The organism is Rhodanobacter sp. L36, from assembly GCF_009765755.1.
Classification (GTDB): Bacteria; Pseudomonadota; Gammaproteobacteria; order Xanthomonadales; family Rhodanobacteraceae; genus Rhodanobacter.
Map to the genome: position 1 here is coordinate 50,231 of NZ_LMUV01000006.1, position 50,768 is coordinate 100,998.

The 50,768-nt window shown below is 63.1% G+C and carries 44 protein-coding genes, 1 pseudogene and 1 riboswitch; of the genes and pseudogenes, 28 read left to right on the plus strand and 17 right to left on the minus strand.

The genetic code is table 11. The features are described from left to right. Nucleotides 1-37 precede the first annotated feature (37 nt). The 3 genes from GSQ73_RS08555 to GSQ73_RS08565 all read left to right on the plus strand — a co-directional run bounded on the left by GSQ73_RS08555 (nt 38) and on the right by GSQ73_RS08565 (nt 3,214). A complete protein-coding gene (locus tag GSQ73_RS08555) occupies nt 38-2,323 on the plus strand; it encodes a hypothetical protein (protein WP_158883033.1) in 2,286 nt (761 codons plus the stop codon). 70 nt (nt 2,324-2,393) lie between these two features. Beyond that, on the plus strand, nt 2,394-2,924 hold the full coding sequence (locus tag GSQ73_RS08560; protein ID WP_158883035.1) for a hypothetical protein: 531 nt from the start codon (nt 2,394-2,396) through the stop codon (nt 2,922-2,924). A gap of 38 nt (nt 2,925-2,962) precedes the next feature. Further along, nucleotides 2,963-3,214 (plus strand): hypothetical protein, encoded by a 252-nt coding sequence (locus GSQ73_RS08565; RefSeq protein WP_158883037.1) that lies wholly within the window; start codon nt 2,963-2,965, stop codon nt 3,212-3,214. A 108-nt stretch (nt 3,215-3,322) separates the two neighbouring features. Here GSQ73_RS08565 and GSQ73_RS08570 read toward each other — a convergent pair whose 3' ends face one another. From GSQ73_RS08570 to GSQ73_RS08590, 5 genes are all read right to left on the minus strand, one after another. Continuing rightward, complete coding sequence (locus GSQ73_RS08570) at nt 3,323-4,231, minus strand: DMT family transporter (protein WP_158883039.1); 909 nt, start codon at nt 4,229-4,231, stop codon at nt 3,323-3,325. Next, nucleotides 4,228-5,103, minus strand: a complete 876-nt coding sequence (locus tag GSQ73_RS08575) for a glycosyltransferase family 2 protein (protein ID WP_254063345.1) — start codon at nt 5,101-5,103, stop codon at nt 4,228-4,230. Before GSQ73_RS08575 ends, GSQ73_RS08570 begins: the two co-directional genes overlap by 4 nt. Nucleotides 5,104-5,194: 91 nt before the next feature. Then, nucleotides 5,195-5,932 (minus strand): hypothetical protein, encoded by a 738-nt coding sequence (locus GSQ73_RS08580; RefSeq protein ID WP_158883043.1) that lies wholly within the window; start codon nt 5,930-5,932, stop codon nt 5,195-5,197. 26 nt (nt 5,933-5,958) lie between these two features. After that, nucleotides 5,959-9,822 carry a phosphoribosylformylglycinamidine synthase gene (purL, locus tag GSQ73_RS08585; protein ID WP_158883045.1) on the minus strand — a complete coding sequence of 1,288 codons (3,864 nt, stop codon included), beginning with the start codon at nt 9,820-9,822 and terminating at the stop codon, nt 5,959-5,961. Between the two features lie 105 nt (nt 9,823-9,927). Further along, nucleotides 9,928-10,692 (minus strand): thioredoxin fold domain-containing protein, encoded by a 765-nt coding sequence (locus GSQ73_RS08590; RefSeq protein WP_158883047.1) that lies wholly within the window; start codon nt 10,690-10,692, stop codon nt 9,928-9,930. Between the two features lie 154 nt (nt 10,693-10,846). On the opposite strand from GSQ73_RS08590, the gene GSQ73_RS08595 reads away from it, so the two are divergent. Further along, complete coding sequence (locus GSQ73_RS08595; protein WP_254063347.1) at nt 10,847-11,584, plus strand: Fe2+-dependent dioxygenase; 738 nt, start codon at nt 10,847-10,849, stop codon at nt 11,582-11,584. Nucleotides 11,585-11,638: 54 nt separating this feature from the next. Here the strand turns inward: GSQ73_RS08595 and xerD are convergent, their stop codons facing one another. Beyond that, a complete protein-coding gene (gene xerD, locus GSQ73_RS08600; RefSeq protein WP_158883049.1) occupies nt 11,639-12,556 on the minus strand; it encodes a site-specific tyrosine recombinase XerD in 918 nt (305 codons plus the stop codon). 47 nt (nt 12,557-12,603) lie between these two features. Between xerD and GSQ73_RS08605 the strand changes: the two genes are divergently transcribed. From GSQ73_RS08605 to phaZ, 3 genes are read left to right on the plus strand one after another with little or no spacing between them, the layout of a single operon-like run. After that, a complete protein-coding gene (locus tag GSQ73_RS08605) occupies nt 12,604-13,107 on the plus strand; it encodes an RDD family protein (protein WP_158883051.1) in 504 nt (167 codons plus the stop codon). A gap of 41 nt (nt 13,108-13,148) precedes the next feature. Continuing rightward, nucleotides 13,149-13,946 carry a methyltransferase domain-containing protein gene (locus GSQ73_RS08610; protein ID WP_158883053.1) on the plus strand — a complete coding sequence of 266 codons (798 nt, stop codon included), beginning with the start codon at nt 13,149-13,151 and terminating at the stop codon, nt 13,944-13,946. Nucleotides 13,947-13,990: 44 nt separating this feature from the next. After that, on the plus strand, nt 13,991-15,241 hold the full coding sequence (gene phaZ, locus GSQ73_RS08615) for a polyhydroxyalkanoate depolymerase (protein ID WP_158883397.1): 1,251 nt from the start codon (nt 13,991-13,993) through the stop codon (nt 15,239-15,241). A 141-nt stretch (nt 15,242-15,382) separates the two neighbouring features. On the opposite strand, the gene ltaE is transcribed toward phaZ, so the two are convergent. Genes ltaE through lptF form a run of 3 tightly spaced genes read right to left on the minus strand, consistent with a single transcriptional unit; the run spans nt 15,383 to nt 18,654 of the window. Further along, nucleotides 15,383-16,402: a low-specificity L-threonine aldolase gene (ltaE, locus tag GSQ73_RS08620; protein ID WP_158883055.1), complete on the minus strand. Its 1,020-nt coding sequence runs from the start codon at nt 16,400-16,402 to the stop codon at nt 15,383-15,385. Between the two features lie 36 nt (nt 16,403-16,438). Next, nucleotides 16,439-17,536 carry an LPS export ABC transporter permease LptG gene (gene lptG / locus GSQ73_RS08625; RefSeq protein ID WP_158883057.1) on the minus strand — a complete coding sequence of 366 codons (1,098 nt, stop codon included), beginning with the start codon at nt 17,534-17,536 and terminating at the stop codon, nt 16,439-16,441. After that, entirely contained in the window at nt 17,533-18,654 is a 1,122-nt protein-coding gene (lptF, locus tag GSQ73_RS08630) for an LPS export ABC transporter permease LptF (RefSeq protein ID WP_158883059.1), read from the minus strand. Before lptF ends, lptG begins: the two co-directional genes overlap by 4 nt. 98 nt (nt 18,655-18,752) lie before the next feature. On the opposite strand from lptF, the gene GSQ73_RS08635 reads away from it, so the two are divergent. Continuing rightward, nucleotides 18,753-20,240 (plus strand): leucyl aminopeptidase, encoded by a 1,488-nt coding sequence (locus GSQ73_RS08635; RefSeq protein WP_158883061.1) that lies wholly within the window; start codon nt 18,753-18,755, stop codon nt 20,238-20,240. A 19-nt stretch (nt 20,241-20,259) separates the two neighbouring features. Next, entirely contained in the window at nt 20,260-20,682 is a 423-nt protein-coding gene (locus GSQ73_RS08640; protein WP_158883063.1) for a DNA polymerase III subunit chi, read from the plus strand. Nucleotides 20,683-20,691: 9 nt separating this feature from the next. Here the strand turns inward: GSQ73_RS08640 and GSQ73_RS08645 are convergent, their stop codons facing one another. After that, nucleotides 20,692-24,276 carry an ATP-binding protein gene (locus tag GSQ73_RS08645; protein ID WP_158883065.1) on the minus strand — a complete coding sequence of 1,195 codons (3,585 nt, stop codon included), beginning with the start codon at nt 24,274-24,276 and terminating at the stop codon, nt 20,692-20,694. A gap of 117 nt (nt 24,277-24,393) precedes the next feature. On the opposite strand from GSQ73_RS08645, the gene GSQ73_RS08650 reads away from it, so the two are divergent. The 5 genes from GSQ73_RS08650 (at nt 24,394) to GSQ73_RS08670 (ending at nt 29,080) form a co-directional block, all read left to right on the plus strand. Then, the gene (locus tag GSQ73_RS08650) at nt 24,394-25,866 is read left to right on the plus strand and encodes a GTPase domain-containing protein (RefSeq protein WP_158883067.1); all 1,473 of its coding nucleotides are present in this window, start codon (nt 24,394-24,396) and stop codon (nt 25,864-25,866) included. Nucleotides 25,867-25,972: 106 nt separating this feature from the next. Then, nucleotides 25,973-26,587 carry a YceI family protein gene (locus GSQ73_RS08655; RefSeq protein WP_158883069.1) on the plus strand — a complete coding sequence of 205 codons (615 nt, stop codon included), beginning with the start codon at nt 25,973-25,975 and terminating at the stop codon, nt 26,585-26,587. After that, on the plus strand, nt 26,584-27,162 hold the full coding sequence (locus GSQ73_RS08660; RefSeq protein ID WP_158883071.1) for a cytochrome b: 579 nt from the start codon (nt 26,584-26,586) through the stop codon (nt 27,160-27,162). The genes GSQ73_RS08655 and GSQ73_RS08660 overlap by 4 nt, the downstream gene beginning before the upstream one ends. After that, on the plus strand, nt 27,159-27,704 hold the full coding sequence (locus tag GSQ73_RS08665; protein WP_158883073.1) for a YceI family protein: 546 nt from the start codon (nt 27,159-27,161) through the stop codon (nt 27,702-27,704). Before GSQ73_RS08660 ends, GSQ73_RS08665 begins: the two co-directional genes overlap by 4 nt. Nucleotides 27,705-27,715: 11 nt before the next feature. Further along, entirely contained in the window at nt 27,716-29,080 is a 1,365-nt protein-coding gene (locus GSQ73_RS08670; protein WP_158883075.1) for a GTP-binding protein, read from the plus strand. A 59-nt stretch (nt 29,081-29,139) separates the two neighbouring features. Here the strand turns inward: GSQ73_RS08670 and GSQ73_RS08675 are convergent, their stop codons facing one another. Next, nucleotides 29,140-29,376: a glutaredoxin family protein gene (locus tag GSQ73_RS08675; RefSeq protein WP_158883077.1), complete on the minus strand. Its 237-nt coding sequence runs from the start codon at nt 29,374-29,376 to the stop codon at nt 29,140-29,142. Nucleotides 29,377-29,439: 63 nt separating this feature from the next. Between GSQ73_RS08675 and GSQ73_RS08680 the strand changes: the two genes are divergently transcribed. From GSQ73_RS08680 to GSQ73_RS08695, 4 genes are all read left to right on the plus strand, one after another. Beyond that, a complete protein-coding gene (locus tag GSQ73_RS08680; protein WP_158883079.1) occupies nt 29,440-30,822 on the plus strand; it encodes an L-serine ammonia-lyase in 1,383 nt (460 codons plus the stop codon). A gap of 283 nt (nt 30,823-31,105) precedes the next feature. Next, nucleotides 31,106-32,770, plus strand: a complete 1,665-nt coding sequence (locus tag GSQ73_RS08685; RefSeq protein ID WP_158883081.1) for an APC family permease — start codon at nt 31,106-31,108, stop codon at nt 32,768-32,770. A 111-nt stretch (nt 32,771-32,881) separates the two neighbouring features. Then, nucleotides 32,882-33,568: a hypothetical protein gene (locus tag GSQ73_RS08690; protein WP_158883083.1), complete on the plus strand. Its 687-nt coding sequence runs from the start codon at nt 32,882-32,884 to the stop codon at nt 33,566-33,568. 318 nt (nt 33,569-33,886) lie between these two features. Then, entirely contained in the window at nt 33,887-34,576 is a 690-nt protein-coding gene (locus GSQ73_RS08695; RefSeq protein ID WP_158883085.1) for a hypothetical protein, read from the plus strand. A 96-nt stretch (nt 34,577-34,672) separates the two neighbouring features. Here the strand turns inward: GSQ73_RS08695 and GSQ73_RS08700 are convergent, their stop codons facing one another. Together GSQ73_RS08700 and GSQ73_RS17865 are read right to left on the minus strand one after the other, a co-directional pair. Continuing rightward, entirely contained in the window at nt 34,673-35,527 is an 855-nt protein-coding gene (locus GSQ73_RS08700) for a hypothetical protein (protein WP_158883087.1), read from the minus strand. Nucleotides 35,528-35,567: 40 nt separating this feature from the next. Then, entirely contained in the window at nt 35,568-35,705 is a 138-nt protein-coding gene (locus GSQ73_RS17865; protein WP_174236081.1) for a hypothetical protein, read from the minus strand. Between the two features lie 165 nt (nt 35,706-35,870). Between GSQ73_RS17865 and GSQ73_RS08705 the strand changes: the two genes are divergently transcribed. Further along, nucleotides 35,871-38,072 carry an alpha-N-acetylglucosaminidase gene (locus GSQ73_RS08705; RefSeq protein ID WP_254063349.1) on the plus strand — a complete coding sequence of 734 codons (2,202 nt, stop codon included), beginning with the start codon at nt 35,871-35,873 and terminating at the stop codon, nt 38,070-38,072. On the opposite strand, the gene GSQ73_RS08710 is transcribed toward GSQ73_RS08705, so the two are convergent. Genes GSQ73_RS08710 through GSQ73_RS08720 form a run of 3 tightly spaced genes read right to left on the minus strand, consistent with a single transcriptional unit; the run spans nt 38,046 to nt 41,419 of the window. After that, nucleotides 38,046-39,146 (minus strand): homoserine dehydrogenase, encoded by a 1,101-nt coding sequence (locus tag GSQ73_RS08710; RefSeq protein WP_158883089.1) that lies wholly within the window; start codon nt 39,144-39,146, stop codon nt 38,046-38,048. The genes GSQ73_RS08705 and GSQ73_RS08710 overlap by 27 nt on opposite strands. After that, nucleotides 39,143-40,342: a cystathionine gamma-synthase gene (gene metB, locus GSQ73_RS08715; protein ID WP_158883091.1), complete on the minus strand. Its 1,200-nt coding sequence runs from the start codon at nt 40,340-40,342 to the stop codon at nt 39,143-39,145. Before metB ends, GSQ73_RS08710 begins: the two co-directional genes overlap by 4 nt. 57 nt (nt 40,343-40,399) lie before the next feature. Continuing rightward, a complete protein-coding gene (locus GSQ73_RS08720; RefSeq protein ID WP_158883093.1) occupies nt 40,400-41,419 on the minus strand; it encodes a homoserine O-succinyltransferase in 1,020 nt (339 codons plus the stop codon). 79 nt (nt 41,420-41,498) lie between these two features. Continuing rightward, nucleotides 41,499-41,614, minus strand: a riboswitch (SAM riboswitch). 203 nt (nt 41,615-41,817) lie between these two features. On the opposite strand from GSQ73_RS08720, the gene GSQ73_RS08725 reads away from it, so the two are divergent. From GSQ73_RS08725 to GSQ73_RS08750, 6 genes are all read left to right on the plus strand, one after another. Then, the gene (locus GSQ73_RS08725; RefSeq protein WP_158883095.1) at nt 41,818-42,453 is read left to right on the plus strand and encodes a peroxiredoxin; all 636 of its coding nucleotides are present in this window, start codon (nt 41,818-41,820) and stop codon (nt 42,451-42,453) included. A 9-nt stretch (nt 42,454-42,462) separates the two neighbouring features. Then, nucleotides 42,463-43,479, plus strand: a complete 1,017-nt coding sequence (locus tag GSQ73_RS08730) for a cysteine synthase A (protein WP_158883097.1) — start codon at nt 42,463-42,465, stop codon at nt 43,477-43,479. A 73-nt stretch (nt 43,480-43,552) separates the two neighbouring features. Beyond that, nucleotides 43,553-44,278 carry a 2OG-Fe dioxygenase family protein gene (locus GSQ73_RS08735; protein WP_158883099.1) on the plus strand — a complete coding sequence of 242 codons (726 nt, stop codon included), beginning with the start codon at nt 43,553-43,555 and terminating at the stop codon, nt 44,276-44,278. A 68-nt stretch (nt 44,279-44,346) separates the two neighbouring features. Continuing rightward, the gene (locus tag GSQ73_RS08740; protein ID WP_158883101.1) at nt 44,347-45,123 is read left to right on the plus strand and encodes a hypothetical protein; all 777 of its coding nucleotides are present in this window, start codon (nt 44,347-44,349) and stop codon (nt 45,121-45,123) included. A gap of 89 nt (nt 45,124-45,212) precedes the next feature. After that, nucleotides 45,213-46,388, plus strand: coding sequence for an acyl-CoA desaturase (locus GSQ73_RS08745; protein WP_158883103.1), 1,176 nt, complete (start codon nt 45,213-45,215; stop codon nt 46,386-46,388). Between the two features lie 84 nt (nt 46,389-46,472). Then, a complete protein-coding gene (locus GSQ73_RS08750; RefSeq protein WP_158883105.1) occupies nt 46,473-46,850 on the plus strand; it encodes a DUF1304 domain-containing protein in 378 nt (125 codons plus the stop codon). A gap of 127 nt (nt 46,851-46,977) precedes the next feature. On the opposite strand, the gene GSQ73_RS08755 is transcribed toward GSQ73_RS08750, so the two are convergent. Continuing rightward, the gene (locus tag GSQ73_RS08755; protein WP_158883107.1) at nt 46,978-47,280 is read right to left on the minus strand and encodes a hypothetical protein; all 303 of its coding nucleotides are present in this window, start codon (nt 47,278-47,280) and stop codon (nt 46,978-46,980) included. 31 nt (nt 47,281-47,311) lie between these two features. Here GSQ73_RS08755 and GSQ73_RS08760 point away from each other — a divergent pair, with 31 nt between their 5' ends. From GSQ73_RS08760 to GSQ73_RS08770, 3 genes and pseudogenes are all read left to right on the plus strand, one after another. Beyond that, nucleotides 47,312-47,761 (plus strand): hypothetical protein, encoded by a 450-nt coding sequence (locus tag GSQ73_RS08760; RefSeq protein WP_158883109.1) that lies wholly within the window; start codon nt 47,312-47,314, stop codon nt 47,759-47,761. Between the two features lie 273 nt (nt 47,762-48,034). Continuing rightward, nucleotides 48,035-50,164 carry an elongation factor G gene (gene fusA / locus GSQ73_RS08765; RefSeq protein WP_158883111.1) on the plus strand — a complete coding sequence of 710 codons (2,130 nt, stop codon included), beginning with the start codon at nt 48,035-48,037 and terminating at the stop codon, nt 50,162-50,164. 148 nt (nt 50,165-50,312) lie between these two features. Continuing rightward, nucleotides 50,313-50,768: pseudogene (locus tag GSQ73_RS08770) on the plus strand (hypothetical protein); the annotation flags it as partial.

Here is a 50,768-nt window from a genome sequence, read left to right on the forward strand (position 1 = left end):
CCCGCTGCTGTAAACCCATCGGTCAAGGAGTGACGTCATGTCGAACGATCCGCAACAAGAGCAGACACTGTTGCAGCAACTGCGTGCCAGTGGCGATCCCGACAAGCAGCAAGAGGCGGCGCAGCTACAGAAGCTCTACCACGACCGTCAGATGGGCGACCTGGCTACCGATGCCTATGCCGCGGCCAAGGGTGCCGATAAACCGCCGCCGGGCTGGATACGCGTCAGCGATGATCCTGGCAAGTACGCACCGCAATTACACATGACCGCCTTTGAGCTCAGAAGAGCCTTGCATCCGGATCATTCGGGGTTCCGCGCCGAAATCTACCTGCCTGATCCCAAGGTACTCGGCCCCGGCTACAAGCCTGTCGTCGCGTTCAAGGGCTCCTCGGGCGAGGTGATGACGTCTGACGGCAAGTTGCACGACACCACCAAGGAAGACTTCCTCGCCAATAATTTCCCGCAATCGGTAGGCATGGAGACCGACTACTACGATCGCGCGATGAAGTTGGCAATAGAGTTGAAGCGGGGTGGCCTCCAGTTTGAACTCACCGGCCACAGCCTGTCCGGCGGCATGGCCTCGGCCGCTTCGGCAGTCACTGGATATCCGGCGACGACCTGGAATGCGGCGGGGTTGAACCCCGAAACCGCTCGGCGTTTTGGCGAACAGAACGATCTGCCCGTGTACAACAACGAACAACTGAAGCCGCTGATCACTGCGTACCAAGTGCAGGGCGAACTGCTCAGCGACGGCGTGCAAGGCAATATCCACCGCATGGACGTGATCCAGCGCGCGGAAGTGGGCGGCCTGCTGAAGGAGACCAGCCAGCTCTTGAACGCGTTGCCGCAAGGCCGCGACATGCTCAAAGAGCAACTGACTCGGGGTACGCCGCCCATGCCGCCCGAGGCACAAGCCAAAGTGCATGCCTTTGTCGACAACATCGCTACCGGCAATACCGACCAGATGCTGCGCGATCTGCCGTTGGCGGCCGGTACGGTGCAGCCGCCGCTGGTCGCCATGGCCCGCCGTGATCCAGACGATCCCAGCAGCCCGCTGGTGCCGCGTGCGCAGACGCTTTCGTTGACGGAGGTGACCACGCTGGCTGGGCCGGTACTGGAAACCCTTTCGATCGCCGCGGCGGGAGCCCATGTGGGTGAGCGCACGGGCGAAGTCGTGGCCTATGGCGGACAAGCAACCGGGCAGGTGTTGCAGAACTCCGGCGCTGGCATCCGCAGCGCAGCCGAGTTCGGCGGACAAGTACAAAACATGATGACTCGCATCGAAGGCGCGGTGGCACAAAAAGCCGAGCACTACGTGGGTGCAGCTGCCGCACGCACCATCGATACCGGCAGCAAGGTACTGGCTGGGACGGACGAAGGACTCGGGTGGGCGCGGCAATTGGGAGCATCGGTGGATGCGAGCCTGCTGCGCAGTGTAGGCAGCGTGTTGCCCGAGGGTGCGCAGAAATGGATGAACCAGCAGGCAACGCAAATTGACCGTACAGGCGAGGAAATCCGTCGCGAGACTCAGGCGCAAGCTGCCGGGATTCGCCATGAAGGCCAGGCCGGTGCTACCGCCATTCGTGGTGCGACCCAATTCCTGGAAAAAGGAACAGGCCAGGCAGCGGGGCAAGTGGGTAACTTTCAGCACGATGCCATCGCTGGCACCGGCCGGGTAGTCGGCGGCACATTGGATGCCACCGGTCAGATCGTCGAGAACACAAGCCGGCAAGCCCCGGCGGTGGGAGCCGGAATAGGAGCGTGGATGGGCCTCAACGCTGCCGCTGGTTTGGAGCTGAATCCCGCCAGTTTCCCGCGCCTGGCAGGGGCCGCCGAGGCGATTGCCCAAGGCAAGCCGGCGGCCGATGCAGCCCTCGGTCTCCACCTGATGAAGACATCGGTGCTGCCAAGTCTGGATGCCCGGATCGAAGAAGTCGAAAAAACAGCGCGTCAATCGTTGGAGCGAACTGCTGCACCACCTGCTATTTCGGAGATCAACCGCCAGCCTGCACAGTCCGCGTCAAGCGAACCAGACAAAACCACGCCAGAACAGCAGAAGAAGAACGCGCCCAAGAGCGATATCGACAAGATGTTCGAGCGGCTCTACCAGGGTGCGGTCAATCGCGACGCCAAGGAAATGAATGCGGCGGCACAGGATTATCTACGCACGCCACACGGGCAGGGGTGGCAGCAGCATGGCATACAGAACGACCAGGCCAACCTTGCGGCGCAACACCAGGCAGGCCTGGATGCACAACAACGTCAAGCGAACGAACTAGCGCAGCAGCAAGCGGCGCAGAAATCGCAGGGCATGGGCCGATAGACACGAGGATGCACGCATGAACACGGATGGTTTCGACGATTTCGATGCGCTCAAGAAATTGCTGGGACAAATGGCGACGGTCGCACAGGAGCTGGATCGCCGCAGCGCGCAGGCGCTACAACACATCGAAAACGCGGCAGCGAACTTGCACCAAAGTGTGACCCGGCTGGATAGCTGTGGCGAACGGTTTGCGAAAACGGCGTTGGGGGTCATCGGCAGCGAGGCGAAGCAGACGATCACGCATGGCACGGGGCAAGCCGTGGGTGAGATACAGCAGCAGTTGCTGCAGGCCGCACAGACCATACATTCGTCGGCGCAGGAGATGGAGGCGCAGCGCAAGGGTCTGAACGCGGCGCGACGCAGCATGCTCTGGAACGGGCTGGGCGCGTTGCTGATAGGCTCGATGCTGGCGGCGGGCGGCACCGGCTATTTCGCGTGGAAGAGCACGCAGGACATCGCGCAGGCCAAGTTTGGCAGTGACATCCTGCAGGCAACGCAAAGCGGCACCCTCACCCGCTGCGGCGACATGCTATGTGTGAAGACCGGCAAAAAGCCGCAGCGTTACGGCCAGAACGGTGAGTACCTTTTGCTGCGGGACTGAGCGATTCGACGGAAAGCGCAGACGATCCCGAAGATGAAATGCGCAAGCTGAGAACCCTGCTCAAGCAAGTCACTAACAGTATGGAGAAGAACAACCGGATATCCGTCGATGCGGCCAAACGCGTGCGCGATACGGTCCATGCCGTGCCGGAGAAGATGTTGCATTCGATTGCCCACGAGCTTGGAACAAGGGTCGATGTATCTCGATCTGAGCTCGCAGGCGAGGACACGGGCGACATCGGAGGCGGCATCCTCCTGCCTCCGATGTCGCATCTTGTGATTCGAGGCTGAGAGATGGAGCCAATCAGGTTCGTCCGATGATTTTCGAGTAGGCATCGGCCACTCGATACGTCATCGATCAAGTCAGGCGCGAAAAGCCGCGAGAAGCAGTCATCGGGCTCAAACCTCGTGATGCATCGATTCGGCTGACGGACTATCGGCCGAGGTGTTCTTCGGCGGCCACAGCTCCACCATGTACATCGCCGCCAGCACCAGCGCACCGCCGGCCAGCATGCGCCAGGTCAGCACATCGCTGCCCAGCGTCACCGCGAACGCGGCGGCAAAGACCGGTTCGGTCGTCATCACGATCGCGGCACGCGCAGCCGGCAAATGGGATTGCGCCCAAGTCTGCATCAACATCGCGCCGGCACCGGCGATCAACGCCATGTACAGCACGCCGAGCCACGCCGCGCGATCCGGCGGCAGCGTCGGCCCATGCGGAAGCGTGGCCATCAAGCAGACAACGGCGATGGCCACCATCTGCACCGCCGACATGCCGAACGCTTCGCCCTGCCGCGACCATTGCCCCAACCCGACGATGTGTAATCCGTATAGCGCCGCCGACGCCAGCGTGAGCCAGACACCGGCGTTGATCGACACGCCATTGAGCGAAAGCAGCGCGAGGCCCGCGGTCGAAAGCAGCACCGCCAGCCAGACCACACCGGTTATGCGCTGGCGCAACAACAGCATCGCTAGAATGGGTGTGAACACCACATACATGCCCGTGACGAAACCGCTGACACTGGGTGCGATCAGCGACAAGCCCCACGTCTGCAGCAGCTGGCCGACGCCATAAATGGCACCGAGCAACAGCCCGCGAGCGATCTGTTTTCGACCGATCTGCAGTACCGGCTTTGCGAACATCAACAGCATCACGGCCGCTGCGATCGCGAAACGCACGGCGAGGAAATCCGCGACCGGCATCCGCGCCACCACATCCTTGATCAGCACGAAGGTGGAACCCCACACCGCCGTCATCACCAGCAGACCGAACGTCGCCAGCAGCTCGGTGCGTCGCGTCGCGCTCATCGGCGACGCAGCAACTGGCCGGGAATCTTCAGCAGGAAATGCGACCAGATGCCGACCCACACCACGACGGACAACAACGGATTACGCGCGGCCGGATCATGTCGCCGGAACCATCGCCACATGCCCTTGTGCTTGTAGCGACTGACGAACACCGGACGGTGCCGACTGGACGTGCCCTTGGCGTGCACCACACGCACGTCGCCCGCGAGCAGCACCTTGTAACCCATGTCGCGTACGCGGCGACAAAGGTCGAGGTCCTCGCAGTGCAGGAAATATTCTTCATCGAAGCCGCCCACGCGCTGGTAGACCGTGCGCGGCAACATCATCAGTGCGCCGGATACCGCTTCAGCCTCGATGACCTCGGCGGGAATCTCGCCCTGGATGTTGATGCCTTCGCCGCCGCGCTTGAACATCGTGTTGACGGCGCGTCGAAACAGCGGATCACGACGCAACGACGCGGGATCGGCGTGTCCTTCCTCGTCGCAGACCACGGCGCCGACGAGTCCGGCGCGCGGATTTTCCGCCAGCACATCAAGCAGTCGTTGCAGATCAGCCGCGTCGACCAGGCAATCCGGATTCAATACCAGCAATGCATGTCCACGCGCAGCAGCTGCGCCCTGATTCACCGCCGGGCCGAAGCCGAGGTTGCTGCGGTTGTACATCAGCTTCAGTCGCGTATCGGTCGCATACGCGCGATCGATGGCTTGCGGAACGCCATCGGTGGAGGCGTTGTCGACCAGCAACACTTCCAGCGAGATATCGCACGCCAGCAGGCGACGTATGCATTCGCGTAGCGATGGACCGCTATCGGCGGATACAACGATGACGCTGAGCAGCAGCGCGAACGGCGAACGTGGGAAGGCAGTATTCACGTCGGAAGTATGCGTGACTCGACGCGGCGATAAAACATCGACGTGCTGAACCATAAGATTTCACGCGCCGTTCGCATCCATGATGCAGCGATCATGCGTGCGCATGGTCACGGTTCAACACGACATCAAGTGTCACGGGCATCTGACGTTCGTTGCGGAAAAACCATGGCTCATCACAATGCCAGCCTGCGAGTTGCCAGCTGCGCAGCCGATGTGGCTGCGCAGCTCCGCGCCGCCACAACACGACACCGCGAGTCGGCGTTTCACGCATGACGATCCAGCGCTCGCTCACACTGAATTGAATATCTCGCGCGCTGATGCGCGTGCCGTCGCTGAAATGCAGAAAGCCATTGCGGTGTGTTGGAAACGCATGTGCGGGATCGATCTGGCCGTCCATCGGTGATTGCCAAAACGGCAGCTGCAGCTCGACGATTTCCGCAGCCGGGCCGATCGGCGCCAGCGCCAGTTCGGGCCATTCGGGTGCATCGGACATTGCAGACGCACGACGCAGATCGCGATCGAGCCACGCCTCGAGTCCGGCGAGCAGCGTGTACCCCGCCAGCGCGCCTAGCAGCGCCGCGCCCCACGCGAATGCATCGCTGCCAAGCGCACGCGCCGCTGCAAGCAGAAGACCAGCCAATCCCCAACGCAGCGCGCGTCGCATCAGCAGCGCATGCCCCACAGCAAGCCGGTGCTGCCAGAACAGCGATGCGAACGCCAGCATCAGCAGTAGTGGAAGACCTAGCCACCAGGGCAGCAGCGCCAACAACACGAGCCATGCCAACGACAGCCCCACGACTTGCCAAGTGGATGCGCGCCGCCCGTTCACGGCTCAGTCCCGCAGCACGCTTGTGATCAATCGCACCACACGCGCGCGTTGCGGAACATGCGCATCCACGGCGAATCCTCGCCCCACTGTTCCGGATGCCAGCTCAACTGCACGCTGCGAAACACGCGCTCCGGATGCGGCATAAGAATCGTCACGCGACCATCGGCCGCAGTGAAACCTGCAAGACCGCCGGGTGAGCCGTTCGGGTTGAGCGGAAAGCTTTCGGTCGGCTTGCCACGGTTGTCGACGAAGCGCACCGCCGCGTGCGATTTCGCCGGGCTGCAGACCTGCGGAAAGCTGACGCGTCCTTCGCCGTGCGCCACCGCGACCGGAATGCGCGAACCGACCATGCCCTTGAAGAAGATGCTCGGCGAGTCGAGAATTTCCAGCGTCGCCACGCGTGACTCGTATTGCTCCGACGCGTTGCGCAAAAACTTCGGCCAGTGCTGCGCGCCGGGAATGATCTCTTTCAACTGCGCCATCATCTGGCAGCCGTTGCACACACCCAGCGCGAACTTGGTCGTGTCGGCGAAGAACTCGGCGAACTGCGCACGCAGCATCTCGTTGTAGAGAATCGACGTGGCCCAGCCGCGGCCCGCACCGAGCACATCGCCGTACGAGAAACCGCCACAAGCGGCCAGCCCGCGAAAATCGGCAAGCCTGACGCGGCCGCTGGCGAAGTCGGACATGTGCACGTCGACCGCATCGAAACCTGCGCGGGTGAACGCCGCCGACATTTCCACCTGACCGTTGACGCCCTGCTCGCGCAGCACCGCGATGCGTGGACGCGCACCGCTTCCGATGAGAGACGCCGCGATGTTGTCAGCGGGATTGAAAGTGAGTTTGGGCGCGATGCCCGGATCGGCATCGTCGTTGCGCCACGCCAGCTCGGCGTCGGCATTGAGCGGGTTGTCGCGCAGACGCTGCATGGCGTGGCTGGTTTCGTTCCATGCCTTGTACAACGTGACCCAGTTCCACTTGAACAACGTGTCGCTGCCGAGGAACAGCTTGATGCCGAGCTTCTCCTTCGGACGGCCAATGCGATGGCTCATGCTGGCGATGCCGTACTTGATCAGCAATGCCTCGAACGCCTCGCGGTTGGCGGTGGCCACCTGCAGCACGGCGCCGAGTTCTTCGTTGAACAGCGCGCGCAATGTCGCCTCGGCCCAGCCATCCAGATGGATTTCGAGACCACAGTGTCCGGCGAACGCCATCTCCAGCAGCGTCGTGATGACACCGCCGTCGGAGCGATCGTGATACGCCAGCAGCAGGCCGCTCGCGTTCGCTTCCTGCACCAGTTCGAACAGCGCCTTGAGACGTTTCGCATCGTCCAGATCCGGCGGCACGCCACCGGTGCGATTGAACACCTGCGCGAGACACGATCCGCCGAGGCGATCGCGTCCCGCACCGAGGTCGATCAGCCACAGGTCCGAATCGCCGCGATCGAGCTTGAGCTGCGGCGTGAGCGTGCGACGCACGTCGGTGACGCGCGCGAAACCGGTGATCACCAGCGACACAGGCGACACCGTGCGCTGCGCGGTGTTGCCGTCCTTCCATACAGTCTGCATGGACAGCGAGTCCTTGCCGACCGGAATCGAGATGTCCAGCTCGGGACAAAGTTCCATGCCGATGGCGTGCACCGCATCGAACAGCGCGGCATCTTCGCCGGGATGATTGACGGCAGCCATCCAGTTCGCCGACAGACGGATCTCGCCGAGGTTGGCAATCGACGCAGCGGCAAGGTTGGTGATCGCTTCGCCGACTGCAAGACGTGCCGCATCGGCGCTGCTGAGCAACGCCACCGGCGCGCGTTCGGCCATCGCCATCGCCTCGCCGACATAGCCGTCGAAATCGGCGATGGTCACCGCGCAATCGGCCACCGGCACTTGCCATGGCCCGACCATCGGATCGCGCGCGTTGAGTCCGCCGACCGTGCGATCACCGATGGTGATCAGGAAACTCTTGCTGCCTACCGTCGGCAGGCGCAGCACGCGCAGCAGCGCTTCTTCCATGCCGATGCCGGTGAGATCCGGCACCAGGTCGACGCGCGGCTTGATGCGTTTGGCATCGCGATGCATGCGTGGCGGCTTGCCGAACAGCACGTCCATCGGCAGGTCGATAATGGTCAGCTCGCGATGCGGATCGGTGACGAGCAACCGACGCTCTTCGGTCGCATCACCGACCACCGCCACCGGGCAGCGTTCGCGTTCGCACATCGCGATGAAACCTGCCAGATCATCCGGCGCGATCGCGAGCACATAGCGCTCCTGCGATTCGTTGCTCCACACCTGCATGGGCGACAGCGAGGGATCGTCGCAGGGAATCTTCGACAGATCGATCACGCCTCCGACGCCGGCGTCGTTGAGCAATTCGGGAATCGCGTTGGACAGACCGCCCGCGCCGACGTCGTGCACGCTGACGATCGGATTGTCATCGCCACGACGCCAGCAGGCGTCGATGACTTCCTGGCAGCGCCGCTCCATCTCGGCGTTGTCGCGTTGCACGGAAGCGAAATCGAGTTCCGCGCTGGACGCGCCGGAGGCGACCGACGATGCGGCACCGCCGCCGAGGCCGATCAACATGGCCGGGCCGCCCAGCACGATCACCTTGTTGCCCGGCTGCACCGCATGCTTGAGCACATCGCCAGGACGCAGGTTGGCCAACCCACCGGCGAGCATGATCGGCTTGTCGTAACCGCGACGCACGCCGGCTTCGCCGGTTTCGTGTTCGTACGTGCGGAAATAGCCACCGAGACAGGGACGGCCAAACTCGTTGTTGAATGCCGCGGCGCCGAGCGGTCCGTCGCGCATGATCTCGAACGCACTCGCCATGCGCGGCGGCAGCGGACGATTCACTTCCCACGGTTGCGGGTGGCCGGGAATGCGCAAGTCCGAGACGGAGAATCCGGTCAACCCGGCCTTCGGTTTGCCGCCACGACCGGTGGCGCCTTCGTCGCGAATCTCGCCGCCAGCACCGGTGGCCGCGCCGGGCCACGGGGCAATCGCGGTGGGATGGTTGTGCGTTTCGACCTTGATCGCAAAATCGATGCGTTCCTCGTGACCGCGCCACACGCCATCGGCGGGATCGGCGAAGAAGCGTCGGCCAACGCTGCCTTCGATCACCGCGGCATTATCCGAATACGCCGACAACGTGTGCGCCGGCGATTGCTGGTGCGTGTGCTTGATCATGCCGAACAGGGTCTTGTCCTGCGCGGCGCCGTCCACCGTCCAGGTCGCGTTGAATACCTTGTGTCGGCAGTGTTCGGAATTCGCCTGCGCGAACATGAAGAGTTCGGCGTCGGTCGGGTCGCGACCGAGTTCCGCATAGCGCTCGGCAAGGTAGTCGATTTCGTCATCGGCCAGCGCGAGACCGAGTCGGCCATTGGCTTCGGAAAGCGCAGCGCGCGCATCGGTTCCAAGCGCGATATGCACAAGATCGCCGGGCGAACCGGCGAGGAACAAACCGCTGGCATCGTCCAGGCTGTGCAGCACCGATTGCGTCATCGCGTCGTACAGCAACGCCATCACCGCGGCGTGGTTCGGTGCATTTTCAGCAGGCAGGCCGGCGACCTGCCAAGCCAGGCCACGCTCGACCCGTCGCACGTCGAAACCGGCGCCATGCAGGATGTCGGTTGCCTTGCTCGACCATGGCGAAATCGTGCCCAGTCGCGGCACCACCCACAGCGTGGCCGGTTCCGGCTTGGCATCCTTCGCTTCGAGCACCGCGAGCAGGCGCTGCCGCATCGCGCCCTCGGGCGCGGCATCGGTATCGATCAGATAGACGAACCACGATGCCTGCACGCGCGCGCCGCGATGCAGGGCATCGAGGCGGGCATTCAGACGTTCGAGGCGGAACGGCGAGAGGGCGCTCTGCCCGTCGAGTGCGATCATGCGGGGAACGGCGCTGTGCGGAGAAACGCCTATTCTATCCCATGCTGCAATACGGCATAAGCTGCGGCATCACGCCGCGCAACCTCGGCATCAGGACGGAAAAGCTCAGCTTCCGCCTTGCAACGCCTGCAACAGCTGGTCGGGCGTGACGTAGCCGCCGAGCACGGTGCCATCTGGCCCATAGATGGTGGGCGTGCCATCGACACCCAGTTTCAAGCCAAGGTTGAACTCGTCCTTGACCGGGTTGGTGCAGGTCGCGGGCTTCGGCGCATGGCCCTGCTTGGCGGCCGTGAACGCTGCATTGCGATCGGCTGCGCACCAGACCGAAACCATCTCGGTATAGGTCGGCGTCGGCCGGCCGGCCGTGGTGGTCAGCCCCTCACGCGGCCACGCGAGATATTCCACCGCGATGCCGGCCTTGTTGAAATTCGCGACCTGCTCGTGCAGCGCACGACAGAAACCGCAGGTGACGTCGGTGAACACGGTGATCGTGTATTTCGGATGCGGTGGTGCGAACACGATGCGCTGCGACGCAGGGATCTTGGCCAGTTCCGTTTTGCGAAAATTCGCCCAGGCCGCTTCGCTGACGTTCTCCTGCTTGGTCAGGTCGACCAGATCGCCGTTGAAGAGATACTTGCCATCGGTGCTGACGTAAAGCATGTGGCCCGACGCGACGACCTGATAGAAACCCGGCATCGCCGCCGGCGTGATCGAATCCACTTCGGCTTTCGCCGAAAGCGTTTTGATCGCTGCGCGCACCATCTTGTCGACGGCCGGCGTGACGGTCTGTGGCGACGGCGAAGGTGTGTCGGCAACAGCCACTGACGCGAGCGCGCACATGCAAAGCGCGAGCAGGAATTTTCTGAACATGGGAAACCTCGTTCGATGCCGATCGGCTTGGGGACGCCGCCGGAACAGGCATTCTCGCACAGCCGTGGCGACATCCAGTCGCAAGAAACAACGATCACACGACGTCTCCGAAGTGATCGGTCGCTCCATTCGATGGTAAATTTCTTGTGTGCGGTTGAGCGAAGTCATCATCCACGCCACTGTCTATCCACGATACGCATTGCCAGGCGAAACCACCTTGATCATCTGCGTTCCCAACATCTTGACCGCCGAAGAATTGCGCGTGCTGCGCGGCGAACTCCAGGGCGCCTCCTTCGTCGATGGCGCGAGCACCGCCGGCTGGTCGGCGCGCGAGGTGAAGAAAAACCTGCAGGTCGCCAGCGGCAGCGCGAACCAGCAGAAACTGCAGGACATCGTCCGCAGCGCATTCATGCGAAGCCCGGTGCTGCAGGCATCGTCGTTGCCGTCTGCTTCGACACAGGTGTTGTTCAACCGCTACGACGTCGGCATGCAGTATGGCTCGCATGTCGATTCACCCATCATGGGCAGTATGGGCGACGCGGTGCGCAGCGACATCGCGATCACGGTGTTCCTTTCCGACCCGAGGACCTATGTCGGTGGCGAGCTGGTGGTCAACAGCAACGGCACGGAATCCGCGTTCAAGCTGGAGGCAGGCCACGCTATCGCCTATCCCGCCAATTCCCTGCACCGCGTTGCCTCGATCACCGAAGGCGCGCGTTATGCGGCCGTCATCTGGGTGCAGAGCCAGGTGCGTGATCCGGCCAGGCGCGAACTGTTGTGGGATCTGCAGAACGCGAAGCGGCAGGTGTTCGAGCGCGAAGGTAAAAGCACGACGTTCGATGCGATCAGCAAGTCACACGCGAACCTGCTGCGCATGTGGGCCGACGTCTGATTTTCCTTTCGGTTTCTGTATGGACGTCCATACGCGAACATGCCTGACGGCGTTTCAACCGCGCGGGTGATGTTGCGCATGCAATCGCTTCAGCCCTTCCTTAGCCACCAGCGTGTAGATTTGCGTGGTGCTGAGCGAGCTGTGACCCAGCAACATCTGCAATGCGCGCAGATCTGCGCCGTGATTGAGCAGATGGGTTGCAAACGAGTGGCGCAAGACGTGCGGTGAGATGCGTTTGGGGTTGATGCCGACTTTCAGCGCGTGACGTTTTACAAGCGTCCAGAACATTTGCCGCGTCATGCCCTCGCCGCGCTTGCTGAGGAACAACGCAGCCGGCTGCCGACCCTTCGCCAGCTGCGGCCGAACCTGCGCGAGATAGGTCGCGATACGTTCGAGTGCGACTTCACCTACCGGTACCAGCCGATCCTTGCCGCCCTTGCCGGTGACGCGCAATACACCCTGTCGCGCGTTCAACGCGGCCAGCGGCAACTCGACAAGTTCGGACACGCGAAGACCCGATGCGTACATCAGCTCCAGCATCGCGCGATCGCGCAAGCCGAGCATCGTGTCGACATCCGGCGCCGCAAGCAGGCTTTCGATCTCGCGTTCAGCCAGCGCCTTCGGCAGGCTGCGCGGCATCTTCGGCCTTTCGATCAACAGCGTGGGATCGACGAACGCAGACTCATCACGCGCAACGAAGGCGTAGTAGCGACGAAACGCGGATTGCCGTCGCGCAATGGAACGGATCGCCGCAGGCTTGGCGCCGTGGTACGCGGAAATATCCTCGCGGCGCGCATCGTGCAGAACGCTTCCGCGTTCGCCCAGCCATGTCGCCAGCGCCTCCAGATCTCGTCGATACGCTTCGAGCGTGCGATCGGCCAGCCCATCCTCCGACCAGATGCGTTCGAGAAACGCGGCAATGCTTCGGCGATCCGCTTCGGCGATACTTGTGGGAGACGTTTCCTTTTTCATGCGCACGATGCTGGCCATTGCGCGCGCACTTCGCAAGCGAACCACCGATGCCAACCCACCTCGTCACCACCGACCAGCCCTGCCCGCTTTGGCGACGCCTGCTCGCGCTTGTCTATGACCTGCTGATCGTCGTGGCGATCGTGATGGTGGTGGGACTGCTGTGCCAGCTCGCGACCGGCGGCCAGCTGATTCGCACCGGCGCGGTGACGATCGTGCCGGTGTGGTACCAGGCGTTGCAGGGTGTCGTGGTCTCTGCCTATTTCGTCAGCTCGTGGGTGCGCGGCGGCCAGACGGTAGGCATGCGGCCGTGGCGCATCCGCGTCACGCGCGAAGATGGCGGCGCCATCTCGATGCAGCAGGCAATGATCCGATTGCTGGTCGCGGCCGCGCCGATGGTGCTGTTGATGCTCACGCCTGTGCTCGGCCTGCGCGCGACGCTTTGGACGCTGCTGGTGGTTTGGGCAGGCTGGTTTCTCGCTGGATGTTTTGATGCGCGGCGGCGCGCGCTGCACGATTTTGCCGCGCATACCGAAATCCGCCGGCTCGACTGAACTTCACGCTCCGCTCAACGCGCACAGGTTCCAATCCAACCATGATTTCGACGCGACCGCCCGAACATCGCAGCCACGAAGAACTGATCCGCACCAATCGCGGTTTCTACGAATCGTTGTGGTCGGGCGCGCGACTGGTCGGGCCCGAACGCTTCAACACCTGGCCATTGGTGCGCGAACTTGCCGCGAAGTCGGCGCGCCGCCTGGAGGTCGCACCGGGTCTTCGCCCACGATTGCCGCTCGACGGCACCTGCTTCGTCGACCTGAGCCATGCCGCGCTGCTGCAATTGCGCCGGCGCGGCGCCAATGCCGTGCACGGTTTGATCGGCGCGCTGCCTTGCGCGGACAACAGTTTCGATCTGGTCTGCGCGCTCGATATTCTCGAACACGTGGTCGACGACGACAGCGCGTTCGCAGAACTCGCGCGCGTCTCTGCGCCCGGCGCCAACGTGCTGGTTTCGGTACCGTTGCATCCGGAGGCGTGGACCGCATTCGACGAATTCGTCGGTCACTGTCGCCGCTACGAACCGCAGCAGATCGTGGCGCGACTCGCGCAGCACGGCTTCGTCATCGAACACAGCGCCATCTATGGCATGCAACCCAAATCATCGCGACTGCTCGATCTGGGCCAGTCGTATCTCACGCACCACCGCGAGCGCGCCATGTGGTGGTACAACCGCGTGCTGATGCCGATCGGCCTGCGTTTCCAGAAGACGTTGAAATGGCGCGACGGACTCAGCGATACCGAAGGCGTCGACGAAGTGGTGCTGCGATGCCGTTTCCTGCCGTCGAGCGCTCGATCCACCGCTGATTGCCGCAGTGCAACACGGCGGCGATGAACGGCGCTAAGATGGATCGTTTTCAGCCAGACACTTTCACACCGATGCTTTATCAAATCCACGAATGGCAGCGCGCGTTTCTCGGGCCGCTGAGTTATTTCGCGCAAGCCAACGCGAGCATGCTCAACGACAACAGCAACCCGCTCGCGCAGTTGCCCGGCAGTCAGCGCATGGCTGCGGGTTTCGAGCTGATCCATCGTCTCGGCAAGGAATACGAGAAGCCCGAATTCGGCATTCACGTCGCCACTGCCCACGATCACGAGATCGCGGTGATCGAACGCATCGCACTCGACAAGCCGTTCTGCCAGCTCAAGCGCTTCAAGCGCTTCAGTGATGACCCCGCGACCATCGAGAAGATGAAGGGCGACCCAGTCGTGCTGGTCGTCGCGCCGCTCTCCGGCCATCACGCCACGCTGCTGCGCGATACCGTACGCACGCTGCTGCGCGACCACAAGGTCTACATCACCGACTGGGTCGATGCGCGCATGGTGCCCGGCGCCGTCGGACCCTTCGGACTCGACGACTACGTCGGCTACATCGAGGAATTCATCCGTCACATCGGCGCGCGCGATCTGCACGTGATCTCGGTGTGCCAGCCTACCGTGCCGGTGCTCGCTGCCGTGTCGTTGATGGCTGCGCGCGGCGAAGACACGCCGCGCAGCCTGACCATGATGGGCGGCCCGATCGATCCGCGGCGCAGTCCCACCAGCGTGGATAACCTCGCGACAAAGCAGCCGCTGTCGTGGTTCAAGGGCAACGTGATTCACACCGTACCGCCGAATTATCCCGGCCACGGTCGCGAGGTTTATCCGGGCTTCCTGCAGCACGCCGGGTTCATCGCGATGAACCCCAGCCGGCATCTGCATTCGCACTGGGATTTCTACCAGGACCTGCTGCGCGGCGACCTCGACGACGCGCAATCGCACCGCAAGTTCTACGACGAATACAACGCCGTGCTCGACATGCCGGCGGCGTTCTACCTCGACACCATCGAAAAAGTCTTCCAGAAATTCCTGCTGCCGCGTGGCCTCTGGGACGTTGCAGGCGAGCGGGTCAACCCTGCCGCGATCAAACGCAGCGCCCTGCTCACCATCGAAGGCGAACTCGACGACATTTCCGGTCTCGGCCAGACCCAGGCCGCGCACGATCTGTGCAGCAGCATCCCGACGAAACGCCGCGAGCACCGGGTGATCGAAGGCGCCGGTCACTACGGCATCTTCAGCGGCCGCCGCTGGCGCGAGACGGTGTATCCGCAGGTACGCGATTTCATTCGGCGGTTTGATACGGGGAAGTAGGGCTGACCGCCGGATGTTTTGAGATGCACGGTTTGGTTGGTGCCATCCTGCGCAAATTTCACACCGACGCTCCGGACATGCTGCTTCGCCTCCGCTCGTCATTCCGGCGAAGGCCGGAATGACGAAAGGCGGGCCGACACCTTAACGCCCCGCAAAGAACGCGCGGAACGCCTCCACCACTCGCTCAACGCCTTCATCATCCACGTCCAGATGCGTCACCAGCCGCACCGTCGGCAGATAGCCGATGCTGATGCGTACGCCGGCTTCGCGCAGATGGACGTCCAATTCGCGCAGATGTTTCGCCGGCACGTCGATGAACACCATGTTGGTGAACTGGCCAAGCAGGTTGACGCCGGCGATCTCGCGCAGGCGACCGGCGAGGAAGGCGGCGCGACGATGATCGTCGGCCAGCCGGGCGACATGATGGTCGAGTGCGAACACGCAGCCCGCGGCGAGGATACCCGCCTGGCGCCAACCACCACCGGTAACCTTGCGCCAGCGTCGGGCTTTCTCGATCAACGCATGCGAACCCACCAATACCGATCCGACCGGCGCGCCAAGCCCCTTTGAAAAACACACCGACACCGTATCGAAATGTCGCGCAATCTCCCGTGCCGGCACGTCGCACGCAATCGCCGCGTTGAACAGACGCGCGCCATCCAGATGCAGACCAAGCCCGCGCGAACGTGCAGTGTCATGCGCGGCCTGCAAGTAATTCAGCGGCAGCGCACGGCCATTCCAGGTGTTCTCCAGCGCGAGCAAACGGGTGCGCGCGAAGTGTGGATCGACCGGCTTGATCGATGCCTCGATGCGCGCCAGTGGCAGCGTGCCGTCTTCCGCGGGCACGATCGGTTGCGGCTGGATCGAACCCAGCACGGCGGCGCCGCCACCTTCGAATTTGAACGTATGTGCATCCATGCCGACCAGGTATTCGTCACCGCGTTCGCAATGCGACATCAGCGCCAGCAAGTTGGATTGCGTGCCGCTGGGCACGAACAGCCCTGCATCGAACCCAAGCTCATCGGCGAGCCGCTGCTGCAGTCCGTTGACGGTCGGGTCTTCGCCGTAAACGTCGTCGCCGACATCCGCCGCCAGCATCGCTTCGCGCATGGCGCGCGTGGGTCGTGTCACGGTGTCGCTGCGCAGGTCCACCACGTTCATCGTCGATCCTCAAACTTTCGCAATGCAGTGTGCCCATCAGGCATGACGACGGAAGTAGTACAACGCGGCCGCCGAAAGGATCAGTGCGGGCAACAGGTTGGCCAGCAGCGGCGACATGCCGTAGACCGTGCCGAAGTTCACCATCGCCTGCTGCAGAAAATACCAGCCGATCGCCAGCAGGATGCCGATGAACATGCGCTTGCCCAGTCCGCCGGAACGCAGCGCGCCGAACGCGAACGGCATCGCGCACAGAACCAGCACCAGTCCGTTGAACGGGTACATCACGCGTCCCCAGAACGCGACCGCGTAACTGCCGGAACGCTCGCCGTTTTTTTCGAGATAACGGATGTTTCGATGCAGGTCGCGCATGGAGAGGTATTGCGGCTGGATCACCGACTGCGCCAGTACCTGCGGATTGAGCCGCGTGGTCCAGGTTTCGCTGGGCAGCATGGTGGTGTGCACGCCTTTCGTGTCGAGCACGCTGCTGCGCACGTTGTGCAGCAGCCACTGCTGACCGTCGTGGTCGGCAGTGGCTGCCCATTCGAAATGGTTGAGCTGGCCGTCTGGCGTGAAGGTGAAAGTGCGCACGTCCGCGAGCTGCACCGTGCCAATGCCACCGATCTGTTTCAGCATGGTGCTCTTGGCGTTGATCACCACGTTGCCATCGCGCGCCCACAGGCCGCTGCTGGTGGCGCCGAGGTTACCCGAATGCATGCGCAACTGCATCGCCTGCGCTTTCTGGTCTCCCCATGGTGCGGCGGTTTCGCCAAGGATCACCACCGCGACGATCATCACCGCGATCACGCCCACGGCAGAGCCGATGATGCGTAATCGCGACATGCCGGCGGCGCGCAACGCCACCAGCTCGCCGGTGCCGGCCAGGCCGCCTAGCCCGAGCAGGCCACCGATCACCGCGGCATAGGTGAACATCTCGTACCCGCGTCGCGGAAACGTCACCAGCACGTAGATCACCACGTTGCTCAGCGTGTTGCCATGCTTGCCGACCGTGCCGAGCTGGCGCAGGAAGACTTGAATCGCGTCCATGCCGGTCAGCACCATCCACACCATCAGCAGCGACGTGAGCACGCTGAAGGCGACCAGCCGATCGACTCGCTTGATGCTGAAGACACTCACGTGGGAACAACCACGCGCGTCTTGACCCGATTCACGCGCCGCTCCGCGTATTGCTTGCGGAACAACCACAACGCGAGCGCGAGCACCACAAGGTGCAGCGCCCACAAGGGCGATTCGGTATGCCAGTGACCCTTGCCGATCTGCGCGCGACCCAATGCAAGCAGCAGGTAATAAAGATAGAACGTGACGATCGCCAGCAGCAGTCGTCCGTAACGTGGCTCGCGCGGACTCTGTCTCGACAACGGCAAGGCCAGCAGCAACAGCACCAGCGTGAGCGGCGGCGCATTCAATCGCCACGCGAGTTCGGCGTGCGCGTCGGGATCGGTGGAACGCGCCAGCGTCAGGCTGTCCAGCGACTGATTCGGATCGTCGTCATCGTCGGACTGCACGCTGGAGAGCGAGGTGTCGTTGCGGTCGTACTGCATCTGGCGCCAGTTGTCGGCACCGAGCGGAATGTCGTACTGCCAGCCATTGCTGAAGGCGATGAAGCGGCCGTTGCCGTCGCTCTCCTGATAGAGCTGGCCGGTGGCGGCATTGACGACTTTCAGGTGCTGGTGGCCATCTTTGCTGCTGCGCTGGGTGGCGACGAAGCTGCGGCCAAGTTTGCTGCCGTCGCGACTGAGGCTGTCGACGAAAATGATGCCGCCCTTGCCCGGCAGCTCAGTCCATCGACCCGCGTCGAGGCCCGCAGCAACAACGGAACGATTGGCTGCAGCCACCATCGAGTTGGCCGTGCCCATCGCCCATGGCCCGAGCCACAGCGACACCACCGCGGTGATCGCCACCAGCACGACGCCCAGCAGCAACACCGGTTTCATCAATCCACGCGGGCCCATGCCGGACGAAGACAGCACGTGCATCTCGCTCTCGCGATACATCCGGCCCAGGCCCATCAGCACGCCGATGAAGCTCGCCAATGGCAGCATGTTGGTCAGGCCATTGAGCGTCTGCAGGCCGAGCACCTGGAACATCACGCTCGGCGGAAAACTTCCGTTGGCGACCTGCTGCACCACCTTGGCGAACGCGCTTCCCGCGACGATCACCAGCAGCACCACGGCGGTGGCGGCCACGGTTTGCGCCAGCTCGCGGAGGAAATAGCGGTCGAGGATGCTCAGCATGCGATAAACTTGTCCGCTTGTTCAGTCGCGCCCGATCGGGCCGGCAAACCGCAAGTCTAGCCTGTCCGGCCGCTGCCGGGCCCATGCAGGAACCCGTGATGACACTCCAGTTCAGCCTCGCCGCCGCCGCTCCCGAAACCGTGGAAACCTCCTGCGTGCTGGTCGGCGTATATGAGCAAGGTGTACTCAGCAGCGCCGCTGCACGAGTGGATAGCGCGGGCGCCGGATTGATCAAGCGTCAGGTCGAAAGTGGCGACATCAGCGGCAAGGCCGGCAGCACCACGGTGCTGTTTGCGCCATCGGGTGTTACCGCCAAACGCGTGCTGGTGGTGGGCCTGGGTTCGCAGAAATCGTTCGACGCAGCGCGCTATCAGAAGGTGACCATCGAAGCGGCGCGCGCACTCGGCCGATTGCCGGTGACCGACGGCGTATCGTTCCTCACTGAAATCGACGTGCCCGGTCGCGACATCGCATGGCGCACGCGCGTGGCCGCGCTCGCCAGCGACTTCGCCGCGTATCGCTACACCGCCACGTTCAAGCCGCGCGACAAGAGCGCGCAGCCGGAACTGGCCACGCTGCGTTTTGCCGGCAACGCCGATGCACAGGCCGGCCTTGACCAGGCCATGGCGATCGCCGCCGGCGTGCGTTTCGCGCGCGACATGGCAAACCTCCCGCCGAACATCTGCAACCCTGCGTACATCGCCGACCAGGCGATCGCCTTCGCCGATGGACAAGCCCAAGTCACCTGCAACGTGCTCGATCACGTCGAGATGGAAAAGCGCGGCTTCGGTTCGCTGCTCGCCGTCGCGCGCGGGTCGGTCAACAAACCCAAACTCATCACGCTGCAATACAACGGCGGCGCCGAAGGCGACAAGCCGTACGCGTTCGTCGGCAAGGGCGTCACCTTCGATTCCGGAGGCATCAGCCTGAAGCCCGGCCCGGGCATGGAAGAAATGAAATTCGACATGGGCGGCGCGGCTGGCGTGCTGGGCGCGTTCGTCGCCGCCGTGCAGATGCAGCTCAAGGTCAACCTGGTGTGCGTGGTGCCGGCGGTGGAGAACATGCCAGACGGCGACAGCTACCGACCCAGCGACGTGCTCACGAGCCTGTCGGGCCTGACCATCGAAGTGTTGAACACCGACGCCGAAGGCCGCCTGATTCTCTGCGACGCACTCACCTACACCGTGCAGACCTTCCACCCGCATACCATCATCGATGCCGCGACGCTGACCGGCGCCTGCGTGATCGCGCTTGGCAAACATGCCACCGGCCTGATGAGCAAGCATGATGACCTCGCCGCCGAACTGATCGCCGCGGGTGAAGAAACACTCGACCGCGCATGGCGTTTGCCGTTGTGGGACGACTACCAGGCACAACTCGATTCGGGCTTCGCGGACATCGCCAACATCGGCGGCAAGACCGCGGGCGCCATCACCGCTGCGTGTTTCCTTGCACGTTTCACCGATGGCCAACGCTGGGCGCATCTGGACATCGCCGGCACCGCATGGGATGAAGGTCGCAAGGGCTTGGCCACCGGCCGACCGGTGTCGCTGCTGGCGCAGTGGCTGATCGATCGCGCCGGCTGATTTTCGCCGGAGTCCTCGCATGCCACGCGCTGATTTTTACCTGATCGACAAGCCGCGCTTTCGCGAGCAGCCGTTGCTGCTGGTGTGCGAACTGGTCAGGAAAGCCTTCGCGGCGCAGCAGCCGACACTGATCCTGACGCGGGATTTCGAACAGGCCGAAGCGATCGACGAATTACTGTGGGAGTTCGATGAGGACACCATGATTCCGCATCAGCTGGCCGGTGACGATGACGACGCGAACACCGCCGTGCTGATCGTGCCGCCGGGTATCGATACCGTCGACCGGCCGCTGGTGATCAACCTTCGCGAAACCTGCGCGAACGGAAATTTTCAGCGCGTGCTGGAAGTGGTGGCCGCCGATCCGGCCGAACGCGACGGCTCGCGCCTGCGCTGGCGTGAATACCAGCAGCGCGGTTTCGAACTTCACAAGAACGACATGTAACCACCTCACTCAGGTCGATGTGCCTGCGCCGGTCTCGCCGGACTGCACAACCTTCGCAAGCATCGCCGCAAGTTGTTCGCCGCTGAGCGGCTTGCGCAGAAAGCCGTCCATTCCTGCCACACGCGCGGCGATCTCGTCTTCGCTGCCGGACCGCGCAGTCACCGCCACGATCGGCATGCGTTCTTCCTTGGGCTCGCGTTGACGAATCAGCCGCGCGATCTGGAAACCATCGACGCCGGGAAGATCCAGATCCAGCAACACCGCATCGAATGACGATTGCGCCAGTTCGGCCATCGCGGCCAGACCGTTGCCGACGTGCGCCACCGCGTGGCCCTGATGCTCGAGCAAGCCGCTGATCACCGCCGCGACAATGGTGTCGTCTTCGACCAGCAATAATTTGTATGCACGCGCATCGGTAGTCGCCGGCGATGGCAACGCCCGCAGCTGCTCCGGCTTGCCCAGCGGCAATCGCACATGGAACGTGCTGCCATGACCAAGCCTCGATTCGAGTTCGATGCTGCCGCCCATCATGTCGACGAGTTCGCGGCAGATCGCCAGGCCAAGGCCACTGCCGGCACGACGCTGCGGACCTTCTTCCTGCTCGAAGCGCTGGAAGAGTCGAGACTGGCTGGCCTCTGGAATGCCGGGCCCGGTATCGCTGATGCTTATCACGAGGCCATCCGTGCTGCGCTGGGCGGACAGCGTCACCTTGCCGTGCTCGGTGAATTTCAACGCGTTGTTGGAAAGATTCAACAGCACCTGCTTGATGCGCAGCACATCGCCGATCAACTGCTCAGGCAGGTCGTCGGCCATCTCCAGTACGAATGCGATGTGTCTGGCATGCGCCAGTCCCTGCTCGAGTTGCGCGACATCGCGCAGCAACTGGCGCGGATCGAACGGCGCCGGCTCCAGTTCAAGCCGGCCGGCTTCGATACGCGCCAGGTCAAGCGAGTCGTTGAGAAGTTTCAGCAGCATGCTGCCGGAACGCTGCATGGCCTGCGTGTAGTCGTGCTGCAGCGGAGTGAGCTTCGTGCTCAAAAGCAATTCGGCCATGCCCATTACGCCGGTCATCGGCGTGCGGATTTCGTGACTCAATGTCGCGAGAAATTTCGTCTTCGCTGCACTGGCCGCTTCTGCCATCTGCTTCTGCTGCTCGGCGAGCGCGATGCGATGACGCTGTGCGAGGCGACGACGCCAGTTGCGAAAAATCCAGCCGATGAAAAGCGCGAGCAGGAGTGCATAGGTCAGCCATGCCCACCAGCGCGTCCACGGTGGGGACTCCACGTGAATGCGCAGCGGCGTCACCAGCCGTACCCACTTGCCGTTGTCGCCAGCGGCCTCTGCCACCAGTGTGTATTCCCCGGCTTCCAGGCCGGCAAAGTCGCGCTCTCCGCGGTTGTCGGCATCCACCCAGCTGTTATCGAAGCCGTAGAGCCGAAAACGATAATGATTGGCCGCGGGATTGATGTAGGACGCGTAACGCACCCCGACGCGCAACCCGCGATCGCGCCAGCCAAGCCGCACCACGCGACCATCGAGCGGTAGGTTTTCGACCTCGCCATGGCGTTGCACGTTGAGGTAGGCCAGCGTCAGCGGTGGGGCCGAGTTTCTGTGCGCGGATTGCAAAAGGCGGTCTGGGTCGAACGCCACCAGTCCACCGTTGTTCGAAGCAAACATCGTCCCATTCGGGATCGTTTCGGACGTCAGGCTGGCGAAGTTGGCGTTCGACAAACCTTGTGCCGGACCGAACGAAATGAATTGATGCGTTGTGCGATCGAACGTCAGCAGCCCGGGATTGGCGAACACCCACAGCCGACCTTTGTCGTCGGTATGAATATCGCTCAGGTCGCTGGAAAACACTTCTGCATAGTTGATGAGTTCATCGCGCGTGGCCCGTCCATCGACATACTTGTAGTGCTCCAGCGTGCTCCATGTTCCCAGCCAGAATCCCGCGTCATCGAATGTAAAGGCGAGAACTTCCTTGCGGGGCACGCCGGGAACGAAGTGCAGCTTTCCCGTTTGACCGTCCATTTGCTGCAGGCCGCCGCCACTGGCGTACCAGATGCGTCCGCCGTGCGAGCTGATCTGATCGGGCATCTTGGTCGCGTCGTCCTGGCTGTCCGATGGCACCAGCGACACGCCCAGGCTATCCGGATCGACCACGAACAATCCCTGCGACCACGAGGCAAAGTAGACGCGTCCATCGTCGCCTATGCACAACGAAACCGGACGCGTGACCTGGGCTTTGTCGAAGCTCACCTCAGTCAGCTTGCCGTGGTCGAAGACATGCAGCTGCGGCGGATGGTCGATCCACAGGCGTCCACGCGCATCCTCGGCCAGCGATACGACCTGGTCATGGATGCCCTGCACCACGTGCTGCACCTGCCCGGTGGACATGTCGAGCTTGTCGACCCAACCGTTTTCGCCACCCACCCAGAGTTTTCCGTCGCGGCTTGGGTGAATCGATATCGCCGCGATGCCCGACAGACTGTTCGGGTCATCGGGAACGTGCGTGAATCGCGCGAAACCGTTCCAGTCCGGCGGCAGGTAGCCGATGTTCGAGGAATCGAGCGCGATCCAAAGCCCGCCTTCGGCATCGAGCGTGGTCTGCCACACCTTGTTTCCCGGCAGGCCGCCTGGCAACAGCGGCTGTCCGGAAAACCGCCGCAACTCGCCGCCGTGTTCGGATAGCCAGATGCCATCGGCTGTACCAATCCACAGGCGACCCTGCGTATCGCGCGTACTGCTGACCACGCGTTGAGACGACAACTGGCGAGCCGCAAACGGACGTGCGATGCCGTCGGCGCCCACGAGAAGCAGCCCGCCGGAAACGGCAAACCGAACATCCCCGCCGCTGTCGTCGATGCGCCAGCTCTTGTCGACATCGCCATGGAAAGACGGATCAACAACCACTTTCGTCATCACGCCATCGGCTTTTCGCCGATAAAAACCGTTCTCGGTACCGATCCACAGATCACCATTGGGCTCGGCCAGCAGCGTGCGCGCCGCGCCGACCGACGGGTCCGCCGTTCCGTTGACGACCAGCGAGACATGATCGAACCCGTTGCCGTCGGGCCGCATGCGATCCAGCCCGGCCTGCGTGCCGACCCACAGCGTGCCATCGGACGTCTGCGCGACAGCCCACACTTCATCGCCGGACAGACTCGCGGGAACCGCATCGTCATGCGACCAGTGCCTGAAGTGCCCGGTGCTCTCATCGAGCATCGCCAAGCCGCTTGAAAGGCAGGCGACCCATACACGGTTGTCACGGTCGATGAGGATTTCGTAGGCGCCGTAGACCGGCATCGACTGCGGATCGTTGGCCGCATGCCTGTACACCTTCATCGACACGCCGTCGTAACGCACGAGCCCGCCTTGCGTGGCAAACCACATGATGCCGTTGTGATCCTGCGCTGCCGCATAGATCGCACCGCTCGGTACGCCATCGGCCACGCCATAGCGGCGGAACTGCGGCGTCGTCAGCAAAGTCGACACCTGCATGGTCGACGATGACGCAGGCGCGACCACGCCCGCCGCGGCGGGTGAAGACGCGGACACGGCCAACAAAACATTCAGCACGACCGATGCGAACATGCGTACATTCCCCTGCATGACGCATCATGCCAAAACGCGCCAGACGCGGCGAGCGCGATTCGACGGGGTTGAAATGCACAATCGCAATGTGTGCGAGGAAAACAAACGGGAGGCTGTATGTCCCGGCGTCTGAGATGGATCATCAGCGCACTCGCCATGGCGGCGTTGCTGTGGTTGTTGTTCGCGGCAGCCGAACGCGCACTGGCGCTGGCGCAACGTTTTCTCGCACTACCCGCATGGCTGCAGTGGACGCTCGGCGCGGCGCTTTCCGTTTTCGCGATTGCGGGTCTGGCGGTGCTGTGGTGGTTGCTGCGACCACGACGCAAACGACGTCCGGTGAGCGCGCCGGATCGCGGCAGCCTGGAGCAGCGTATCGACCAACTGCGCGAACGCGGCGCGCCGACCGGTACGTTGAGCGCGGAACTTGGCGAACTGGACCGCCGCCGCGCAAGCGCACGCATCTACGTGGCATTGTTCGGCGAAATTTCCACCGGCAAATCCAGCCTGATCCGCGCGCTCGATCCGCACGCGCGCATTACCACCGACGCACGCGGCGGCACCACGCGCGCCGTCGCCCACTACGACAGCCTGTTGCCCGACGGTCGCACGCTGGTGCTGGCCGACGTGCCGGGCAGCCGCGAAAGCGGTGGCGAAACGCACGAAGCGCTGGCACGTGAAGAAGTGCTGCGCGCGCATGCGGTCGTCTATCTGTGCGCTGGCGATCTCAATCGCAGCCAGGCCGGAGAACTGCGCTGGCTCGCCGACTTCGGCAAGCCGCTGGTGCTGGCGTTGAACAAGGTCGATCAATGGACGCCGGTCGAACGCGACCAGTTGCTGAAAAGGTTGCGCGAACAATCGCGCGGTATCGCGGCCACCGTCGTTGCGATCAGTGCGGGTGGCAGCGAGCGCTATCAACGGCCATTGACGGACGGCCGCAGCGAATCGGTCGAACGCCAACGCAAGCCGGCGATCGATCCATTGCTGCAGGCACTCGAACGCATTACCGCTCCCGGCGCCGCTGCTCTGGAGGGCCTGCGCGAACACGCCGTGCTCGCCGGGCTACACGAACGCACCGGCACGCTCGAAGCACAGACGCGCGCGGCCGATGCCGAACGCATCGTGCGCAAGTACGCGCGTCGCGCCATCGTCGGCGCCATGGCTGCGGTCGCGCCCGGCAGTGATTTATTGATCCAGGGCGTGCTTGCCGCCGGCCTCACGCGCGACCTCGCGCAGCTTTATGGCGTGCGTGCCACCGAAGTGCAGATCGAGGATTTCATTCGCCAGGCCAAACTCACGCTGCGCACCGGCAGCTCGATCGTACTCGCCGTCGCCGGCAATGCATTGAAGGCGTTTCCCGGCCTCGGCACGCTCGGGGGAGGCGTGTTGCACGCGTTCGCGTACGCGCTGATTTTCGACAGCATGGGACGCGCACTGGCCGCGTCGCTGGCCGAACGGCACACGCTGGATCAGGACGACGCCGGAGCACGCCTGAAAGAGTTGCTCGCCGACCCCGGAAGCAACCGTTTGCGCCAACTGGCGACACTCACCATGGAAGCCTGGCGCGAACGCGAGCCGCCGCCTTCATCGTGAACGCAATTGCTCGCGAGTCAACTCTCACTCATCGAAGCATTCGGGAAACAATATGTTCATGACATTCCTCTGGCATGCCCGACCCCGATCGGCCAGACTTTCGCGCATGTCGCTCATCCGTTTCACCGGCCTGTTTCTCGTCGCAACCTGCGCGCTGTCGTCGACCCTCGCGCACGCAGCGGTCGCGAGCTATCGCTACGACACCGTCCACAGCCAGATACTTTTCAGCATCAGTCACGACGGATATTCGCGGCCGTTTGGACGTCTGCATATTGCGAAGGGATCGCTGCGATTCGATCCGAAGGACTGGAGCAAGGCCTCGACCGAACTCGACATTGACCTGGGCAGCCTCGACATGGGCGATGCCGACTGGAACGCCGCGGTATGCAAGCCGTCCCTGCTTGATTGCACGCACGGCCGCTATGCGCATTTCGTCAGCACCAGCGCCGAACGCAAGGATGACACGCATGGCGTGCTGCACGGCACGTTGACCTTGCGCGGCAAGCAGCAGCCACTGGATATTCCTTTCACCTTCAATCGCGTCGCGCGAACCATCTACGGCCTGCACGAAGTGGCGGGTTTCTCCGCCAACGTCGCGCTTGATCGCAGTGCGTTCGGCATCACCGCCTACTCCGGTTCCATCGGCAACCAGGTGAGCGTGTGGCTCGAGCTGGAAGGCATCCGCGACGACGACACGAATTCATCCAGGGATCACCCATGACCTTTCGCAACCGGCACAAATGGGGCGGGATGGCGCAGTTCTTCCACTGGGTGATGGCGTTGGCCATCCTCGGCAACGGCGTGTTCGGGTTGTTGATGGATCTGGCGCATTCGCCGATGCAGAAGATCAACTGGCTCGCGCTGCACAAGTCGATCGGCCTGACCGTGCTGGCGTTGTTCCTGTTACGTCTCGCATGGCGCATGGCTGACCGCCGTCCGCCGGAAGAACCCGCGCCGCGCTGGCAACAAGTCACAGCGCATGTCGTGCATGGCCTGCTCTACGTGCTGATCGCGGCGATGCCACTCAGCGGCTGGTGGTTCAATTCGGTCAGCGGCAAACCGCTGCAGTGGTTCAAGCTATTCAACCTGCCGGCACTGGCGCAGAAGAACGACGACATCCGTCACTTCGCGCACAACCTGCACGAATATCTTTTCTGGTTTCTGTTGCTGGTGCTGGTGGCGCATGTCGGCGCCGCACTGAAGCATCACGTGTTCGACAAGGACAACGTGCTGCGCCGCATGCTGCCGTTCGCGCGCCTACGCAACGATTCGACATCCAAAGAGGATCGCCCATGAAACGCGTTGCCATCGCACTTGCACTCGCCATGCCATTCGCTGCGGCCGCTGCCGACTACAGCGTGCAACCCGCGCAAAGCCAGCTCGGTTTCAGCGGCACATTCCAGGGCGCTGCCTTCAACGGCCACTTCACGCAATGGACCGCGGCGATCAGTTATGACCCTGCGAATGTCGCCAGCTCGAAATTCGATGTGACGGTGACGCCGGCGAGTGCCGTGTCCGGCGACAAGGATCGCGATGGCGCGATGCCGGGCAGTGATTTCTTCGACGTCGCGAAATATCCGAGCGCGCATTTCGTCAGCACCGCGTTTCATCAGAGCGGCGCGCAGGTGATCGCCGGTGGCAACCTCACGCTGCGCGGCGTGACCAAACCGGTGAGCCTGACGGTGACGTTCAAACCGCAGGGCAGCGGCGCCACGCTCGACGTGAGCGGCACGGTGAAACGACTCGACTTTGGCGTCGGCGCCGGTGATTACGCCGACACGTCGGTGATCGGCGCCGATGTGAAAATCACCGCGCATCTGCAGCTCGCGCCGAAATAATCGGCAACACGATGGCGCGCGAAAATCTATGGCAACGCCTGCGTGGCTGGATCGCACCCGATCCGGTCGCCGAGGTCGCCATCCCCGCGCCGCGCGAATGGGCGAATTCCCATCGCGTGGAAGAAAGCCTGCGCAGTCTGCTCGACGATCCGACCATCCCTGCGTCCGTACGCAGTGAACTGGCGAGCGATTTCGGGCGCATTGAAACCATGCTGGAGAAACTCGAGCGCGGCGAACTGCATGTCGCCGTGTTCGGCCGCGTTTCCGCTGGCAAGTCGGCGCTCGGCAATGCGCTGCTGGGCCGCGAAGCGTTCGTCGTCGGCGTATTGCACGGCACGACCACCGACGCCGAACACGCGATGCTGGACGAAGCGCAGCACGATGGGCTGGTGCTGATCGACACGCCCGGCATCAACGAACTGGATGGCGAAGCGCGCGAGCGACTGGCGTTCGACGTAGCCGAAGTCAGCGACCTGGTGGTGTTCGTCTGCGATGGCGACCTGACCCGCGAAGAACTCGATGCATTGAAAACGCTGGCCGCGACGCAGCGCCCATTTTTGCTCGCATTGAACAAGGCCGACCGCTACGGCGACGACGAACTGCGCGATCTTCTCGATCACCTGCGCTTGCGCGTCGCCGGCCTGGTGCGCGGGGAAGACGTGATTGCGGTGGCCGCGCATCCGGCAGCACAACGTATTCTGGAAGTGGATGCGCAAGGTCGCGAACACGCGCGCGAGCAGACGCGCACGCCCGATGTCGCCGCGTTACGCGAACGCCTGCTCGCCATCGCTGCACGCGAAGGCAAGACGTTGTCCGCGATCAACGCCGGGCTCTACGCTGGCCGGCTCACCGATCAGGTCAGCGCGCGCATCGCGCAGACACGGCAGGCCGTTGCCGCGAAACTCATCCACAACTACTGCATCGCCAAGGGCGTGGCCGTTGCCCTGAATCCGATTCCGGTCGCCGACCTGCTCGCCGCCGCCGGTCTCGACGCGGCGATGGTCGTGCAGTTGTCGCGCATCTATGGACTACCACTCACGCGCGCCGAATCCGGGCGACTGGTTGCGGTGATCTCGGCGCAGCTCGCTGCATTGATGGGCGCGATCTGGGGCATGCAACTCGTGGCTTCGGCGCTGAAAGGCATGAGCGCGGGATTGTCGGTCGTAGTGACGGCCGCGGCGCAGGGCGCGCTCGGTTGGTACGCCACGGTGCTGATCGGACGCGCTGCAGAACGTTATTTGATCGCCGGAAAATCCTGGGGCGAAGCCGGCGCCAAACGCGCCGTCGCCGACATCGTCGCCAGTCTCGATCGCGATTCGATCCTGCGCGAAGCGCGCGACGAAATTCTCAAGCGATTGAAGTCGAACAAGCCATAAAGGGCTGCGCAGATCCTCGGACTTGGAACCCCTCTCCTGCCCGCAGGAGAGGGGGCGGATCATCGCGGAATGGAGAGAAACGCGCACACCGCTTGCGCATCGAACGGCCAGTCGAGTTCACGCTCGTCGCTTGCGTTGCGCAGCACCGGCACGCGCGTGCCATAGCGCTGCTGCAGTTGCGGCGAATCGTCCACCCACACGCTTTCGAAATCCGGCGCGTGCGCTTCGGCGAGCACGGCAAGCGCCAGATCGCACAGATGACAGTAGTCGCGCTGGTAGAGGATCAGGTCGGACATCACGGGCGCAAGCCGGGTGGCAGCGTAGAATAGCTGACCTCCCTTTCCTTTCCCGTGCACATCATGGCCGTCAGCGTATTCGACCTGTTCAAGATCGGCATTGGCCCATCGTCATCGCACACGGTGGGGCCGATGCGAGCGGCAGCGCGTTTTGCCGAACGCTGGCTGGACGAAAAAGGCGTGTTGAGCCGCGTGTCGCGAATTCGCGCGGAGCTTTACGGTTCGCTGGCGATGACCGGCCGCGGCCACGGCACCGACAAGGCCGTGCTGCTCGGTTTCGAAGGCCAGTGGCCGGACCGCGTCGATCCGGACCAGATCCCGCAGATTCTCGAACGCATCCGCGGCACGCATCGCCTGCGCCTGCTCGGCACGCACGAGATCGAATTCGACGAGAAGCGCGACCTGGTGTTCAACAAGCGCCAGAAGCTCCCGTTCCATACCAACGGCATGCGCTTCAGCGCGTACGACGCCGAAGGCCACGAGCTCGCCACGCGCGATTACTACTCGGTCGGCGGCGGCTTCGTGGTGAACAACGACGAGGCCGCGGAAGATCGCATCGTTGCCGACACCACCGAACAACCCTATCCGTTTTCCACCGGCGACCAGATGCTGGCGCTGTGCAAGAAACACGGCTTGACCATCGCGCAACTGATGATGGCGAACGAATCGGTATGGCGACCCGAGGCGGAAACTCGCGTGGGCCTGCTGACGATCTGGAAAGCGATGCAGGACTGCGTCAATCGCGGACTGCGCTCACCCGGCGTGCTGCCCGGCGGCCTGAAAGTCGCGCGCCGTGCGCCGGCCATGGCCGAGGAGCTGCGCAACCAGCACGAAGCGGCGTTTCGCGATCCGCTCACCATCCTCGACTGGGTGAATCTCTACGCGCTCGCGGTGAACGAGGAGAACGCCGCCGGCGGTCGCGTCGTCACCGCGCCTACCAATGGTGCCGCCGGCATCGTCCCGGCGGTTGGTCATTACTACCAGCGCTTCTGCCCGAAGTCCGACGAGAACGGCATCATCGAATACCTGCTCACCGCCGCGGCCATCGGCATTCTCTACAAGGAAAACGCCTCGATCTCCGGCGCCGAAGTCGGCTGTCAGGGCGAAGTCGGCGTGGCCTGTTCGATGGCCGCTGGCGGCCTCACTGCTGCACTCGGCGGCAACGTGATGCAGGTGGAGAACGCGGCCGAAATCGGCATGGAACACAACCTCGGCCTCACCTGCGACCCCATCGGCGGACTCGTGCAGATTCCATGCATAGAACGCAACGCGATGGGCTCGGTCAAGGCGATTAACGCCAGCCGGATGGCCCTGAAAAGTGACGGCAAGCATCGCGTATCGCTGGACAAGGTGATCAAGACCATGCGCGACACCGGTCGCGACATGAAGGACAAATACAAGGAAACGTCACGCGGTGGGCTGGCTGTGAATGTGATCGAGTGCTGATGGCTTTCGGCCTGATTGCGCGGCTGCCAGCTTGTCCTTCGCGGGCAGGCCCTTACAGAGCAACTCTTCGAGAGTCCAGCCTTCAGGAGCATGTCGATTTGGCCGTCCAAATGGAGCGCTTCGAAACGCGTCACGCACGAAATCCTCCACTTCACCAATAACCAAAAGTCCCAACGGCCCGCCATAAAGTCATAAGCACCATCCGCCGCCGACGGGTGACACGACGCAACCACTCTGCAACCATCGAAGCTCAAGGCGTATAGCCTCCCGCACCGGAATCCTCATGTCCCAGAACAACAAACTCCGTCGCGATGTCGGGCCGATGGCCCTCATGTTTACCGGCCTGGGGTCGATCATCGGTTCGGGCTGGCTGTTCGGCGCGTGGAATGCGGCCAAGCTCGCGGGTCCTGGCGCGGTGTGGGCGTGGGTACTGGGCGCGGCGATCATCCTGTCGATTGCGCTGACCTACGCCGAACTCGGCTCGATGTTTCCCGAATCCGGCGGCATGGTGCGTTATGGCCATTACTCGCATGGCTCGCTGGTCGGCTTCATTGCCGGCTGGTCGAACTGGATCGCGATCGTTTCGGTGATCCCGGTCGAGGCCGAAGCATCGGTGCAATACATGTCTGGCTGGAAATGGCAGTGGGCGCGGGATCTCTTTCACCAGGTACCCGGCGCACACGGCGAACTCAGTGATACCGGCGTGGCCATCGCCGCTGTGCTGGTGGTCATTTATTTCCTGCTGAATTTCTGGAGCGTGAAACTGTTCGCACGCTCCAATTCGCTGATCACCATCATCAAGCTGATCATTCCCGCCGCGACCGGCATCGCGCTGATTGCCAGCGGATTCCATCGCGAAAATTTCTCGGTCGGCATCGATGGTGGCGGCCATACCAATGATTTCGCCGCCATTCTCACGGCGGTGGCAACGGCCGGCATCGTCTTCAGCTTCAACGGATTCCAGAGCCCGGTGAACCTTGCCGGCGAAGCGCGCAATCCGGGACGCAGCATTCCGTTCGCGATCATCGGCGCGATCGCGCTGGCGACGGTGGTGTACGTGCTTCTGCAGGTGGCGTACCTCGGTTCGGTGCCGCAATCGCTGCTGGCGAAGGCCGGCTGGCACGGCATCAATTTCAGCTCGCCGTTCGCCGAACTGGCGGTGATCGTCAATCTCAACTGGCTGGCGATTTTGTTGTACGCCGATGCGTTCGTCAGCCCCAGCGGCACCGGCATGACATACACCGCATCCACCGCGCGGATGATCTACGGCATGGAGCGCAACGGCACGCTGCCGAAAATCCTTGGCCACATCGACCCGAAATGGGGCGTGCCGCGTCCGGCGATGTGGCTGAACCTGGTGGTGTCGTTCCTGTTCCTGTTCTTCTTCCGCGGCTGGGATTCGCTGGCCGCGGTGATCTCGGTGGCAACGATCATTTCGTACCTCACCGGACCGGTGAGCGTGATGACGCTGCGCCGCACTGCGCCGGAACTGCGTCGCCCATTCCGCCTGACCGGATTGCCGGTTATTGCCGGCATCGCTTTCATCATGTCGGCTGAACTTCTGTACTGGGCCAAGTGGCCACTGACCGGAAAGATCATCCTGCTGATCGTGGTCGCGCTCCCTATCTACATTTACTACCAGTGGAAAAGCGGCTGGCACGATTTCGCCCGCCAGATGAAGGGCGCGTGGTGGCTGGTCGCCTACCTGATCTCCCTTGCAGTGGTTTCGCGTTTCGGCAGCACGCGCTTCGGCGGCCTTGGTTATCTGCCTTACGGATGGGATCTGGTGATCGTCGCGGTGATCGGCCTGCTGTTTTTCCTGTGGGGCGTGAACTCCGGCTGGCGCACACCATCCGTCGAGGCGGCCCAACTTGAAGCGCACGCTGATTCGGTATCGCCGCTGGTGCCGCCGGATGAAGCGACGGCGGAGCGCGTCACCGGGCGCTAATGAATCGGATGATCAACCACCGGTTTCAGGCGATTGCGGCGAAGGGGACAGGCAAGCGATATCCGAATCTTTTTTTATTTGGTTTTAGCCGCCCACGTACGAGGGAGCGTCATGAAAACCGGACTGAAGAAATTACTGTGCTGTATTTCGCTGAGCGCAATCACCGCTGCCTCGGTCGCTTCCGCTGAAAATGCACCGACTCTCACCACTAAAGCTGACGAAAAAATCGATAACTGCATTCCAGGCCTGGAAAGCATCCTCCCGAGTGACTATTACGCCTGCCGTGCGAAGTATCACTTTCAACGCAAGCACTATAGGCAAGCGGTGGAAACGCTCAAGATGGCCGCGGACTGGGCTAACAAGGACGCCCAGTACACGCTCGGTTTGATTTACTTCAATGGCGATACGCCGGGCATTGCCATTGATCGTGCACAAGGTGTGGCGTGGCTGGCTTTGGCAGCAGAGAGGAAGAATCCCGTTTACGTGCGCACGTACCTGGCAGCTCGACAGGCAATCGACTCTGCCGAACTCCGTACTGCGACACTGCTATTTGCAACGATGAACTTGCGATACGGCGACAAGGTGGCGGGCCCCAGGGCCATGCGCAACTTTGACCATCAGGTCACCTATCATCAAGCCCAGATGATCAGCGGAAACAGCGTTGACTTTCCGATCAATGGATATGACCCGGTGCCTGGAAGCAACACATCAGTTCTACACTTTCTCCATACCTTGGCAGACAAGGACTTCGAAGGGCTTCAAGGTACCGTGACCGTGGGTCCCGTCCAACAACCATAGCTACAGTTGAAACCAAGGGAGCACAAGATCACGTACGCCATGTTCGATGCGAAAAACTGCATCCTGAGGCGTGTACGGGCGAGCGTCGTGGTGACGCAGGTGATACTGCAGGGCTCTTGCAGGCAACCACAGATATTCCCATGACCGCAATGATCAGCGTGGGCAGGCAGGCCGCCATCCCCCGAAGCCGAACAACGAATGGCCGGGCACATCACCATGCAATGAAGCCCGGTCAACACGCGCGAGACTGAAACGTTTGCGTTAGGAATTCGAGGGCGCTCGTTCGGCGCCGACCGCTATTGCAACCAAGGAACTGTCATGAAAACCGGCTGGATCATGCTGGCCTGCGCCGCGTTGGGCACGCTCACCACTGCGTCGATCACCCTGGCACAGGACACTCCGGCGTCCGCATCGTCCGCTGCTGCGCCGGTCGACGAAAAAATCTACGGGTGCATCGAAGGTTTCTCGGACATCCTGCCCGGCGAGTATTACGCCTGCCGCGCGAGGTATCACTTCCAGCGCGGGCACAATGCGCAGGGCGTCGAGATGTTGAAGGATGCGGCGCACTGGGCCAACAAGGATGCGCAATATGCCTTGGGACTTATGTTCTACAACGGCGACATGCCCGGCATACCGGCGAACCGGCCACTCGCCCTGGCCTGGTTGGCGCTGGCAGCGGAGCGCAAGAAACCCGACTATATGCAGACCTATGCAACTGCCCGACAGCAAAGCAGTCCGCAGGACCTGCGCGCAGGCGGTCTGCTCTGGCAAACGATGCGCAGGGAATATGGCGACAAGGTTGCCGGCCTGCGCGCGCTGCGCCGCTTCAACCAGGAAGTGAAGCCGCTGGAAGACGCATCCAAATTCGGTGGGATCGCCTATCTCAACGGCTATTCGCCGTTCCCCGAAACGGCGAACAAAGTGGTCGACGATCTGCATGCGATCGCGGACAGGGCATTTGACGGGCTGCAGGGAACGGTAACAGTGGGTTCGCTGCAGACGAAGTGATGACACAGCCCGCTCTGCAGGAACGCTCATAAAAAAGACGCGCAGCCAGGCTGCGCGTCTTTCATTTAGCCATCCATTTGGCTATTGACGAAGTTTTCAGAGCCCGCGATACGGACGACCTTCGTAACGACGCAGGTGGTACACGCGATGCACATTGCCGGCGCCCATGCTGCCACCAATGGCTGCGGTGATGAGCGCGAGCAGGCCGGCGATGAAGGCGATCCACAGCGCCATCGACGTGTAGTGCGCGGCACGATCCGCATTCGCGCGAATATTGGCGTTGGCTGCATTTCCTTCGGTCACCAGGCGTGGCAAGGTCTGATCGATCGACTCGGCCGATGTGCCGTTCGCCATCAGCAATGCGCGAGCCGTATCGGTGTGGTCGGCGAGGATCGACGCGACGATCGCGTCGTCACTGTTGTCACGCCCGCCCGGGCGGCCATCGCCCGGTACATGGTCGGTCATGCGGCGCACGTTGGCCTGAAGTATCACCAGCGCGTCGTTGTCGGTGGCTGCTGCGGCCATCGGTGCGCGGCCACCATCCATCGGTCCGCCCATCGGCGCGTGGTGATGCATCGCGTGACCCAATCCCAAGGACATCCACAAGGCGGTTGCGGTAAGCGACAAGCCCCACACCGCGACGCCGTGCATCGCGCCCATGGTTTCATCGGTGCGCGCGTCGAACCAGCTGGCGAACATGCCGCCTACAAACAAACCCGCGGCCCATGCCACGATCAACCAGATCGCGGTGCCGACGCCAATGCCCTTTGCGGCGCCAGCTACATCGTTCGGATCGAACGCAGCGAAGCCCAGCGCGAGACCGGCGACATAAAGCAGCCCGGCCACCGCGGTAGCGACGAGCCAGCCGGCGATGATCGCGCCCCAGCTCATGCGCGGATGGAGCAAGGGAGTTGCAACAACGGTATCGATACGATCGCTCGTGACAGCCATGAGGTGATTCCTTTTCGAGATGAGTTGGACGCTGCCGCGATCAGGCGCAACCGCGCAGCAGAGCGATAAGAATCAGTACCGGAATCGGTACGCCCAGGAACCACAGCAGCACATAGCCGATGCCGCCGCGCTGTTTGCCGGCCTCGGACATCTCGGTGTTTTTCTTGATCTCGGACATGGCGCTCCCTCCGTCGACGATGCGGGCAAAACGCCCGTGGGCCGCACGTTGGCGCGGCGCGCGTCGTTGCGATGTGACGGATCATCGTGATGGTGTCTTCACGCCGGAGTGATCGTGCGCGCCACACGACACGCTTCGCGTTCGCGCACGCACTATGCTCGGCGCATGCGCAATTTTTTCCGTTGCATCCTGCTGCTGACCTGCCTGACTGGCGTGATCCCGATGGCTCGCGGCAACGGTCCCGGCGGATTCGATATCCACACCGAACGCGCAGTACTTCAGCGTGTACTCGGCGCGCACGCGTCGCAGATCGAACTGGCTGCGATACAGGCACACGATGGTCGTGAGCGGTTCCGCATTTCAGGCGACGGTGGCCACATCAAGGTCGAAGGCAGCACACCGAGCGCGTTGTTGTTCGGCGTCAACTGGTATCTGAAATACGTGGCGAAGCTACAGGTGTCGACCAATGGCGATCAGCTCGGCACCCATCCGCTACCGTTGCCACGCGAACCCATCGAACGCGACACGCCGTTCCGCTATCGCTACGCGCTCAACCAGAACACCGACGGCTACAGCTCGCCTTACTGGGACTGGTCGCGCTGGGAACACGAGATCGACGTACTCGCGTTGTCGGGCATCAACGCCATGATTGTCGAGCGCGGCATGGACAGCGTGCTCTACGAAACCTTTCGCGACGTGGGCTACAGCGACCGGGACATCCGTGCATGGATCACCCAGCCCGCGCACCAGAACTGGCAGCTGATGGGCAACCTGTGCTGCTTCGACGGTCCGATCAGCGCGGCGTTGATGCACAAGCGCGCGCAGTCCGCGAAGCAGATCATCGCGCGTCTGCGCGAACTCGGCATCACGCCGGTACTGCCCGGTTTCTACGGCATCGTGCCCGCGGATTTCCCGAAGCGATTTCCCGCCGCGCACGTCGTGCCGCAGGGCGAGTGGGCCGGTTTCACGCGACCGGGCTGGCTCGATCCGCGAGGCCCGATGTTCGCGAAGATCGCAAGCGCTTTCTATCGACACCAGCGCGAGCTTTACGGCGACAGCAGCATCTACGACATGGAAGTTTTCCAGGAAGGCGGTAGTTCCGGCAACGTGCCGATCCCTGAAGCTGCACGCGATGTACAGGCGGCCCTGCAGGCGGCACATCCGGACGCGTCGTGGATGATGCTCGCCTGGCAGGGCAACCCGCGACAGGACTTGCTCGCAGGTGTCGATCGCAAGCATCTCTTCATCATCGACATCGATCACGATCGCGTACCACGCAACGATCGCCAGAAAGATTTCCAGGGTGCGCCATTCCTGATCGGCGGCATCTGGGCATTCGGCGGCCGCGTCACGCTGGGCACCAGCGTGCGCAATGACACCGAACGCCTGCAGCGCATGGCGCGCGACAACAACAACATGGTTGGCACCGCGGTGTTTGCCGAGGGCATGGACACCAATCCGTTCGCCTTCGACCTTTTCACCGAGATGGCCTGGCGAAAAGAGCCCCTGGACATGCCGAGATGGACGTCCGATTACGCGCAGCGCAGATATGGCGCCGGCGATGTGCACGCCATTGCCGCATGGAAGATTCTGCTGGCGACGGCTTACGACATCCGCGTCGACAAGGTTGCATTCAACAGCGAGCGCGATGCCGCACAGGAGTCGTTGTTCAATGCGCAACCAGACCTCGACACAAATCGTGCATCGCACTGGTCGCCAGAGGCCATGCGCTACCCGGCCGATGCATTCCGACACGCCCTGACCGAATTGCTGCAGGTGTCGCCCACCCTGCGTGAAAGCGACACCTATCGCTACGACCTGGTCGACGTGGCGCGACAGACGCTGGCAAATGAAAGCCGCGTACTGCTGCCGCAAATCAAGGCGGCGTTCGAAACCCGCGACCGCTCACGCTTCGAAGCACTGAGTGCGCGCTGGCTGCAGTTGATGGATTTGCAGGACGACTTGCTCGCCAGTCACCGCGACTTTTTGCTCGGCCGCTGGCTTGCGCCGGTGAACAACTGGGCATCGACGCCCGATGAACAGGCACGTCTCGAAATCGACGCGCGATCGATCCTCACTACGTGGGGCGATCGCAAGGCGAGCGAAGGCGCCGACCTGCACGACTACGGCAACAAGGATTGGGCGGGCCTGACGCACGACTATTACCGCCCGCGCTGGCAACGCTACTTCGCTGCACTGGACGAACAACTGCGCTCGGGCAAACCTGCGGCGCGCATCGACTGGTTCGCGTTCGGCGACGCGTGGAACCACCAGCGAAAACGTTACGCGACCGAAGCAAATGGCGACACATGGCGCATCGCCACGCGAATCGATCAGACGTTACAGACGATCGAGGCCAACCGCTGACTCGAGCACATCGCCCAGCAAGGCCTGCGCCGTCACTTCCGGGCCGGCGCCAGGGCCCTGGATCACCAGCGGTTGCGCGTTGTAGCGCGTGGTGGTGAGAGCGAACTGATTGTCAGTGCCATACAGACGCGCGGCGGGATGCGTGAGCGGCACTTCCACCAAGCCGACGCGTGCGCGACCGCGTTGATTGAGTCGCGCGAGAAAGCGCAGCACGCAGCCACGGGCTTTCGCCTCGGCATGACGTTGCGCGAGCGACGCGTCCAGTTCGTCCAGACGCGCGAGAAACGATTCGCCGTCGATCGTGCGCAGCGCTTCGGGCACCAGACTCTGCACGTCCACTTCTTCCACGCCGAGCGCGAAGCCGGCGTTGCGGGCGATGATCAGCAGCTTGCGCGCCACGTCTTCGCCGGAGAGATCCGAACGCGGGTCGGGCTCGGTGTAACCCTGCACTCTTGCCTCGCGAAGGAGTTCGGAAAACGGACGGCTGCCGTCGTATTGATTGAACAGCCACGACAGCGAACCGGAGAACACGCCTTCGAGTGTCAGCAGACTGTCGCCGCAACTGCGCAGCCGACGCAGCGTCGACAACACCGGCAGCCCCGCACCCACGGTGGCCGAGTCGCCGTAGCGGCCGCCTTTCGCCGTGGCCGCCTGCAGCGCACGCCAGCCGGACAACTCGCCACCGGCCAGCGCCTTGTTGGCGGTGACCACGTGATAACCGCGCGCCAGCCAATCCGTGTGTCGCGCCGCCAGCGCCGCGTTCGCGGTGGCATCGACGATCACTTTCGCGCCCGTGTTGCTTGCATCGAGCGCGGCAAGCAGCAGCGCGTCGTCGCGCACGTCGCCGCGGTTGTTCAACTGCTCGCGCACACCGCGGCTCGCAAGGCTGGCCGCGTCGGTCTGCTGGCGACGTGAATTCGCCACGCCGACCAGTCGCAACGACGTTGCGGCGGGCGTGTTCAACAGTTTGAGAAAAGCCCCGCCGACGACGCCGGTGCCGAGCAGCACCAGCGCGATGGCCTGCCTCGCCTGCGGCGTTGCCGCGACGACCGGATCGTCGAGCACCGCACTCATGCGATGGCCCGGCCGGCTTTTATTTCGCGCGTGGGGCCAACGGCCTGCGCGCGCGCCAGGGCCGCATCGAGATCGCGCAGCAGATCGTCGCCATCCTCGATGCCGACCGAAAGCCGCAGCAGGCTGTCGGCAATGCCGGCGGTCGCGCGCGCTTCGGGCGCCATCGAGGCATGCGTCATCGACGCGGGATGCGCGATGAGGCTTTCCACGCCGCCGAGCGATTCGGCCAGCGAGAAATATTCGAGTCCATCGACGAACGCCTCGATCTGCTTCACGTCGCCTTCGAGTTCGAAGCTCAGCATGGCGCCGAAACCCTGCTGCTGGCGCGCTGCCAGCGTGTGGCCGACATGGCTCGTCAAGCCCGGATAGTAGACCTTGCGTACGGCCGTATGGGCGTCCAGACGTTCGGCGATGCGCACGGTGTTTTCCTGATGCTGGCGCAGCCGCACGCTCAGCGTGCGCAGGCCACGCAAGGTGAGATAGCTATCGAATGGCGCGCCGATCAGGCCATTGCAGTTGGCCCACCATTTCAGCTGGTCGAACACGGCGGCATCGCGCGCCACCACGGCGCCGCCGACCACGTCGCTGTGCCCGTTGATGTACTTGGTGGTGGAGTGCACGACCACGTCGGCGCCCAGCAGCAGCGGTTGCTGCAGCGCCGGCGACAGGAACGTGTTGTCGACCACCAGCAAGGCGCCGGCCGCGTGCGAAGCCTGCGCGACGTGGCGGATATCCGTGATGCGCAGCAGCGGATTGGAAGGCGTCTCCACCCAGACCAGCGCGGGCTTTTTCGCCAGGCCCGCAGCCAGCGAGACGTTGTCGGTAAGGTCGGCGAACTCGACGCTGAAGCGGCCTTTCTTCGCCCATGCATCGAGCAGACGCCAGGTGCCGCCGTAGCAGTCGTGGGCGGCCAGCACCGTGGCGCCTGCGGGCACCAGTTCCAGCGCCAGCGCCACCGCCGACATGCCGCTCGATGTCACCACGGCGCCTGCACCCTGCTCCAGTTCGGCCAGCGCGTTGCCAAGCAAGTCACGCGTGGGATTGCCGCTGCGCGAGTAATCGTAGGCGCGCTTGCCGCCCAGCCCTTCAAAGCTGTAGTTGGTCGATAGATGCAGCGGCGGCACCACGGCGCCGTGCTGGGTATCGCTCTCGATGCCTGCGCGCACGGCGCGGGTACAGGGGGCGGACTCGCTCATGGTGTTCTCCGAAGTTCTGGGTGGCGCACTGATGTGATGAATGACGAAACGATGGAATCAGCGAAGGGCGTCGCGCAGCAGCGGCGCGAGTTGCCCGGGTTCCTTCAGAAAGGCGTCGTGGCCGTACGGCGATTCGACCACCTCAAGTGTGGCCGGCCCATGCAGGCGGCGCTGCAATTCGCACAGGTCGCTCAGCGGCACCAGCCGATCGGACGGAAAGCCGATCAATGTCGCCGGCGTCGGCACCTGCTCGGGCGCGATGTCGTGCAGATCGATCGATTCGGACAACGCGAGGAAGCGATCGGCATCAAAGCGCTCGACGAAACGGCGACCCTGATGATCGAGATAATCCTCGACCGGGAAATGAAACCGGCCATCGCGGAATTCCGGGCCGCCGGCAAAACGGCGGGCGAATTCGTCGCTGCCGCGATAGGTGGTCATGGCCAGTTGACGCGCCAGCGCGAGTGCTTCGTCGACCTGACCCGAAGCCTGTCCCAGCCGCACGATGCCGCGCTGCACGCTGCGCTGCGCGGTGCTGAGCGGATGCGCACGATGCGCGCCGGCCAGCAACACGAGGCGATCCACCGCGCGCGGGTGCCGCGACGCAAAAGCGAGCGCCACCATCGCGCCGTACGATGAGCCGACGAACGCGTGAACCTGCACGATGCCCAGCGCCTGCAGCAATGCTGCCAGAACATCCGCCTGATCCTCGCTCGACACCGCATCGGTGCCGAGATCGGCCGGCGTCACCCAGTCGATCGCAAGCACGCGATAGCGCTGCAAATCGATCGCGCTGCCGGCGCCGACGAGTTCCTGCCACCAGCCCGGCGCTGCTTCGTCGTCCAGTGCAACCACATCGCGACTGGCGGATATGCCGCCCTGCACGATCAGCGTCGGCGCGTCGGCCGCGCCACACCAGAGGTAGCGCACGTCGACCGTGGTCGGGCCTCGGCCATATTTCGGAGTGAAGGTGAGGCGTCGCGTGCTGCGCTGGGCGGTAAGCGAATCGCGTCGCGGCTCTACCCGCGAACGGGTGGAAGGGGCGATCGAGGCAACGGTGGCAAGCGACAGCGTCATGCGAATCTCCGGTCGGCATCGCCTGTGGATCCGGAGCGGGTGTCGGGCATGCCGGACAGCGATGCTGCGGCAAAAACGACCCCCATCTCTCGGTGGCGCCTTGCGCCTCCGCAGGATTTGGCACCGTGACGGAAACATTTCCCGCAGGTTGCCCCGGCATCAAAGGGCCTATCCCTCCGCCGGTCTCGATGAGTTCGCAAATATTGAACGCCTGAAGACCGCATGTCAATAGACGTCTAAACATCTAAACGTATATGCTGCAAAAGCATGACATTAGGCATGTATCCATCGGCGATGCCCCGCAGCGATCCATCACCAAAATCCAACAACCACCGGTAGTAAGCTCGCCTGCCCGCCCGGCGCCACGGCAGGCGCCACGCCAACATCAGGAGACAGCCATGAGTCTGCAACTGGGCGACGTCGCCCCCGACTTCACCCTAGACTCCACCGAGGGCACGATCCACTTCCATGACTATGTCGGCGATCACTGGGTGGTGTTCTTTTCGCATCCGAAGGATTTCACGCCGGTGTGCACCACCGAGCTCGGCGAGTTCGCCCGGCGCAAGCCGGATTTCGACGCGCGCAACACGCGCCTGATCGGGCTGTCGGTCGACTCCGTGGACGACCACAAGCGCTGGGCGAAGGACGTGGAAGATGTCGGCGGCACCGCCATCAACTATCCCCTGCTGGCCGATCCCGATCTGGAGGTGGCAAAGCTCTACGGCATGTTCCATCCCAAGGCCGATCCCAAGCTCACCGTGCGCTCGGTTTTCATCATCGATCCGAACAAGAAGGTGCGGCTCACGCTGACCTATCCGCCGAGCGTCGGGCGCAATGTGGACGAAGTGTTGCGTGTGCTCGATTCGCTGCAACTCACCGACGGCCGCAAGCTCACCACGCCGGTGAACTGGAAGGCTGGCGATGACGTGATCATCGCGCCGTCGGTGAACGACGAGGATGCGAAGAAACTTCATCCCGGCGGATGGAGAACCTTGAAGCCGTACCTGCGCATGGTGCCGGCACCGAAGGACTGACGCGCATCCATGACCGTGTATCGAGACCTATCCGCCATCGTCGGCCGCACGCCGCTGCTGCGGCTGCGCCATGCCTCCGAGTCGACCGGCTGCGAGGTGCTGGCCAAGGCGGAATTTCTCAGCCCCGGCGGTTCGATCAAGGACCGCACAGCCCTCGGCCTGCTGCTCGACGCCGAGCAGCGCGGCTTGATTCGTACGGGTGGAACGATCGTCGAAGGTACCGCGGGAAACACCGGCATCGGGCTCGGCTTGCTGGGCGCGAGTCGAGGCTATCGCACGATCATCTTCATGCCCGAAACGCAGAGTCGCGAAAAGATCGATGCGCTGCGCCTTACCGGCGCCGACGTTCGGCTCGTGCCGGCCGTTCCGTACAAGGACCTGAACCACTACGCGCATCAGGCCCGCGCGTATGCAGCGACATTGAATAACGACGACGCGGGCAGCGCATGGTTCGCCAACCAGTTCGACAACACCGCCAATCGCGATTTCCATGAAGCCACCACCGGCGTGGAGATCTGGGAACAAACGGACGGCCGCGTCGATGGCTTCGTCTGCTCCGCCGGCACGGGCGGCACGCTGGCGGGCGTCGGCCGCGCGCTGAAGGCACGTCGACCGGATATGCGCATCGCGCTGGCCGATCCGGCCGGATCGGCGCTGGCCAGTTACGTCAACAATGGCGAGCTCGTCGCCACGGGACAATCGATCAGCGAAGGCATCGGTTCAAGCCGCATCACCGCCAATTTCGAAGGCGCGCCGATCGACCTTGCCTGGTCGATTCCCGACGACGAATCGGTACCGCTTTTGCATCGACTTCTGCACGAGGAAGGTTGGTGCGTGGGCGGATCGAGCGGCGTGAATCTGGCCGGCGCCATGCGTCTCGCGCGCGAACTGGGGCCCGGGCACACCGTGGTCACGGTGCTCGCGGATGCGGGAACACGCTACCAGGCCAAGTTGTTCAATCCCGCTTTCTTGCGCGAGAAAAACATCCCGGTGCCCGAATGGCTCGCGCGCGCGTTTCCTGCGTAAGTCGACCATGCATTGCAGCATCCATGACCTTCGATCCATCGCCGCTTCATCGGCGCGCTGATAACGTGGCTCGATGATCCAGACGCCCAATCCTTTGATACTTCCAGACCAACTTCGCCGCGACGGCTTCACCTTCGTCACCGGCGACGTCATGCGCAGCCGGCTCGGCGCAGATGCGCTCACCGACTGGCAGGCTTTCGCCGCGAGCTGGAACGATCTCGCGCCGGATACCTATCTCGCCGCACGTGGTCGTCACAGGCGTCGACGCCACGCCGTGTTCGCGAGCGATGCGGCCGACGACATCCATCGCGAGCCGCACCAGCCGCATTATCAAAGCCTCACGTACAACGCCTTGCAGGGTGACATCCAGCGCTGGTTCGAACCGATAGCCACGCCAATCGGCGATGGCGCCAGCATGCGGCGCATCCTTGCGTTCTGTCACCAGCTTTTCGGAACACTGTCCCCGAACACGAAGCGCTGGCACATCGAAGTGCACCAGTTCCGCATCGAGGCGCGCGCAGGTGAAGCCGGCGAACCTACGCCCGAAGGCGTGCATCGCGATGGCGTGGATTACGTGCTGGTGTTGCTGGTCGATCGCGTGAATATCGAAAGCGGCACCACCACCATTCACGCGCATGACGGTACGCAATTGGGCAGCTTCACGCTCACGCACGCACTGGATGCGGCGCTGGTCGACGATGCGCGCGTGTGCCACGGCGTGACCGCGGTGACACCGCTCGATCCCGCACTGCCAGCCTATCGCGATGTGCTCGTGGTGACTTTCAAAGCGAGCGCGTGAGCGTGCGCATGGGAACTACCGGCGCATCGAAACAATCGACCGTTGCATGAGCACAAGCATTGAACCGAATGTTGAACATGCAAGAAGCGACATCGACCACGCAGGTTGCCAACAAGGTCGCCCAGGTCACGCTGGCGTTCTGGATCATGAAGATTTGCGCGACCACGCTGGGCGAGACCGGCGGCGATCAGTTGTCGATGACCATGCATGTGGGCTATGCGGTCAGCACGATGATTCTGATGGGGCTTTTCCTGATCACGCTGGGCCTGCAACTCGCGGCGAAACGATTCCATCCGCCGATCTACTGGGCGGTGATCCTCACCACCAGCACCGCCGGCACCACCATGTCCGATTTCATGGATCGCACGCTGGCGTTGGGCTACGCCACGGGCGCGTCAATCCTCGCCGGCTTGCTGCTGCTCGTGCTTACGGTCTGGCACGCGAGCGAGAAATCCATTTCGGTCGAACACATCCACAGTCGGCGCGCGGAAGTTTTCTACTGGACGGCCATTCTCGTCTCGAACACACTCGGCACGGCGCTCGGCGATTTCCTCGCCGACGATTCGGGACTCGGTTTCCTTGGCGGCGCGATGCTGATCGGCGGCGTCATCGCTGTGGTGGCGCTGGCTTATCGCTACACGACGTTGAACCGCGTGCTGCTGTTCTGGATCGCCTTCGTACTCACACGACCGTTCGGCGCGACCTTTGGCGACCTGTTAACCAAGCCGGTGAGCCACGGCGGATTGAATCTCGGTACGGCCGGTTCATCGCTGGTGCTGACGGCGCTGCTTGTGATGCTGGTTGCATGGACGACGTACAGGACGCCGCGCGCGGCATCGCTCTGACGGTTTGCACGGCGCGACCCAACGCCTGAAACATCGGCATGTCGCGCAGCAGCGTAGAATGACGACTTCAATCGTCTGCAGGCTTGTCCATGTCCCTCGATTCATCACATCGGGAGACGGCCGGAGCCTCTTCCACCGATCCGCTTGAAGAACGCCTGACGTTCAGCGGCGACAACACGTTCCATCGCGAGCTGCGTCGTCGCGTGGAAGCGGAGTTCAAGCGCACCGGAACGTCGCAGCGCGACAGCCCGCGCATGTATCTCAAGACGGCGGTGATCCTCGCTGTGTTCGCACTGTCGTACGTCGCGCTGGTGTTCTTCGCGGCCAATGCATGGCAAGCGGTGGCGATCGGCATCGTGCTCGGCACGGCCACTGCCGGCATCGGTTTCAACATCATGCACGACGGCGGGCACCAGTCGTATTCCGCGCACCGCGGGGTCAACCGGCTGATGGCGCTGGCGCTGGATCTGGTGGGCGGAAGTTCGTACATCTGGCAATGGAAGCACGCCCGTTTCCACCACACCTGGGTCAACGTGGCCGGTCACGACAGCGACATCGATCTGGGCGTGCTGGGACGGTTGTCGCCACTGCAACCGCGACGTCCCTGGCATCGCTGGCAGCACATCTACCTGTGGCCGTTGTACGGCGTCACCGCGATTCGCTGGCACCTCTACGGCGACTTCCGCGACATGATCACGGGCACCGTCGGCGAGCGACCGTTCGCGCGACCGCGCGGATGGGATCTCGCCGGATTCGCGCTCGGCAAGCTGGTGTTTTTCACGCTCGCCTTCGGGCTGCCGCTGTTCTTTCATTCGATCGGCATGGTGCTGGTTTTCTACACGCTGGTATCGGCGGTGGCCGGCCTGTTGCTGGCCCTCGTGTTCCAGATGGCGCATGTGGTCGAGCCGGCTGCGTTCCCGGTGCCCGACGAAGCGCTTCGACTCGACACGCCCTGGGCGATCCACCAGTTGCAGACCACGGTGGATTTCGCGCGCGATAACCGCGCGCTGAGCTGGTTTATCGGCGGGCTTAATTTCCAGATCGAGCACCACCTCTTTCCGCGTATCTCGCACGTGCATTACCCGAAAGTCGCGCGCGTGGTGGAAGCCGCGTGTCGCGAACATGGCGTGCCGTATCTCGTCCATCGCAGTTTTGCCGCGGGCATCGCCTCGCATTACAGGCTGTTGAAACGGCTCGGTCGACCGGTCGTCGCCGAACTCGATATCGTTCCCGTGCTGATAGCGGTGCCCGTCGCAACAGGCTGAGCGGTTCCCAAGTGCGTTGCGATGAGCAGGGACGACTGCGACACTTCGCGACAAAGCGGCGGGTTGCCGCTCAAGGAAGCCATGATGTCCATCGCCGCGAATGTCGTGATCGCCTTGATCGCCTTGCTGCACGTGTGGTTTCTGATCCTTGAAATGTTCCTGTGGACGCGCCCGTCCGGCCGGCGCGCTTTCGGTCTCACACCTGAATTCGCCGAGCAGTCCAGGACGCTTGCTGCCAACCAGGGGCTCTACAACGGTTTCCTGGCTGCCGGCCTGGTGTGGGGACTTCTGACCACGCACGACGGCATCGAGGTGAAGGTGTTCTTCCTCGCCTGCGTGCTGGTCGCCGGCATCTATGGCGGCCTCACTGCCAGCCGCAAGATCCTCTGGATCCAGGCCTTGCCGGCGCTGATCGGCCTGATCCTGGTCCACCTCCCGATGTTCCTGCCCGCGCATTCCTGACGCGTTTGCTTTTCGGCGCGTTCTTGAATATGACCGCTGGAATAAAGGTCAGAATCTGACGCATTCGACATAGCCGACAGCGCAACACGATCAATTGCCTGCAAATACGCAGCGATACCGATTCGATTCACGATGGCTTGATGGCGAGCAGGAAAATGCGAATCTCCTGACACGGCTGCGGCATGGATAGCCGGTCGAGCATCCCGCGTCGAAGCTTGGGCGGCAGGCATCTGGCTTGGTTTCCGCCGTCATCCGCGACTGCTTGTGCCTTCGCGGCAAGGTCCGGCAGCTTGCCGATCCGCTGCATCACCCTCAGCCCCGCAAGCCCCGCTAACTCTCGGTTCTTCACAGTCAGTGGCACCCCTCTTGCATACGTTCCCATGAGCCGGAAGGCGCAATTGGGGAGGGCCTGGATGTCGTGTCCGGCCATCCTTCCGGCACCCGCTACGAGAGGAAGGCGCATGCTTGCGATGAGTGAGATTCCCTACAACATCACCGATCCGTTCGCGTCCACGCTGAGGACGTTTCTCGATCATGCGCGGGCGATCGCCAGCGGCAAGGTCGAGGACGACGACGGCTTCAGCTGGTTCCTGGCCACCGAATACCAGTGGGAAGTGGAAGCGGCTTGCGAGGTGCTGGTGGAATCGCCGGCGGATCAGGTAACGCACGCCGAGAAGGCCGCGTTGAACAAGTTCCTGGCCGACATGCCCGCCGTGCGCGACGCGCTGAAGGCGTTCAAGAAAAACGCCACCGGCGCCGCAACCGCCTCGGCCGCACGCGAATGGTCCGACTGGCAGGACGTCTCCACCCTGCCGGCCTGGCGCGATTTCTCCATACGCACCGCGGTTCTGTTGAGCCAGCTGGGCAAGGCGGCGCAGAACGACGGGGATTTCTTCGCCGGCCACCGCTGAGCGGAAGCACCAGGGGCGCAAGTACGAAGGCCGGCCCATGCCGGCCTTCGGCATGAAAGGGTTGATGCCCGCCGCCCAGACCTCGGACTCCAGGCCGGACCAGAGCAAGCTGGCGCCGCAGCAGCTATAATGGGCGGTCGGACGCGTTGGCGCTCCGCCTCGCGGGTCTGCGCACGTCAGTCCAGGGCCGCATCCGCATTGAAAAAGTTTTCATGGGGCAGCACCTGAGCTGTCCTGCTCACGCTTTCCCAAACGACTTACGGAATCAAGACTGTGGCCCGCCAGAAACCTCTCAGCCTCTACCGCAACATCGGCATCATTGCGCACATCGATGCTGGCAAGACCACCACGACCGAGCGCGTGCTGTATTACACCGGCAAGAAGCACCAGATCGTCGACGTCCATGACACCAAGGACGGCAAGGGCTCCACCACCACCGACTACATGGAGCAGGAGCGCAAGCGCGGCATCACGATCCAGTCCGCTGCCGTGTCGACCGAGTGGAAAAACCACCAGATCAACGTGATCGATACCCCGGGACACGTGGACTTCACCATCGAAGTGAACCGTTCGCTGCGCGTGCTCGACGGCGCCGTGGTGGTGTTCGATGGCGTGGCCGGCGTGGAACCGCAGACCGAAACCAACTGGCGCCTGGCCGATCAGTACAACGTGCCGCGCGTCTGCTACGTCAACAAAATGGACCGCATCGGCGCGAACTTTGCGCACTGCGTCAAGGGCATTCGTGAGCGTCTCGGCGCTCCGGCCCTGCTGTGCCAGATTCCGCTCGGCAGCAGCGACGAGTTCTGCGGCATGGCCGACCTGGTCGCCAACGTCGCCTACATCTGGGCGTCGGACGACAAGGACAGCACCTGGGAAACGGTCACGTTTGAAGAAGCGAAAAACCGCCTCAAGTTCGGTTCCACCGTCGACAACGACTGGGTTGCCCAGTTGCCGAAGCTGCGCGAGGAAATGCTGGAAACCGCGCTGGCGATGGACGACGACGCGTTCGAGAAGCTGATCGAAACCGGCGAGCACGATCCTGTCAAGCTCAAGGAATGCATCCGCAAGGGTTGCGTCACCGGCAAGCTGGTACCGGTGTTCTGCGGCTCGTCGTACAAGAACAAGGGCGTGCAGCAGCTGCTGGACGCCGTGGTCGATTACATGCCGTACCCAGGCGAGAACGGCGGTATCGCGATGGTCGACGAGGACGGTAACGTCATCGGCGAGCAGGAAGTACGCGACGACGCACCGGCGCGCGCGCTGGCGTTCAAGGTCATCAACGACCAGTTCGGCACGCTCACCTTCTGCCGCGTCTATTCGGGCGTGATCAAGAAGGGCGACACGCTGACCAACGTCACCCGCGGCAAGAAAGAGCGCGTGGGCCGCATCGTGGAAGTACAGGCCAATGCCACCAAGGAAATCGACGAAGTGCGCGCCGGCGACATCTGCGCGTTCGTCTCGATGAAGGACACCGAGACAGGCGATTCGCTGTCCGATCCGGCGCATCCGGCCCTGCTTGAGCGCATGCGCTTCCCCGACCCGGTGATCAGCGTGTCGGTCGAGCCGAAGACCCGCGGCGACGTCGACAAGATGTCCACCGCGCTCTACAAGATGGTCAAGGCCGATCCGTCGCTGCGCATGGAAGTGGATCAGGAAACCGGCCAGACCGTGCTCAAGGGCATGGGCGAGCTCCACCTGGAAATCACCATTGACCGCATGCGCACCGAGCTCGGCGTCGAAGCCAACATGGGCAAGCCCAAGGTCAGCTTCCGCGAAGCGTTTGGCAAGACCGTCGAGCACACCTACACGCACAAGAAGCAGACCGGCGGTACCGGTCAGTTCGCCGAAGTGAAGATCATCTTCGAGCCGGGCGAGCCGGGCACCGGCGTGGTGTTCTCCGACGAAGTGGTCGGCGGACGCATCCCGCGCGAGTTCATCCCCGCGGTTGAGGCAGCCATCACCAAGGAATCCCGTCAGGGTCAGGTCGCCGGCTACCAGGTGCTGGATTTCAAGGCACGCCTGATCGACGGCAAGTTCCATGACGTCGACTCCTCGGCGCTCGCCTTCGACATCGCCACCCGCGCCTGCTTCCGTGAAGCGCAGAAGCTGTCCAAGCCGAAGCTGCTCGAGCCGGTGATGAAGCTGGAAGTCGTCACCGAGGCGACCTATCTCGGCGACGTGATCGGCGACATGAACCGCCGTCGCGGCTCGATCACCGAGCAGGGCCAGAAAGGTACCAACGCCTTCGTGCAGGGCTTCGTGCCGCTGGCGGAAATGTTCGGCTACATCAACTTCCTGCGTTCGGCCACCAGCGGTCGCGGCAACTTCACGATGATCTTCGATCATTACGAAGAAGTGCCGGCCAGCATGGTCGAGAAGCTGATGGAAAAAGAAGCAAAGTAATTCTTTGCTTCACCGTGGCGGCCTCGGTCGCCACGACACCAGAAAGCCCGGGCGAACCCCGGGCTTTTTGTTGGGCGATGAAAAAGTTCTGCACCGGCCGGACACGACCGCTGGCATAGACTGCGTCCCTGCCCTCGGGAGTCTTCGCATGCGCAATCTGGATTTCAGTTCGTGGCAGGGTCTGCTTTCGACGCTGTTAGGGCTGGCCGTGATCACGCTGATCGGCGTCGGTATCCGATTGCTCGCCATGCAAGTGATCCAGCAGCGCCGTGAGCGCGAGAACCGGCAGATCAACGAGCGCCTGCGCACGCTCATCGCTGCGTACAAGACACTCGGCGGCTCCTTCACCGGCAACCTCGCGGTCGATCCCACACACCTGCGCGATCTGCGACGCCGGGCGGAACTCGCCGCCGCCGCAACCAGCGCCGACGATGCCGCACTCGCATCGACCACGAACGATTCACCGAGCGTCGAACGCTCGCGACGCATCCGCGACGCGGTCGAAGCGGCGCTGTCGGACATCATCCTGCTCGGCACCGAAGATCAGGTGCGGCTCGCCGCCAAGGCTGCCACCGAACTCGTCGCCGGCCGCCCCACCGACACC

Coding starts and splice junctions, on each gene's coding strand:
- GSQ73_RS08555 (WP_158883033.1), top strand. CDS start 38: ATGTCGAACGATCCGCAACAAGAGCAGACACTGTTGCAGCAACTGCGT.
- GSQ73_RS08560 (WP_158883035.1), top strand. CDS start 2,394: ATGGCGACGGTCGCACAGGAGCTGGATCGCCGCAGCGCGCAGGCGCTA.
- GSQ73_RS08565 (WP_158883037.1), top strand. CDS start 2,963: ATGCGCAAGCTGAGAACCCTGCTCAAGCAAGTCACTAACAGTATGGAG.
- GSQ73_RS08570 (WP_158883039.1), bottom strand. CDS start 4,231: ATGAGCGCGACGCGACGCACCGAGCTGCTGGCGACGTTCGGTCTGCTG.
- purL (WP_158883045.1), bottom strand. CDS start 9,822: ATGATCGCACTCGACGGGCAGAGCGCCCTCTCGCCGTTCCGCCTCGAA.
- GSQ73_RS08590 (WP_158883047.1), bottom strand. CDS start 10,692: ATGTTCAGAAAATTCCTGCTCGCGCTTTGCATGTGCGCGCTCGCGTCA.
- xerD (WP_158883049.1), bottom strand. CDS start 12,556: ATGAAAAAGGAAACGTCTCCCACAAGTATCGCCGAAGCGGATCGCCGA.
- GSQ73_RS08605 (WP_158883051.1), top strand. CDS start 12,604: ATGCCAACCCACCTCGTCACCACCGACCAGCCCTGCCCGCTTTGGCGA.
- GSQ73_RS08610 (WP_158883053.1), top strand. CDS start 13,149: ATGATTTCGACGCGACCGCCCGAACATCGCAGCCACGAAGAACTGATC.
- phaZ (WP_158883397.1), top strand. CDS start 13,991: ATGCTTTATCAAATCCACGAATGGCAGCGCGCGTTTCTCGGGCCGCTG.
- ltaE (WP_158883055.1), bottom strand. CDS start 16,402: ATGAACGTGGTGGACCTGCGCAGCGACACCGTGACACGACCCACGCGC.
- lptF (WP_158883059.1), bottom strand. CDS start 18,654: ATGCTGAGCATCCTCGACCGCTATTTCCTCCGCGAGCTGGCGCAAACC.
- GSQ73_RS08635 (WP_158883061.1), top strand. CDS start 18,753: ATGACACTCCAGTTCAGCCTCGCCGCCGCCGCTCCCGAAACCGTGGAA.
- GSQ73_RS08640 (WP_158883063.1), top strand. CDS start 20,260: ATGCCACGCGCTGATTTTTACCTGATCGACAAGCCGCGCTTTCGCGAG.
- GSQ73_RS08645 (WP_158883065.1), bottom strand. CDS start 24,276: ATGTTCGCATCGGTCGTGCTGAATGTTTTGTTGGCCGTGTCCGCGTCT.
- GSQ73_RS08650 (WP_158883067.1), top strand. CDS start 24,394: ATGTCCCGGCGTCTGAGATGGATCATCAGCGCACTCGCCATGGCGGCG.
- GSQ73_RS08655 (WP_158883069.1), top strand. CDS start 25,973: ATGTCGCTCATCCGTTTCACCGGCCTGTTTCTCGTCGCAACCTGCGCG.
- GSQ73_RS08660 (WP_158883071.1), top strand. CDS start 26,584: ATGACCTTTCGCAACCGGCACAAATGGGGCGGGATGGCGCAGTTCTTC.
- GSQ73_RS08665 (WP_158883073.1), top strand. CDS start 27,159: ATGAAACGCGTTGCCATCGCACTTGCACTCGCCATGCCATTCGCTGCG.
- GSQ73_RS08670 (WP_158883075.1), top strand. CDS start 27,716: ATGGCGCGCGAAAATCTATGGCAACGCCTGCGTGGCTGGATCGCACCC.
- GSQ73_RS08675 (WP_158883077.1), bottom strand. CDS start 29,376: ATGTCCGACCTGATCCTCTACCAGCGCGACTACTGTCATCTGTGCGAT.
- GSQ73_RS08680 (WP_158883079.1), top strand. CDS start 29,440: ATGGCCGTCAGCGTATTCGACCTGTTCAAGATCGGCATTGGCCCATCG.
- GSQ73_RS08685 (WP_158883081.1), top strand. CDS start 31,106: ATGTCCCAGAACAACAAACTCCGTCGCGATGTCGGGCCGATGGCCCTC.
- GSQ73_RS08690 (WP_158883083.1), top strand. CDS start 32,882: ATGAAAACCGGACTGAAGAAATTACTGTGCTGTATTTCGCTGAGCGCA.
- GSQ73_RS08695 (WP_158883085.1), top strand. CDS start 33,887: ATGAAAACCGGCTGGATCATGCTGGCCTGCGCCGCGTTGGGCACGCTC.
- GSQ73_RS08700 (WP_158883087.1), bottom strand. CDS start 35,527: ATGGCTGTCACGAGCGATCGTATCGATACCGTTGTTGCAACTCCCTTG.
- GSQ73_RS17865 (WP_174236081.1), bottom strand. CDS start 35,705: ATGTCCGAGATCAAGAAAAACACCGAGATGTCCGAGGCCGGCAAACAG.
- GSQ73_RS08705 (WP_254063349.1), top strand. CDS start 35,871: ATGCGCAATTTTTTCCGTTGCATCCTGCTGCTGACCTGCCTGACTGGC.
- GSQ73_RS08710 (WP_158883089.1), bottom strand. CDS start 39,146: ATGAGTGCGGTGCTCGACGATCCGGTCGTCGCGGCAACGCCGCAGGCG.
- metB (WP_158883091.1), bottom strand. CDS start 40,342: ATGAGCGAGTCCGCCCCCTGTACCCGCGCCGTGCGCGCAGGCATCGAG.
- GSQ73_RS08720 (WP_158883093.1), bottom strand. CDS start 41,419: ATGACGCTGTCGCTTGCCACCGTTGCCTCGATCGCCCCTTCCACCCGT.
- GSQ73_RS08725 (WP_158883095.1), top strand. CDS start 41,818: ATGAGTCTGCAACTGGGCGACGTCGCCCCCGACTTCACCCTAGACTCC.
- GSQ73_RS08730 (WP_158883097.1), top strand. CDS start 42,463: ATGACCGTGTATCGAGACCTATCCGCCATCGTCGGCCGCACGCCGCTG.
- GSQ73_RS08735 (WP_158883099.1), top strand. CDS start 43,553: ATGATCCAGACGCCCAATCCTTTGATACTTCCAGACCAACTTCGCCGC.
- GSQ73_RS08740 (WP_158883101.1), top strand. CDS start 44,347: ATGTTGAACATGCAAGAAGCGACATCGACCACGCAGGTTGCCAACAAG.
- GSQ73_RS08745 (WP_158883103.1), top strand. CDS start 45,213: ATGTCCCTCGATTCATCACATCGGGAGACGGCCGGAGCCTCTTCCACC.
- GSQ73_RS08750 (WP_158883105.1), top strand. CDS start 46,473: ATGTCCATCGCCGCGAATGTCGTGATCGCCTTGATCGCCTTGCTGCAC.
- GSQ73_RS08755 (WP_158883107.1), bottom strand. CDS start 47,280: ATGGCCGGACACGACATCCAGGCCCTCCCCAATTGCGCCTTCCGGCTC.
- GSQ73_RS08760 (WP_158883109.1), top strand. CDS start 47,312: ATGCTTGCGATGAGTGAGATTCCCTACAACATCACCGATCCGTTCGCG.